This is a genomic window from Pseudomonas sp. BIGb0558, assembly GCF_024807515.1.
In the GTDB taxonomy this organism is placed as follows: Bacteria; Pseudomonadota; Gammaproteobacteria; order Pseudomonadales; family Pseudomonadaceae; genus Aquipseudomonas; species Aquipseudomonas yamanorum_A.
In genome coordinates, this window is sequence record NZ_JANUEW010000006.1 from 173,014 (window position 1) to 217,713 (window position 44,700).

At 60.1% G+C, this 44,700-nt stretch carries 47 protein-coding genes (1 of these 47 only partly in view); 21 read left to right on the plus strand and 26 right to left on the minus strand.

Translation table 11 applies throughout. From position 1 onward, the window contains the following. On the minus strand, positions 1-274 hold the start of the coding sequence (locus M2400_RS11175) for a PepSY domain-containing protein (RefSeq protein WP_259196212.1). 1,301 nt of this gene lie to the left of the window's left edge; the window shows 274 of its 1,575 coding nt (coding positions 1-274); the start codon lies at positions 272-274; its stop codon lies beyond the left edge, outside the window. Next, positions 271-573 (minus strand): DUF3649 domain-containing protein, encoded by a 303-nt coding sequence (locus M2400_RS11180; RefSeq protein WP_177047218.1) that lies wholly within the window; start codon positions 571-573, stop codon positions 271-273. Before M2400_RS11180 ends, M2400_RS11175 begins: the two co-directional genes overlap by 4 nt. Before the next feature lie 159 nt (positions 574-732). On the opposite strand from M2400_RS11180, the gene M2400_RS11185 reads away from it, so the two are divergent. From M2400_RS11185 to fecA, 3 genes are all read left to right on the plus strand, one after another. Further along, positions 733-1,221, plus strand: coding sequence for a sigma-70 family RNA polymerase sigma factor (locus tag M2400_RS11185; protein ID WP_177114861.1), 489 nt, complete (start codon positions 733-735; stop codon positions 1,219-1,221). Next, entirely contained in the window at positions 1,218-2,159 is a 942-nt protein-coding gene (locus tag M2400_RS11190; RefSeq protein WP_177129205.1) for a FecR domain-containing protein, read from the plus strand. Before M2400_RS11185 ends, M2400_RS11190 begins: the two co-directional genes overlap by 4 nt. Before the next feature lie 91 nt (positions 2,160-2,250). After that, positions 2,251-4,596 carry a TonB-dependent Fe(3+) dicitrate receptor FecA gene (fecA, locus tag M2400_RS11195; protein ID WP_259196210.1) on the plus strand — a complete coding sequence of 782 codons (2,346 nt, stop codon included), beginning with the start codon at positions 2,251-2,253 and terminating at the stop codon, positions 4,594-4,596. On the opposite strand, the gene M2400_RS11200 is transcribed toward fecA, so the two are convergent. After that, positions 4,597-5,469 (minus strand): LysR family transcriptional regulator, encoded by an 873-nt coding sequence (locus M2400_RS11200; RefSeq protein ID WP_177047225.1) that lies wholly within the window; start codon positions 5,467-5,469, stop codon positions 4,597-4,599. 104 nt (positions 5,470-5,573) lie between these two features. Between M2400_RS11200 and M2400_RS11205 the strand changes: the two genes are divergently transcribed. Then, a complete protein-coding gene (locus M2400_RS11205; RefSeq protein ID WP_259196209.1) occupies positions 5,574-7,082 on the plus strand; it encodes an MFS transporter in 1,509 nt (502 codons plus the stop codon). Positions 7,083-7,153: 71 nt separating this feature from the next. Here M2400_RS11205 and M2400_RS11210 read toward each other — a convergent pair whose 3' ends face one another. After that, positions 7,154-7,564 carry an HPF/RaiA family ribosome-associated protein gene (locus M2400_RS11210; RefSeq protein WP_010176952.1) on the minus strand — a complete coding sequence of 137 codons (411 nt, stop codon included), beginning with the start codon at positions 7,562-7,564 and terminating at the stop codon, positions 7,154-7,156. Between the two features lie 211 nt (positions 7,565-7,775). Next, on the minus strand, positions 7,776-8,723 hold the full coding sequence (locus tag M2400_RS11215) for a LysR substrate-binding domain-containing protein (protein ID WP_010176953.1): 948 nt from the start codon (positions 8,721-8,723) through the stop codon (positions 7,776-7,778). A 137-nt stretch (positions 8,724-8,860) separates the two neighbouring features. Here M2400_RS11215 and M2400_RS11220 point away from each other — a divergent pair, with 137 nt between their 5' ends. The 3 genes from M2400_RS11220 to M2400_RS11230 all read left to right on the plus strand — a co-directional run bounded on the left by M2400_RS11220 (position 8,861) and on the right by M2400_RS11230 (position 12,217). Next, positions 8,861-10,237, plus strand: coding sequence for an L-serine ammonia-lyase (locus M2400_RS11220; RefSeq protein ID WP_259196206.1), 1,377 nt, complete (start codon positions 8,861-8,863; stop codon positions 10,235-10,237). Positions 10,238-10,297: 60 nt separating this feature from the next. Then, positions 10,298-11,593: a serine/threonine transporter gene (locus M2400_RS11225; RefSeq protein WP_177075358.1), complete on the plus strand. Its 1,296-nt coding sequence runs from the start codon at positions 10,298-10,300 to the stop codon at positions 11,591-11,593. Positions 11,594-11,899: 306 nt separating this feature from the next. Further along, positions 11,900-12,217: a DUF3509 domain-containing protein gene (locus tag M2400_RS11230; RefSeq protein WP_259196204.1), complete on the plus strand. Its 318-nt coding sequence runs from the start codon at positions 11,900-11,902 to the stop codon at positions 12,215-12,217. Between the two features lie 76 nt (positions 12,218-12,293). Here M2400_RS11230 and M2400_RS11235 read toward each other — a convergent pair whose 3' ends face one another. From M2400_RS11235 to M2400_RS11255, 5 genes are all read right to left on the minus strand, one after another. Then, the gene (locus M2400_RS11235) at positions 12,294-13,154 is read right to left on the minus strand and encodes a DUF4435 domain-containing protein (RefSeq protein ID WP_259196203.1); all 861 of its coding nucleotides are present in this window, start codon (positions 13,152-13,154) and stop codon (positions 12,294-12,296) included. After that, positions 13,154-14,554, minus strand: coding sequence for an ATP-binding protein (locus tag M2400_RS11240; protein WP_259196202.1), 1,401 nt, complete (start codon positions 14,552-14,554; stop codon positions 13,154-13,156). Before M2400_RS11240 ends, M2400_RS11235 begins: the two co-directional genes overlap by 1 nt. A 703-nt stretch (positions 14,555-15,257) precedes the next feature. After that, positions 15,258-15,746 carry a phosphate-starvation-inducible protein PsiE gene (locus tag M2400_RS11245; protein ID WP_177047234.1) on the minus strand — a complete coding sequence of 163 codons (489 nt, stop codon included), beginning with the start codon at positions 15,744-15,746 and terminating at the stop codon, positions 15,258-15,260. Positions 15,747-15,867: 121 nt separating this feature from the next. Continuing rightward, on the minus strand, positions 15,868-16,053 hold the full coding sequence (locus tag M2400_RS11250) for an antitoxin (RefSeq protein WP_259196200.1): 186 nt from the start codon (positions 16,051-16,053) through the stop codon (positions 15,868-15,870). Between the two features lie 56 nt (positions 16,054-16,109). Then, complete coding sequence (locus M2400_RS11255) at positions 16,110-16,367, minus strand: DUF6124 family protein (protein WP_259196199.1); 258 nt, start codon at positions 16,365-16,367, stop codon at positions 16,110-16,112. A gap of 306 nt (positions 16,368-16,673) precedes the next feature. Here M2400_RS11255 and M2400_RS11260 point away from each other — a divergent pair, with 306 nt between their 5' ends. After that, entirely contained in the window at positions 16,674-16,934 is a 261-nt protein-coding gene (locus M2400_RS11260) for a YebG family protein (RefSeq protein WP_177121275.1), read from the plus strand. Between the two features lie 171 nt (positions 16,935-17,105). Here M2400_RS11260 and M2400_RS11265 read toward each other — a convergent pair whose 3' ends face one another. Both M2400_RS11265 and M2400_RS11270 read right to left on the minus strand, forming a co-directional pair. Then, positions 17,106-17,831: a dienelactone hydrolase family protein gene (locus M2400_RS11265; RefSeq protein ID WP_177075354.1), complete on the minus strand. Its 726-nt coding sequence runs from the start codon at positions 17,829-17,831 to the stop codon at positions 17,106-17,108. A 132-nt stretch (positions 17,832-17,963) separates the two neighbouring features. Further along, positions 17,964-18,983 (minus strand): Glu/Leu/Phe/Val dehydrogenase, encoded by a 1,020-nt coding sequence (locus tag M2400_RS11270; protein ID WP_177047244.1) that lies wholly within the window; start codon positions 18,981-18,983, stop codon positions 17,964-17,966. A 186-nt stretch (positions 18,984-19,169) separates the two neighbouring features. Between M2400_RS11270 and M2400_RS11275 the strand changes: the two genes are divergently transcribed. Then, positions 19,170-19,973, plus strand: a complete 804-nt coding sequence (locus M2400_RS11275) for a SirB1 family protein (RefSeq protein WP_177047246.1) — start codon at positions 19,170-19,172, stop codon at positions 19,971-19,973. A 42-nt stretch (positions 19,974-20,015) separates the two neighbouring features. Continuing rightward, complete coding sequence (locus M2400_RS11280) at positions 20,016-20,840, plus strand: class I SAM-dependent methyltransferase (protein ID WP_259196197.1); 825 nt, start codon at positions 20,016-20,018, stop codon at positions 20,838-20,840. Here M2400_RS11280 and M2400_RS11285 read toward each other — a convergent pair. The 4 genes from M2400_RS11285 to hmgA all read right to left on the minus strand — a co-directional run bounded on the left by M2400_RS11285 (position 20,811) and on the right by hmgA (position 25,606). Then, complete coding sequence (locus tag M2400_RS11285; RefSeq protein ID WP_259196196.1) at positions 20,811-22,178, minus strand: aromatic acid/H+ symport family MFS transporter; 1,368 nt, start codon at positions 22,176-22,178, stop codon at positions 20,811-20,813. The two genes, M2400_RS11280 and M2400_RS11285, sit on opposite strands and share 30 nt — an antisense overlap. Before the next feature lie 176 nt (positions 22,179-22,354). After that, a complete protein-coding gene (gene maiA / locus M2400_RS11290; RefSeq protein ID WP_259196195.1) occupies positions 22,355-22,999 on the minus strand; it encodes a maleylacetoacetate isomerase in 645 nt (214 codons plus the stop codon). A 12-nt stretch (positions 23,000-23,011) separates the two neighbouring features. Next, positions 23,012-24,298 (minus strand): fumarylacetoacetase, encoded by a 1,287-nt coding sequence (gene fahA, locus M2400_RS11295; protein WP_259196194.1) that lies wholly within the window; start codon positions 24,296-24,298, stop codon positions 23,012-23,014. Positions 24,299-24,301: 3 nt separating this feature from the next. Further along, positions 24,302-25,606, minus strand: a complete 1,305-nt coding sequence (gene hmgA / locus M2400_RS11300) for a homogentisate 1,2-dioxygenase (RefSeq protein WP_259196192.1) — start codon at positions 25,604-25,606, stop codon at positions 24,302-24,304. 119 nt (positions 25,607-25,725) lie between these two features. Between hmgA and M2400_RS11305 the strand changes: the two genes are divergently transcribed. Further along, positions 25,726-26,517: an IclR family transcriptional regulator gene (locus M2400_RS11305; RefSeq protein ID WP_259196191.1), complete on the plus strand. Its 792-nt coding sequence runs from the start codon at positions 25,726-25,728 to the stop codon at positions 26,515-26,517. A 135-nt stretch (positions 26,518-26,652) separates the two neighbouring features. Here the strand turns inward: M2400_RS11305 and M2400_RS11310 are convergent, their stop codons facing one another. From M2400_RS11310 to M2400_RS11325, 4 genes are all read right to left on the minus strand, one after another. Then, positions 26,653-29,142, minus strand: a complete 2,490-nt coding sequence (locus tag M2400_RS11310; RefSeq protein WP_259196189.1) for a LuxR C-terminal-related transcriptional regulator — start codon at positions 29,140-29,142, stop codon at positions 26,653-26,655. Positions 29,143-29,392: 250 nt separating this feature from the next. Further along, the gene (locus M2400_RS11315; protein ID WP_017476034.1) at positions 29,393-30,760 is read right to left on the minus strand and encodes a DUF1329 domain-containing protein; all 1,368 of its coding nucleotides are present in this window, start codon (positions 30,758-30,760) and stop codon (positions 29,393-29,395) included. Between the two features lie 26 nt (positions 30,761-30,786). Beyond that, entirely contained in the window at positions 30,787-32,577 is a 1,791-nt protein-coding gene (locus tag M2400_RS11320) for a DUF1302 domain-containing protein (RefSeq protein ID WP_177047262.1), read from the minus strand. A 484-nt stretch (positions 32,578-33,061) separates the two neighbouring features. Further along, complete coding sequence (locus tag M2400_RS11325; protein WP_177047264.1) at positions 33,062-33,973, minus strand: SDR family oxidoreductase; 912 nt, start codon at positions 33,971-33,973, stop codon at positions 33,062-33,064. Between the two features lie 502 nt (positions 33,974-34,475). Between M2400_RS11325 and M2400_RS11330 the strand changes: the two genes are divergently transcribed. Further along, the gene (locus M2400_RS11330; protein ID WP_259227766.1) at positions 34,476-34,643 is read left to right on the plus strand and encodes a hypothetical protein; all 168 of its coding nucleotides are present in this window, start codon (positions 34,476-34,478) and stop codon (positions 34,641-34,643) included. 267 nt (positions 34,644-34,910) lie between these two features. On the opposite strand, the gene M2400_RS11335 is transcribed toward M2400_RS11330, so the two are convergent. The 4 genes from M2400_RS11335 to M2400_RS11350 all read right to left on the minus strand — a co-directional run bounded on the left by M2400_RS11335 (position 34,911) and on the right by M2400_RS11350 (position 37,809). After that, positions 34,911-35,813, minus strand: a complete 903-nt coding sequence (locus tag M2400_RS11335; RefSeq protein ID WP_259197501.1) for an alpha/beta fold hydrolase — start codon at positions 35,811-35,813, stop codon at positions 34,911-34,913. After that, positions 35,813-36,595, minus strand: coding sequence for a class II aldolase/adducin family protein (locus tag M2400_RS11340; RefSeq protein WP_177077188.1), 783 nt, complete (start codon positions 36,593-36,595; stop codon positions 35,813-35,815). The genes M2400_RS11335 and M2400_RS11340 overlap by 1 nt, the downstream gene beginning before the upstream one ends. Before the next feature lie 151 nt (positions 36,596-36,746). Next, positions 36,747-37,433, minus strand: a complete 687-nt coding sequence (locus M2400_RS11345) for an LrgB family protein (RefSeq protein WP_259197502.1) — start codon at positions 37,431-37,433, stop codon at positions 36,747-36,749. Further along, positions 37,423-37,809, minus strand: coding sequence for a CidA/LrgA family protein (locus M2400_RS11350; RefSeq protein ID WP_177077184.1), 387 nt, complete (start codon positions 37,807-37,809; stop codon positions 37,423-37,425). Before M2400_RS11350 ends, M2400_RS11345 begins: the two co-directional genes overlap by 11 nt. 99 nt (positions 37,810-37,908) lie before the next feature. Here M2400_RS11350 and M2400_RS11355 point away from each other — a divergent pair, with 99 nt between their 5' ends. Further along, complete coding sequence (locus M2400_RS11355) at positions 37,909-38,805, plus strand: LysR family transcriptional regulator (RefSeq protein WP_088427075.1); 897 nt, start codon at positions 37,909-37,911, stop codon at positions 38,803-38,805. Here M2400_RS11355 and M2400_RS11360 read toward each other — a convergent pair. Next, the gene (locus M2400_RS11360) at positions 38,786-39,241 is read right to left on the minus strand and encodes a flavodoxin (RefSeq protein WP_003208486.1); all 456 of its coding nucleotides are present in this window, start codon (positions 39,239-39,241) and stop codon (positions 38,786-38,788) included. The genes M2400_RS11355 and M2400_RS11360 overlap by 20 nt on opposite strands. A 112-nt stretch (positions 39,242-39,353) precedes the next feature. On the opposite strand from M2400_RS11360, the gene M2400_RS11365 reads away from it, so the two are divergent. Then, the gene (locus tag M2400_RS11365) at positions 39,354-39,821 is read left to right on the plus strand and encodes a PAS domain-containing protein (protein WP_259197503.1); all 468 of its coding nucleotides are present in this window, start codon (positions 39,354-39,356) and stop codon (positions 39,819-39,821) included. A gap of 58 nt (positions 39,822-39,879) precedes the next feature. Beyond that, the gene (locus tag M2400_RS11370; protein WP_177077180.1) at positions 39,880-40,485 is read left to right on the plus strand and encodes a hypothetical protein; all 606 of its coding nucleotides are present in this window, start codon (positions 39,880-39,882) and stop codon (positions 40,483-40,485) included. 2 nt (positions 40,486-40,487) lie between these two features. Here the strand turns inward: M2400_RS11370 and M2400_RS11375 are convergent, their stop codons facing one another. Then, on the minus strand, positions 40,488-41,444 hold the full coding sequence (locus M2400_RS11375) for a MerR family transcriptional regulator (protein WP_405046196.1): 957 nt from the start codon (positions 41,442-41,444) through the stop codon (positions 40,488-40,490). A gap of 214 nt (positions 41,445-41,658) precedes the next feature. Here M2400_RS11375 and M2400_RS11380 point away from each other — a divergent pair, with 214 nt between their 5' ends. The 6 genes from M2400_RS11380 to M2400_RS11405 are packed head-to-tail and all read left to right on the plus strand — an operon-like array spanning position 41,659 to position 44,593. Next, positions 41,659-42,219, plus strand: coding sequence for an antibiotic biosynthesis monooxygenase (locus M2400_RS11380; protein WP_177077176.1), 561 nt, complete (start codon positions 41,659-41,661; stop codon positions 42,217-42,219). Between the two features lie 57 nt (positions 42,220-42,276). After that, on the plus strand, positions 42,277-42,987 hold the full coding sequence (gene folM, locus M2400_RS11385; RefSeq protein ID WP_259197505.1) for a dihydromonapterin reductase: 711 nt from the start codon (positions 42,277-42,279) through the stop codon (positions 42,985-42,987). A gap of 20 nt (positions 42,988-43,007) precedes the next feature. Then, positions 43,008-43,568: a GTP cyclohydrolase I FolE gene (folE, locus tag M2400_RS11390; RefSeq protein ID WP_177026501.1), complete on the plus strand. Its 561-nt coding sequence runs from the start codon at positions 43,008-43,010 to the stop codon at positions 43,566-43,568. Positions 43,569-43,570: 2 nt separating this feature from the next. After that, on the plus strand, positions 43,571-43,942 hold the full coding sequence (folX, locus tag M2400_RS11395; RefSeq protein ID WP_177077171.1) for a dihydroneopterin triphosphate 2'-epimerase: 372 nt from the start codon (positions 43,571-43,573) through the stop codon (positions 43,940-43,942). 23 nt (positions 43,943-43,965) lie between these two features. Continuing rightward, on the plus strand, positions 43,966-44,262 hold the full coding sequence (locus M2400_RS11400) for a DUF1244 domain-containing protein (RefSeq protein ID WP_063033096.1): 297 nt from the start codon (positions 43,966-43,968) through the stop codon (positions 44,260-44,262). Continuing rightward, positions 44,255-44,593, plus strand: coding sequence for a HopJ type III effector protein (locus M2400_RS11405; RefSeq protein ID WP_259197506.1), 339 nt, complete (start codon positions 44,255-44,257; stop codon positions 44,591-44,593). The genes M2400_RS11400 and M2400_RS11405 overlap by 8 nt, the downstream gene beginning before the upstream one ends. Positions 44,594-44,700: the final 107 nt, after the last annotated feature.

Below are 44,700 nucleotides of genomic sequence, written 5' to 3' on the forward strand. Positions count from 1 at the left end.
ACGACACCGACAGGCCGGGCTCGCGCTGATCGGGCAAATTGATAAACCAGCGGGCAGCGTTAGGAGCCTGCTGTTGCAGCCACGTTTGCGCGAGGGCCAGACTGCGGGCGTCATCCAGGGAATGGGCCTGCACTTCCGGCTCCATCCAGTGGGTAATTTCGTCCTTGAAATACGACAAGGTGCCCGTCAGAAAAATCGCAAACAGCAGCCAGCCAAAAATCAGCCCGGCCCAGGTATGCAGCCAGGCCATGGCCTGGCGAAAGCCCTCTTTCATGGGCGCGCCATCCAATACGTCAACCCGGCGAACGTGGCCAGGATAGCGCTGGGCAGCAACACGCCAAACCAGGCGCGCCAGGCGGTACGGCAGGCAAAACACCAGATCACCGCCAACAGATAGAAGACAAACGAACTGAGCATGCCGCTGATCACTGCATCGGCGCGGCGGGTGGGCAGCCACAATGTCATGCACACACTGGCCAGGGACGCCAGCAGGTAACCGCCGACCACCGCCGCCAGCACGCGCGAAGTCACGGCCAAACGGTAGGACACGGGAAGTGAGGTTTTGCGTTTCATGCACTGGGCGCCAGGTTCGTCAGTGCGCAATATTAATGATAAATATTCTCATAAGCAAAAGAGAACGCATCCCTGGCAATTGCCGAACTGTCCTACTCGCCCTACAATGCGAACAATTCTTGTTCTCTAAAGCATACGCATGCTGCCGGAGTGTTCGCGTTGCAGCCGTCCAACACCGTCGAAGTCCTGTACCACGACCATCACCACTGGCTCACCGGCTGGTTGCGACGCAAGCTCGGCTGCCCGGAAAGCGCCGCCGACCTGGCTCAGGACACGTTCATCCGCGTGCTTACCGCACGGGAAACCCCGACGCTGATCGAACCCCGCGCCTTCCTCACCACCATCGCCAAGCGCGTGCTGTTCAACCATTACCGCCGCCAGGACCTGGAGCGCGCCTACCTCGACGCCCTGGCGCAAATGCCCGAGCACGTGGTGCCGTCGGAAGAAGAACGGGCAATCATCCTGCAAACCCTGATGGAGCTGGACCAACTGCTGGATGGCTTGGCACCCATGGTTAAACGCGCGTTCCTGCTATCCCAGCTGGACGGCCTGACCTACGCGCAAATCGGCGCGGAACTGGGGATCTCCATCGCCACGGTCAAGCGTCACCTGAATAAAGCGGCCATGCGCTGCTACTTCGCCTTATGAACTTCTCTACCCACGTCGCCGAACAAGCAGTGCACTGGCTGATGGAAATGCAGCAGGGCCCGCTCAACCCGCGCAAACAGGCGGCCTGGCAACAGTGGCTGGACGCCCACAGCGAACATCAGCGGGCGTGGGAGCAAATCCAGCGGGTGAACCAGCGGTTGCGCGGGATGCCCTCGCCGCTTGCCCACGCCGCGTTGAATGCACCGAAATCCAGCAGCCGCCGCCAGGCCCTGAAGCTGTTGCTGATCCTCGGCGCCGGCTCGGCAGCGGCCTGGGGCCTGCGCCAGCAACATATCCTGCCGCCGTTGAGCGCCGACTACCGCAGCCCCATCGGTCAGCGGCGCAAGTTCCAGCTGGCGGATGGCAGCCAGTTGCAGCTCAACACCGGCAGCGCCGTGGATGTGCACTTTGATGGCCAGCAACGCTTGATCCGCCTGCTCGAAGGCGAAATCCTGCTGACCGCCAAACCCGGCAACACCCCGCTGCGGGTCATCACCACCCAGGGCCTGCTCAGCGCCCAGGCGGCGCGGCTGAACGTGCGGCAGTTCAACGATCACACGCAGTTGGCGGTGTTCGACGGGCACGTCGACGTGATGCCCAACACCTATAGCGGCTTGCCACTCACCGTCGACAAAGCCCATCAGGTCAATTTCACCCGCAAAGGCTGGGACACCGCCCGCCCAACGGATGCCGGCAGCGGTGCCTGGGCCGACGGCATGCTGGTGGCGGCCCACATGCGCCTGGAAGATTTCCTCGCCGAACTGAGCCGTTATCGCCGTGGCCAGCTCAACTGCGACCCGCAAGTCGCCAACCTGCTGATCTCCGGCAGCTATCCGCTGGACGACAGCGAACGAATCCTGGACCTGCTGCAAGTCAGCCTGCCGGTCAAAGTCCGGCGGTTTACCCGCTACTGGGTGACCGTCGAAGCCCGTGCCTGAATTATTTTCAGAACCCGTGAGCCGTTTTCCACCCCTCGCGTGACAGAGAAGGAAAGCCCCCCTTGATCCTTCCTTCTCAGGACCGCACTTCATGCCCCAGCAACCGACCCGCCTGACGCCACTCGCCCGCACCCTGCGCCACTTGTTGCTGGGGGCCAGCCTCAGTTTCAGCGCCGTGCCTTACGTGATGGCAGCTGATGCAAAGCCCTACCGCATCGCCCCCACGTCACTGGAAGCCGCGTTGAATCAATTTGGCCGTGAAGCCGGCGTGCTGATTTCGTTTGGCTCGGACGTGACCGCAGGCCAGCAAAGCCATGGCCTGTCGGGCAACTACACCACCGAGGAAGGCTTGAACACCTTGCTCAAAGGCACCGGCCTGCAAGCCCGCGCCGAGGGCGACAATGCCTTCAGCCTGCAACCGGCCAATGCTCCGGCCACCCTTGAGCTGGGCACCTCCAACGTCGTGGGCGACTGGCTGGGGGATGCGGCGCAAACCAACGTCTTCGAACACCCCGGCGCCCGGGACGTGATCCGCCGCGAAGAATTCGAACGCCAGGGCGCGACACAGGCCCGCGACGTGCTCAACCGCATTCCCGGGGTCAACGCTCCGGAAAACAACGGCACCGGCAGCCACGACATGGCGCTGAACTTCGGCATTCGTGGGCTCAATCCCCGCCTGGCCTCGCGCTCCACGGTGTTGATGGACGGCATCCCGGTGCCGTTCGCCCCGTATGGCCAGCCGCAGTTGTCGTTCGCGCCCATCAGCATGGGCAACATGGACGCGGTGGACGTGGTGCGCGGCGGCGGCGCCGTGCGTTATGGCCCGCAGAACGTTGGCGGCATCGTCAACTTCGTGACCCGCGCGATTCCTGATGCGCCGACGGTAAAAGGTGGCTTGCAGACCGAAACCAGCCCGTCCTCCAGCCACGATGGCTTCAAGACCACCGGCAACCTGCTGGCCGGCGGCACGGCAGACAACGGCCTGGGCGGTGCGATCCTGTATTCCGGCACCCGTGGCGGCGACTGGCGCGAAAACAGCGACACCCGCATCGACGACCTGATCCTCAAGGGCAAATACCAGTTGGACGATGCCAACAGCTTCAACGCCATGGCGCAGTACTACGAAGGCAAGGCCGATATGCCCGGAGGCTTGAGCACCGCGGCCTACAAGGCCGACCCGTATCAGTCCACCCGCCCCTACGACCAGTTCTGGGGCCGCCGCACGATGTTCAACGCGGGCTATCGCTACCAGGAAGATCGCCGGGAATTCACGGTCAACAGCTTCTTCACCACCACCCTGCGCAGTGGTTACCTGGACCAAGGCAACTTCCTTTCCCTGTCGCCCCGCGAGTATTGGGTGCGCGGCCTCGAAACCCGCTTTGCCCAAGGCTTCGACCTCGGCCCCACCAGCCACGAAGTGGGCGTGGGCTACCGCTACATCAACGAAGCCGGCCACGAACTGCGCTACCGCACGCCGATTGCCGCCAACCAGCAATTGCCCACCACCGACAGCCGCAACGACCGCGACACCCGTGGCAGCACCGAAGCCAATGCGTTTTTCGTCGACGACCGGATTGATATCGGCAAGTGGACCATCACCCCGGGCATCCGCTACGAGATGATCGAATCCCAGCAGACCAACAACCTGAGCAACGTCAAATACAAGGGTGACTACAACACCGCCCTGCCGGCGTTGAACGTGCTCTACCACCTGACCGAAGACTGGAACCTCTACGCCAATACCGAAGGTTCGTTCGGCAGCGTGCAGTACAGCCAGATGCCCAACCGCGTGACCAGCGGCGAAGTGAAGCCGGAAAAGGCCCGTACCTGGGAACTCGGCACGCGCTATGACAATGGCACCTTGCGGGCCGAGATCGGCGCGTTCCTGATCAACTTCGACAACCAGTACGACAGCAACCAGACCAACGACACCGTGATCGCCCGGGGCGAAACCCGTCACCAGGGCATCGAGTCCAGCATCAACTATGCCCTCGACGGCTTGAGCCCCGCGCTCGCCGGTTTTGATGTGTACGCGACCTACGCCTACGTCGACGCCACCATCCGCGAAGACGGCCCGAACAAAGGCAACCGCGTGCCCTTCTCTTCCAAGCACAAAGGCACCCTCGGCGTGGGTTACACCGAAGGACGCTGGAAGTTGAATGTGGACAGCAGCTACCAAAGCAGCCAGTTCGCCGACAACGCCAACACTGAAGCGCAAAGTGCCGACGGCAGCACCGGACGCATCCCTGGCTACATGTTGTTCAGCAGCCGCGCGGCGTACGACTTTGGCCCGCAGCTGTCGGATTTGAACGTGGCGGTGGGTGTGAAAAACATCTTCAACAAGCAGTACTACACCCGCTCGTTTGACGACAACAACAAGGGCAAATACGTCGGTGAGCCGCGCACGCTGTATGTGCAGACGTCCATCGCGTTCTGATCAACTGCCCGCCAGGCACGACGGTGTGCCGGCCACCAACGCATCGATGGCACAGCGGGTCTTGGCCGGCATGTGCGTCGCCGTGGGCCAGATGACATGGATCGGCATCGGTTGCTCGCGGTGGCCCGGCAGTACTGCCTGCAGTTGCCCGCGCAATACGTAATGGGCGATCAGCCAACTGGGCAGCCAGGCCAGGCCGACCCCGGCGATGGCGGCATCGGCCACGGCCTGCAGGTCATCGAGTATCAACGGCGAGGCCACCCGCTCACGGTGCGAGGCATTGCTGCGGTAGGCAATGCCCCGATGCACGGCGAGGTCCTCGATGGATTCGATTCGGGGTGTGCGCTGCAGGTACGCGGGTGACGCCGCCAGGGCAATCGCCTGTTCGCCGAGGCGACGTGCGCTCAAGCGGTCGGTGTCGGGCAACGCGCCGATGCGTACCGCCAGATCGAAGCCTTCCTGGGCCAGGTCGATCAGACGGTCGGAGAAGGAAATCTCGATCTCCAACTGCGGAAAACGGTCCATCAGCGCCCACAACGCCGGCGCCGCATAGTGGTGGCCGAACGCCAATGGCAAGCTCGCCCGCAACCGTCCCCGTGGCTGCTGGCGGCCGCTTTCCAGCACGGATTCGGCGGCTTCCAACTCCGCCAGCGCACGCAGGCAATGCTCGTAATAGGCCTGCCCGTCTTCGGTTAAACGCTGGCGCCGGGTGGAACGTTGCAACAGGGACGTACCCAGTCGCGCCTCCAGCCGCGCCAGGCCCTTGCCCACCGCTGAGCGCGTGAGATTCAGCCGTTCGGCGGCCTCGGTCAGATTGCCGCTCTCGACGATCTGCAAAAACAGTTCAACACCATCAAAGCGCGGGGTAGCCATGGTCGTTTGTAGCCCTTTATTCCCTTATCACAGGAAGAAGTATCGCCAATAAAGAATTCTATTCCCGCAAAAATGACACCTTCCCCCATCGAAAGGAAGAGGCCATGCCGCCCGACGCCGTTGTAACCGCCATAACCCCGTCACGCACTGCCAGGGACGGCCTGGCGCTCACCGCCGTGTGCCTGGTGGCGCTGATGTTCGGGCTGGAGATTTCCAGCGTGCCGGTCATCCTGCCCACCCTTGAACAGCAACTGGGCACCGGCTTCCAGGACGCCCAATGGATCATGAACGCCTACACCCTGGCCTGCACCAGCGTGCTGATGGCGGCGGGCACTCTGGCCGATCGCTTTGGTCGGCGGCGCGTGCTGGTGCTGTGCCTGTGGGTATTCGGGCTGGCGTCGCTGGCCTGTGGGCTGGCCAATGATGCCTCCACGCTGATTGCGGCGCGTTTTGTCCAGGGCGTGGGTGCCGGGGCGATGATGATCTGCCAGTTCGCGATCCTGTCGCACCAGTTCCGCGAACCGGCGGCGCGGGCGCGGGCCTTTGCGGTGTGGGGCGTGATCGCCGGTGTGGGCCTGGGTTTCGGGCCGATGGTGGGTGCGTTGATCCTGGCCGTCGCGGATTGGCGCTGGGTGTTCCTGGTGCATGTGCCGCTCACCTTGGTCACCCTGGCCTTGCTGCGCATCAGCGTGCAGGAGTCCCGCGACCCGGCGGCCCATCGCCTCGACATCGCCGGCATGGCCACCCTGACCCTGGCGGTGTTTGCCCTGGTCTACTTCATCACCCAAGGCACCGCGAGCGGCTTTGCCACACCGGCCATGCTTGGTTGGGCCGGACTGTCGATGGCCGGCTTGCTGTTGTTCGTGGTGATTGAGCGGCGCAGCCCGCACCCGATGTTCGACTTCTCGGTGTTTCGCATCCCGCGCTTCAACGGCGCGCTGATGGGCTCGATCGGCATGAACTTCAGCTTCTGGCCCTTCATGATCTACCTGCCGCTGTATTTCCAGGCCGGCCTGGGTTACGACACGATGCTCACCGGGCTGGCTCTGCTCGCCTACACACTGCCCACGTTGATAGTGCCGCCGCTGGCCGAACGCCTGGCCCTGCGTTACGGCGCCGAACGCATCATCCCGTTGGGCCTGGGCCTGATGGGCGTGGGGTTTGTGGCCATGGCTGCGATCAACCACAGCGGCCAGCCCAGCGTGGTATTGATCCTGATCGCCTGTGGGATGGCCGGCAGCGGCTTGGCATTGACCAACTCGCCCACCACCAACACCACCACCGGCTCAGTGTCGCCGGACCGCGCGGGCATGGCCTCGGGCATCGACTTCAGCGCACGGCTGATCACCCTGGCGCTCAATATCGCGTTGATGGGATTGGTGTTGATACTCGGGATCGCTCACTACCTGGCTGGCGTATTGCCCGACACGGCACCGGTGGCCGCCCTGAGTCAGGACATCGCTGCGGGCAAACTGGAGGTGTTGCCACATGGCCAACTGATTGCCCAGGCCGCGCTGCGCAACGGCGCCGGTTGGGCCATGGTGTACGCAGGCTTGGGCGCGTGCGCACTGGCGGTCTTGAGCCGCAGCTTTTTCCGGCGCAGCCCGCGCTGACCTTTTGCGCATAAAAAAACGGGCCTGCATCTGCAGGCCCGTTTTCAGTGGGGTTGAAAAAGTATCAGCTATCAGCCGTTAAGCGCAGCCTGTTCGTTTTCCAAAAATTCCTCTTCAAGCTCGGCCTCGTCGGCCTTGGTATTGGGCAAGCTCTGACCCGCGGCGCGTGGTTTGCCGCGCAGTTTGCCGTACAGATGCTCCAGGGCATGCTCCAGCTTGGTGGCCGCACCATCGATCGCCTGTTCCAGCGTATCGGCTTTATGGAGGACCGAAATCGGTTGATGGCCTTTTGGCCGTGCTTCCAGTCGGCAACTCAGATCATGTGGACCGGGCTTGTCACCGTTCTCGTCCCGCAGGTAAACCTCGACGCGGGTCAGATCTTCTTCGTAACGTTCGAGCGTGCTCTCAATGGTGGTACGTACCCACTCCTCCAGTCGGATGCTGCTTTCAATATGGTTATCGCTATTGACTTGGATTTGCATAGTTTTCCCTTATTTCAGCTAGCTCGCGGAAGGCCATTCCTGCTTCACCGGATGGGTGAAAACCATGACCTCCTGATTACACAATTGAGCAGACAGAGGAACATTTCAAGCCCTTTGCAAAGATAAATCCCACATTACAAATTAACCCTGACTACAACCAAAAACGCTGTTAGGGTGGGGAGTTGGTTACATCTTCTTACCGCCAACTTCCTTACAATTGCCCCTCTCCCAACGGGTGCAATCCGCGAAAAATCCCGGCTTCCTCCACCAGCCAGTCATGCACCGCCCGCACGCCCGGATGGCTCAGCGCGCCCGGCGCATACAGCAGCACGTAACGTTTGTGATTGGGCACTGCCAGGCCGAACGGCACGATCAAGGTGCCCCGCTCCAATTCATCATTGAGCAAGGTGCGCCGGGCAATCGCCACACCCATGCCGGCAATGGCCGCTTCGATGGTCAGGTGGTTACGGTTGAAGGTATGCCCGCGCCGCACGTCGGCAGCGTCGTAGCCGATGGCATTCAGGTAGAACTCCCACTCTGCGTACTCATAACTCCCACGCCAGGCGGTAATGTCGTGCAACAGCGGGAAATGCACCAGGTCGGCCGGGCCATGCAGCGGCGGTCGCCCGCGCAGCAGGCTTGGGGCGCACACCGGGAAAATCTGCTCGTCCAACAGGGCTGTGGATAACAAGCCGGGGTAGCTGCCGTCGTTCAGGTCGATGGCCAGGTCGAAGTCGCCCTCGTGCAGGGCGATGCTGCTGTCTTCGGCGACCATGCGCAGTTGAATGTCCGGGAAACGCTGCTGCAAACGCGGCAGGCGCGGGGTCAGCCATTTGCCGAGAAACGACGGAATCGAGCGCAGGCGCAACGTACCGCTGATCATCCCGGCATCCAGGCGCTGCAACTCCGCATCGATGCTGCCATAGGCCTCGCCCACGGTGATCGCCAGCCGCTGGCCCTCTGCGCTCAGCTCAACCCCGCGTGCGCGCCGATGAAACAGCCGGAAGCCCAAACGCTCCTCCAATTGGCGAATTTGCTGGCTGACCGCGCCCGGGGTGATGTGCAGTTCTTCGGCGCAGCGGGTGAACGACAAATGCCGCGCGGCGCAGGAAAAAACGTGCAACCAGACGTAAGTCTGGCCATGAAGCGGGCGAGCCATAGGGTTTAGTCCTGCTAAAGGGTGTCTTAGGATAATTCGTTGGTCAGTGCCGATCCAGAGGCTCAGTATCGCGCCAATTCCGCTTGTCCTACAAAAGATGGCAGCGATTCCTACTCCATTGCTTGTAAGGGTTTAGCATGGCTATCAGTGTTTTCGATCTATTCAAGGTAGGCATTGGCCCTTCCAGCTCCCATACCGTCGGCCCGATGCGGGCGGCGGCGACCTTCGTCCAGGCGCTGACTGACCAACAATTACTCGACGAAACCCGTCGCGTCGAAGTGCGCTTGTACGGTTCGTTGTCCGCCACCGGCGTCGGCCATGCCACCGATCGCGCCTGCGTGATGGGCCTGATGGGCGAATGGCCAGACAGCATCGACCCGACCAGCATCGGCCTACGTATCCAGCAGTTGCGCGAATCCGGCCAATTGCTGCTCGCCGGCCGCAACTCGATTGCCTTCAACTGGCAACACGACCTCCTGCTGCTGGACGAAAGCCTGCCCTACCACCCCAACGCCATGTCCCTGCACGCCTACGGCGAAAACGGCCTGCTGAGCGAGCAGACCTACTACTCGGTGGGCGGCGGTTTCATCATCGAGGCGGCGGAAGCTGAATCCGGCATCGCGCCTACCAGCGAAGTGCAATTGCCCTACGACTTCTCCAGCGCCGTCGAACTGCTGGCCTTGTGCAACAAACATGGCCTACGTGTTTCCGAACTGATGATGGCCAACGAGCGGGCCTGGCGCAGCGATGCCGAGATCCGCAGCGGCCTGCTGCATATCTGGTCGGTGATGCGTGAATGCGTCGAACAAGGCCTGCGCCACGAAGGCATCCTGCCCGGCGGCCTGGATGTGCCACGGCGCGCAGCGAAACTGCACCGCAGTCTGCTGGAAATCGGCAAACCCAACGTCATCACATCAACCTTGTCGGCCATGGAATGGGTCAACCTGTTCGCCCTCGCCGTCAACGAAGAAAACGCGGCCGGCGGGCGCATGGTCACCGCGCCCACCAATGGCGCGGCGGGGATCATCCCGGCGGTGTTGCACTACTACATGAAGTTCAACCCGGACGCGTCCGACGATGACGTGGTGAATTTCTTCCTGGCCGCCGCCGCCGTCGGCATCCTCTGCAAGAAAAACGCCTCGATCTCCGGCGCCGAAGTCGGCTGCCAGGGCGAAGTCGGTTCCGCCTGTGCCATGGCCGCTGCCGGCCTTGCCGACATACTCGGCGCGTCCCCGGAACAACTGGAAAACGCCGCCGAAATCGGCCTGGAACACAACCTCGGCCTGACCTGCGACCCGGTAGGCGGGCTGGTCCAGGTGCCGTGCATCGAGCGCAACGCCATCGCTGCGGTCAAGGCGATCAACGCCACGCAAATGGCCCTGCGCGGCGACGGCAAACACTTCATCTCCCTGGACCGGGTGATCCGCACCATGCGCGACACCGGCGCCGACATGCACGACAAATACAAAGAAACTTCACGGGGCGGCCTGGCGGTCAGCTGGGTGGAGTGCTGATCGGAGCACTCCTGCCGCCCCAACGTGAGCCCGCGCAAAAATAATAACGAGGCAATAACGATGACCGATGTACGTACACCTGCTGCCGAAAATCCCGCTGTAGACCTGACGCCGACCACCGTTACACAAGGCTGGAACAAACACGACACCACCTGGATGCTCGGCCTCTACGGCACTGCCATCGGTGCCGGCACCCTGTTCCTGCCGATCAACGCCGGCGTCGGCGGCTTCTGGCCATTGATCGTGCTGGCACTGCTGGCCTTCCCGATGACCTTCTTCGCCCACCGTGGGCTGACGCGCTTTGTGTTGTCGGGCAAATCCGGCGACATCACCGACGTGGTGGAAGAACATTTTGGCATCGGCGCCGGCAAGCTGATCACCTTGCTGTACTTCTTCGCGATCTTCCCGATTTTGCTGGTGTACAGCGTGGCGCTGACCAACACCCTGACCAGCTTCATGGAGCACCAACTGCACATGGCGCCGCCGCCCCGGGCAATTTTGTCGCTGGTGCTGATCCTCGGCCTGATGGCCATCGTGCGTTGCGGCCAGGGCGTGATCGTCAAGGCCATGAGCGTGCTGGTGTACCCGTTCGTCGCCGCCCTGCTGCTGTTGGCGGTGAGTTTGATCCCCAACTGGAACGGCGCGTTCTTCGCCTCCGCCAGCGAAGGCATGCCTCTGCCGGTGTTCTTCAAGACCTTGTGGCTGGCGATCCCGGTGATGGTGTTTTCCTTCAACCACTCGCCGATCATCTCCGCCTTCGCCGTCGACCAGAAACGCGTGTACGGCCCCCAGGCCGAGCGTAAAAGCAGCGGCATCCTGGCCATGGCCCACAGCATGATGGTGCTGACGGTGATGTTCTTCTGCTTCAGCTGCGTGCTGGCCCTGTCGCCGGCTGACCTGGCAGCGGCCAAGGCCCAGAACATCTCGATCCTGTCGTACCTGGCCAACCACTTCCAGACCCCGGTCATCGCCTACGCCGCACCGTTGATCGCGCTGGTGGCCATCACCAAATCCTTCCTGGGCCACTACATCGGCGCCAGCGAAGGCTTCCAAGGCCTGATCGTCAAATCCCTGCGTGGGCGTAACCGTTCGATGTCGGCCAAATGGCTGGAGCGCTGCACCGCGCTGTTCATGGTCCTCACCTGCTGGGCGGTGGCCACCTTCAACCCGAGCATCCTGGGCATGATCGAAACCATGGGCGGGCCGATCATCGCCTGCCTGTTGTTCCTGATGCCGATGTACGCCATCCGCCGAGTGCCATCTTTGCGCCAGTACTCGGGCCAGGCGTCCAACGTGTTTGTGGTGTTGATCGGCTTGATTGCGCTGTCTGCGATCGTTTTTTCCGTGATGCCCTGAAACGGGACACACCCGCCACGACTTGAGTGAATGCCGCACCCTGTGGGAGCCGGGCTTGCCCGCGATGGCGGTGGATCAGTGGGTATAAATGCCGGCTGATCCTCCGCAATCGCAGGCAAGCCAGCTCCCACAGTTAATTCCAGGCATTGCTGAACCCTTGTACGGCACGCCCCTTGCTGTACAGCACTTGAGGAAAACGGACCTTGTGAAAACCTCAGCGAGAGAATGGCCGGTGGTCAGGAAACGCGAACTAATCCCGACACCGGTCGTCAATGACTGCATGTTCTTATCAGGCGGTAACGCACCATGGACAACCCTTTTCAGATCATCACCGACACCTTCGCCCCGAAATACCGGGTCAATTTAAGCATCCAGCGGCTGGACGGCAGCATCATGCTGACCCTGTCCGACGAAGACGGCGTAGTGGCCAAACGCATGATCAGCGCCGAACAACGCAACGACCCGCAGCGGCTGAAACGGCTGGTGCAGAGTGTGCAGTTCGGGATTGCGATTGAGCAGGGGCACAGCGCAATTGAGATATTGGCGGTGATGACGGATGGGGACAGCCACAAAGTGTTGCAGCGGCCGCCGGTCAGCCGGCCGCCGCTGAACGCCGGGTTCTAGAGCTCGCCCTTCTCTGCCAAGCCCCCGTCTAGTTCGTGGGGGCCGACTTCAAAATTCACGAACCGTACTAATAAGACTAGTTCGCAGAAGCCCTAGAGTTTATAAATCTGGCAACAGGCTCAAGCAGGTCTATCATTTTAGATGAACGATGCATCACTGAAGAGAGCAAAGTTCTTGTCGTTTCCACATCATTATACTTGCCTTTAGCCTTAGGCCTTAACTCCAAAACTTTGTGCCTAATATACCGCTGCAAAGAATGCCTAAGCATTTTACCGGGAAAATCTTCAATTGTATTTTCCGAAAAATCAAAATTATCAATATAGTACGCTTCAACCAAAGCTAACACATCAGGATCTGGAATAAGCTGATCAATTAACTCTTGAATTTTCGCATCACACAATCGCCACGAGTTATTTTCACATAGAAAAGCTTCACTCCATGCAACTTTTTGCTGCCCCACCAAAGAGGGGCAAATACAGCGCTGATAATAAAACAACACCTTTATAAGAGTTTGAACAGATGCAGTAATAGACTCTACATACTCATCCAAACTAAAAGCATCTCTCGCATCTTTAAATTTACAATTAAGAGCAAATTGCAGAGAGTAACTAATCACCTCCTCACAAATAAAATAATTCTCTATTGAGTACCTACTTAACGAAATCAAGCGATTATCAACGAGCCCGACATCATTAAAATCTTTATCTACCAAGAAAATAGCATTCGTATTTTGATTACTAACTAAAAATTCCTTTATTGCCGTTTTCCCACCAGAAAATATAACATCGAAGTCTTCTCCCTTGTCCAACATTGCGGACAAACAAGACTCATAGATAGGAACGTCATCGCTTCCCTCTACGACTACGAAGCTTAATTTTTTCTGCCTCTTAATCCTCCTAAAATTTTCCTCTGCTGAGTACTCCCTAGTCGAGGTCATTAACGGCACTCCTCTAAGTCAATCTCAGTAGCACCAGCAGCGTGAATTGAAGGCGAATGCGTCGCTACGATAACTTGGGACTTAGGCGACAGCTTTATGATCGAAGGTAATATTTTTCTCTGCCAATCTAAATGAAGGGAGAGTTCTGGCTCATCCGCTACAAATATTGCACCATCTTTTCGACTTAACGCCGCTCGTCCAAGAATAGTGAGGATATGCTTCTCACCAGACGACAAGTCTGACAGCCTAATTTCTTTATTATTCGATCGAACTCTGAACTGACCATCCTCATTTAGAGAAAAGCTCTTTCTAGAATTAAAATAGCTGTTGATCTCATTCTCATAATCACTGAAAGACTTAGTTAGCTCCAGCTTTTCACCCTGCATTGACTCAACATCTTCAACAATCGATAAAAAACGATCATTGAAGTTTGTCATGGCAATCAGATTAAAATAAGAGGTATTAAACTTAACTGTCGCTGCATTTATTTTTTTGCTGTCGGCCCTGCTTCGCTCAAGGTCCATCTCTTTATATGCCGCCTTCACATCGTCATTTAATTTCTTCCAAGTTTTAAAATGTTCATAAATTTTTTCTTCTGGAACATTTATCTTTGCATCTCTCAGTTTTTTTACATAGCCAGGAACATTGACATCTTCCAAATCTGAATCAATCGCTTTTGTAGCTTTATTAAGAGCCTTAGAGCTCAGCTTAACCAAGCTCTCGTCAATCATAACCTTTTCAATTATCTTAGACTTCAAAACTTCCAATTTATTAGTGATGGTTTTTCGCGTCTCGTTCGCCTCACTAATAAACTGCTTTTGCAAAGAGTTCAAAACTCTCACACTAGGATCCATTATTTCCAATATTTGAGATTGAGTAATATTCTTATGACGCAATGCACTATGGAGATACTCATCACGCTCATCCCTCATACCAAATATTTCCGAGTCATGCATCCGCAACAATGGCACATGAGTTAAGTTTATCTTACTCAAAATTGACTGCTTCAGAAGCTCCGGTATTTCTCCATACTTCTCCTGTATACGGTCAGAATATTCACGAGATCTGATAACAAATGTGTGCGGTTCCGACTCTTCAATTTGATAAGTTATTTCATACCCAGACCTGTGGGACTCAGAGGCAACACGATGCAGGACCAAAAATTTTGCTGCCCGGACCTGTCCCGCCTTCGCTAAAAATATAGTTATTGACTCAAAAGCTATTTTAGCAAGCGACTCCAGCTCAACATTAAGGCAATTAACAATAAGGTTAATTATCGTTGTTTTACCTGCACCATTATCCCCGAAAATACAATTACAACCCTCAGACAAATCAATTTTATAATTATTATCCTTTTCAAAAAGCCCGTTAATAATGACTCTTTTTATATAATATTCCATATCTTCCCTTCCCTTTTAAATTCGCATATATCGTTTATCGCAGAGCCACCAGCGAGCAGTGGAACTCCAAAAAGCCAAAGATATCAATTGGCCACCACCTTGTCCAGTCTTGAAAAGACCAACCCAAAAAAATTAGCTACGCAAGACCATAAGAACTATCAACCAGTTAAAACGTAAAGACCATAAAGAACAAAATCCAACTCATAAAAAATACAGGGCAAGAGCCGAAATGTGCGCCCCCTTAAACTTACAAACAACCAAACATCCAGATAGTTAAAACCTATTATTCAGCAACAACCACACAACCATTATTAATACCCCTACCCAACTAACACTACGCCTCTATTAACTCTTCAAAAAATTGCCTTCAAACGACGTCCTAGACCTCTTCAATGAAATACAAAATCCTGGACAGATCAAGTAGGCTTCATGGATAGCTTTTATCAAAAAAGTTAGTCTCTACCTTTTTTGGTGATAGCTGAATAACTGTATTATTTTGATCCTGCCTAATAATGACCGCATGGTTATGAAGTGCATGAGTTGTGCCGAACAACGGAACAATCTATGCCTGTTGAAAAGTTGGGATAAGGCGTGCAGTTAATGACCGCAATTGAGCAGGAGCACATTACCATTGAGATATTGGCAAGGGGACTGATGGGGATAAGCGGCGACCGGTTATCCGGCCGCCGCTGAGTGCCGGGCTTTAAAGCTCGCCCTTCTCTGTTTCAAGGCTCGCTTCGCCCTTGCGGCGCGGGCCTTCGACCTTTACCGACGGAAATGCCGACGAGGCATACCGCACCACCAGAATCGCGAACGCCAACAGCAGAATCCCGCCGCACAGGTAGATGATGCCGAGGTCGGGCGGGTTGTGGTGGGAGACGTTGGAGATCAGCAGGCGGGTGAGCGCGGTGATCGCCACGTAGATCAGGAAGCGCACGGGCATGTGGTTGGTCTTGAAGTAAATCCCGACCATCGCCCCCAATTCCAGGTAGATGAACAGCAGCAAGATGTCATCGATCTTGATGTGCCCCGTTTCCAGCATCCCCAGAAACTCCATCACCGCCGCATAGGCAGTCACCGCACCAATGGCGAACAGCGCCAGGTAGTGGAAGGTCTCGACGAACAGATTTCCCAAGGACTCGGCCAGTTGGTGCACGGTCTTGCGCAGGTTTTCAGCCCAGTTGATTTTCACGATGATGCTTCCTTAGGTCGGCTCGACCGGATAATGCGGGTTGGACGTGACGGTTTCTCTGCATGCAGAAAAAAGGCCAGGGAACAGGAAGTGAGATGGTGGCGGGGTGATATGAGGCACTTCAATCGGTTTTATGAGCTAAACGCTTAGCATCTATCAGCGCCTTTATCTGCGACATGACCTGATCATGGGGGATACCTGGTCTCGCGTCTTCAAGGGCGGCCTGCACGTTGGCGCGGAACCAACGGTCATAAGAAACAGCAGAACTTTCGCTTTCAGGCAATTCCGGAACGTCATGAATACTCATTGTGGCTCCTTATGCGGTCGTTCCCGCCAGCGCAGGAACGACTTAGCAGTCCGACATCAGGTCGGGGCGACTTGATCCAACGCTTGATCGACCAATAAACCACTCATTTCGAGCAGTTGATGGATCGCCAGAAGCAAACTTCGCTGCGGGCCCTCAAGCTCAAAAGCCAGGCTACAGGCCATTTCACGGGCACTGTTCAAGGTTTCGCTGGCGTTGGCGAGTAACGTTTCGGTGTCAGTATTTGGGGTTACAGCGAAAAGCGCGGTAGACGGCTTTAGAGGCGATTCAGAAAAACAGGCAGTCATTTTTACCATGGTGCAATTCCTTGGATTAACAAGAGGTTTGCTCCTTCATTTCGAGCCGCCAAACTCGTGCACCGCATAAGCGAAGCCCGGAAAAGGTAAGCCACTGAACGACGCCCCTGCAACCCCATCAACCTGTGAGAAGTTTCCGATAGGGCAAACCAGCATTTGCCAGCTACATTAAAAAGCCACTACCCAAAGCCCATGGATTGGCTTATGCTTTTAGCTGTATATAAATACAGTATTCGCACGAACGCATGGCGACACCCGAACCAAGGGCTACCCCCTTCAATACTGCACCGATGACGAGGCCGAAAAATGGCTGTTGAAACCCTGTATCGCAGTACCCGTGACCTGGAGACTACATTCGTGGATCGCAAACTTGCCGACGCACACGACCAGATGCTTGAACTGGCAGAGTCCCTGATGGAAGTGCTGCTGAAAAACGTCGAAGGTTTGAGCGAGAAGCAGGCAGAAGATGCCGGTATTTTCATGGCCAAGAACCGCACGGCGTTTGCGGCGGCGTTCAAGAACAATGCGAGTGCGCTGGCGGAGATTGGGCAGGCGGACGCTGAGTGATGCGTTGCCTGTAGTGGTGAAAGGGCTTGTTGTGGCAGAGGGAGCTTGCTGTGGCGAGGGAGCTTGCTCCCGCTGGAGTGCGCAGCGCTCCCAAGCTTTTGGGTCTGCTGCGCAGCCCAGCGGGAGCAAGCTCCCTCGCCACAGGTTATGCGTTGATGCCTTTCACATGTTTTACGCCTGCCACAACGTCTTGCCAAAGAACGTCAACGTCCGGTCCCACGCCAGTTGCGACCAGGCGGCATCGTATTGCGTGTCTGCAATCCGACCATCACCAATCGCCGTCTCGTTGGCAAACGCATGGCGCGCCAGGTAGCGATGGAAGGTCGCGTCCACGCCCGCCGCGTGCAGTTTTGACTCCAGTTCAGCCACGGTGTCGATATTGAAGAAGGCATCCTGCGTGCCCCAGTGCCCAATCAGCGGCGCCTTGATCTTCGAAGCATCCAGATATTCCAGCGGCGGGAAGCCGTACCACACCACGCCCGCAGCCAATTCCGGAATCGCATTCAGCGCCAACAACGTCAGCGCCCCGCCCATGCAGTAACCGGTCACGCCGACTTTTTTCGAGTCCGCCTGCAAGTACTGCACGGCACCTTTGATGTCCTGGGAAACCGCATCGCCAAAATCCAGACCATCCATCAGGTGATGAGCTTCTTCCTCTTCCACCGTCGACGCACCGCGATAAAGGTCCGGCACCAACACCCGGTAGCCGCATTCCGCCAAGCGGTTGGCCACGCCCTTGATCTGGTCGTTGACGCCCCACCACTCCTGAATCACCACAATCGCCGGCGCGCCTTCGAGTACCGCCGGGCTGGCCAGGTAGCCGTTGACTTCCGCGCCATCCGGGCGTTTGAAGGTGATCATGCGCCCGCTGGAGCGCCCTGCTGTTTGTTTGGACATGCAAACCTCTGTCTCGGGATTTGAGAAACCAAGCGTTCAACCACAATAGTAAAGTGCGCGGCCGCGCGGATGTAACCATCTCCCACGCAGGCGCATGACAGTTACACGCTGACGGTTAAGCGGCGATTATCTTCAGCGGTACAACAACCGCTCCGCCAGCTCATCCGCCACCCGCGCGGGTGAGCGTTTTTCAGCCTGGGCATGGGCGAAGATTTCCGTCAGGCGTGTGCCGATGTTCGACAAGTGTGCGGTGATGGTTTCCAGCTCTGCGCCGCCATGCTTGAGGGCGACGTAAATCAGGCCGCCGGAGTTGATCACGTAGTCCGGCGCGTAAAGAATCCCACGCCCTTCCAGTTGATCGGCCACTTGCAGGTTGGTCAGTTGCGCACTGGCAGAGCCGGCCACCGCCGCGCACCGCAACTGCGCGACCGTGTAGCGGTTGAACACCGCGCCAACGCCGCAGGGCGCGAGGATGTCGCACGGGGTGCTGAGCAAGGCTTCGTTGGCAATTGGGTGCGCGCCCAGCTGTTCCATGGCCAGTTGCACCTTGCCGTGGTCGATGTCGCTCACCAGCAACTCAGCCCCGGCGGCGTGCAGTTGCTCGGCCAGGGCATAACCGACGTTGCCCAGGCCCTGGATCGCCACGCGCAAACCTTCCAGGTTATCGCTGCCCAGGCGGGCCATGGCGGTGGTGCGGATGCCGGCGAATACGCCCATGGCCGCGTGGGGCGATGGATCACCGGCCGCCGTGGTGCTGGTGACATAGCGGGTCTGCTGGGCGATGCAATCCATATCGGCCACCGAGGTGCCGCTGTCGATGGCGGTAATGTAGCGGCCATCGAGCTGCTCGATGCAGCGGCCGAAGGCCTCGAACAATGCGGCGCGGCTTTCCACATGGGCGGGGCGGATGATCACCGCGCAACCACCGCCCACCGGCAAACCGGCCAGGGCGGCCTTGTAGCTCATGCCCTGGGCCAGGCGCGCGGCATCCGCCACGGCACTTTCTTCGTCGGGGTAAGAGAGGTATCGGCAACCTCCGAGGGCGGGGCCCAGGCGGCTGTTGTGGATGGCAATAACCGCCTTCAACCCGGTGACCGGGTCGACGCTCAGGTGCAGCGATTCAAGGCGGGTGCTGTGCATGAGCGCAAACATCGTCGAGCTCCCGAATCACTTCTTGTAGGCGCCAAGTATAGGACTGCCAGCGGAAGACTGCTGAAGCGCGCAGGAATAAGGCCACCGGTTTTAAAGGGTTTGCGACATAAACAAGTAGGACCCGTCTTAAGGCACTGGACGAAAGTTCACAGCAAGGCTAAAACGAGACATCCGCCGGAGAACCCAATGACGCCCCGCAAAGCCTTTTTTGCCTGCCTGGAACGGTCACCGCCCGCGCTGTTTGAAGCCGCGCTGTGGATGGCGGCCGAGCACGACCCGGCAGTGGACCCCTTGGCCATCCTGCAGGACTTCAAGGTGTTGCAGCAGTTGGTCAGCCTCAGCATGCCGATGCTGCCGCCGGATGAATTGGGGCAACCATTGCTGCGGCGCATGAACGACCTGGGTTTCGCCCAGGATGATCACACCCCGCTGCGCCCCGCCGCCGCCCTGCTGGACAAGGTATTGAAGCGCAAACGCGGGCAGCCGCTGGCGTTGGGGCTGATTGCACTGGAACTGGCCCGGCGCCTGGACATTCCCCTGGTGGGCGTCAACTTTCCGGGACACTTCCTGTTGCGGGTTCCGGGCGCCGATCACCTGCTCGACCCCTGTGGCGGCCGCCGGCTGTACCCCAACGATTGCCGCGACCTGCTGACTCGCCAGTACGGGCCCAATCTCAAATTGCAGGCCGACCACCTGCACACCGCCGAACCACGCTCGATCCTGCAACGGCTGTCGCGCAATCTGCGCCAGTTGCACCTGTCCAACGACGACCACCTGGCCGCCCTGGTGGATGCCGAGCGCGTGCTGGAGCTGGGCAATGCCAGCGCCGCCGATTACCTGGCCCGGGCCAGTTTGTATCAGCGCCTGGATTGCCCGAACGCCGAGCGTTTTGATCTTGAGCATGCATTGATGCTCAGTGAAGACCCGATCCAGCGCCTGCGCCTGACCGAGCGGCTGGGGCATTTGCCGCCTAACTCTGTGGTGCATTGACCCGCTTGGCGTAAGCTGTACCGCCCCATGGATGAGGTTGTCATGCCCCTGCGCTCCCCCGCCGAACGTTACCTCGAAGATTTCCACCAGCGCCAGCCCGGCACCACCAGCGCGGCGTTCGCTGAACTCGCGGCGGTGAAATACAGCTCTTCCTATGCCGCGTTGACGGCGCACGTGCCGGCAACACACAGCCCACTCACCGTCCTGGACCTGGCCTGCGGCGATGGTTATCTGCTCAAGCTGCTGGCCGACCGCCAGCAACCCGGCTTGCAACTGATCGGTGTCGACATGAGCCAGGCCGAACTCGACGCCGCCCGCGAGCGTCTTCCAGTTGAGATCACCCTGCTCAAGGAACGCGCCCAATCATTGAGTGTGGCTACAGCCAGTGTCGACGTGCTGCTGTCGCACATGGCGATCATGCTGATGGATGACCTCGACCAGGTGCTGCAAGAGGTGCAGCGAGTCCTGCGCAGCAGCGGCACATTGGCAGTCCTGATTGGCAGAAGCTTTCTACTGGGCCCAGTCGGCGTGGCGTTTCTGGAAGCCTTTCGTCCAATCGCCGAGGAAGACCGCCTGCCCAACCTGCAGATGGGCGACCCGCGCACCCGCAATGAAGCCGGCTGGCACACCTTGCTGGAGGACCACTTCAGCGACCTCAGCGTCGAAGATATCGACGTCCATTGGCAGCCTCAGCCAGAGGAACTATGGACGTCATTAAAGGAAACCTACGATATCGACCGGCTGACACCGCCCGCCAAGGCCCGCCTGAAAGAACGCTTCCTGGCCGCCATCACCCACCTTCGGCAGAGTGATGGCAGCGTGTCCACCGGGTGGGGGTTACGCGTGATCAGCGCCAGGCGCCGCTAACGCATCAGCGCCTTGTGACACCGGGCTCTTTGGCGAGCGCACCTGGATAATCAACAACGCCGCAATCACCGCCGGAATCGCGCAGAAGAAGAAAATCTGCTGCACTGGAATGTGCATCGCCAGCAGCAGGCTGCCGAACAGCGGCCCCAGGATCGAGCCGAACCGCCCTACTCCCAACGCCCAGCCAGTACCGGTCGCTCGCACATGAGCCGGGTAGAAGTTACTGGCAAATGCGTTGAGGGTCAGTTGGCCGCCGATGATGCAGAAGCCCGCCGCAAACACGCAGGCCACCAGGTAACGCGGATTGTCGTGGTTCAGGCCCAGCAGAATGGTGCACACCGCAGCTGCAGCGAGCACGCCGGACAGCAGGCGCACTTTGCTTTTGAGCCGGTCGGCAAACCAGGCCATGCCGATGGCGCCCAAGGTCCCGGCGAACAGGAACATCGAGGTCACCAGGTTGGCTTCGTTCAGGCCCAGGCCGCTTTCCAGCAACAGCGAAGGCAGCCAGCTGATCATGAAATACAGCAGGATCAGGCTGACAAAAAACGTTGCCCATAGCAGCAAGGTCGGGCGCGCATAACCATGGCGAAACAGCTCCACCACCGTCAGTTTGCTGCCTTGCTCCTGGCGGTTTTCTGCCTCGCTCGCCGCCGGCGGTTGCCAGCCGGGCAACATCCGCGCGGTGACTTTTTGCAGGCGCGCATACGGCGGTGCATCACGCAGCAGGCGCGGCAGGGATTCGGGCAACATCCAGGCGAGAAACGGGAACAGCAGCAACGGCGTCACGCCGCCGGCGAGGAACACCGCCTGCCAGCCAAAGCTGTCGATAAACCCGGCGGCCACGAAACCGCCCGCCGCGCCACCGAAAGAGAAACCACACGCCGCCAGCGTCACCATCAACGTGCGCAAGCGGGGCGGTGAATATTCCGACATCAAGGCCATGGCGCTGGGCATCGCGCCGCCCATGCCGATGCCGCAGATGAAACGGGCGGCCATCAAGGTATTCAGGGAATTGGCGAACACCATCAGCACCGTGAGGCTGGCGTAGATCAGCACGCAACACAGCAGGATGCGCCGCACACCAAAACGATCCGCCAGCGGCGTGACGGCGAGGGAGCCGAGGGTCAGCCCCAGCAGGTTGGCGCTGAACACCGGGCCGAACGCAGCTTTTTCCAGGCCCCAGTCCTTGGCCAGCGCCGGGACCACGTAGCCTAGGACCTGGGCGTCGTAGCCGTCGGTGACCAGCAACAGAGCCAGCAACAGGAGTATCAACCACTGATAGCGCGACACCGGACGGGCGTCGAGTGCCGCACGAAAGCTGGCAATCTGATTGTGCATCGCAAGAGACCTGTGTTGTTTTTATAGTTTGGACACGCTGGAGCTCACATGTGGGAGCTGGGCTTTTGTGGGAGCTGGCTTGCCTGCGATAGCATCACTTCGCTGTAACTGACACACCGAGGTGCCTGTATCGCGGGCAAGCCCGGCTCCCACAAAAAGCCAGCTCCCACATTGATTTAGGGTGTGTCAGGGGTATCGGGCTGGTTGGCAGGATGAGCCGCCATGAACGCCGGATGCTGCGCCGCCAATGCCGCCACTCGCTGAATGCGCGGATACGCCGCCAGCGACACCTTGAACCGCTCGGCCGCATAAACCTGCGGAATCAAAAACGTATCCGCCATCCCCGGCTGCTCGCCAAAGCAATAACCCTGATCACCGATCAACTGCTCCACCGCCGCCAGCCCCTGGCTGATCCAATGCCCGATCCACTCCAGCACCTGCGCTTCATCGTGCCCCCACTGCTTGAGCAAGTTCTGGGTGCTGGAGTTGTGCAGCGGATGAATGTCGCACCCGATGATCGACGCCACCGCGCGCTCATGGGCGCGGGTCGCCGAATCCTTGGCGAGCAATGGCACCTGTGGATAACGTTCCTCCAGGTACTCGATGATCGCCGGCGACTGAATCAACACATCGCCGTCATCGGTGCGCAAGGCCGGCACGCGACCTTGGGGGTTGATCGCCAGGTACTCCGGCTGGTGGTTGGCGCCGCCCTTGGGCACCAGCAGGTTGACCGGCACCGCAGTGAAATCCAGGCCCTTGAGGGCCAGCGCGATGCGCACCCGGTACGACGAAGTGGAGCGGTAATAGGTATAGAGTTCCATGGCCCTGCCCTCTCAGCGCGCCGCGACCACGGTACCCCGGCACTCGCCGAAGCCGATGGAGGCAAACCCGTCGCGACTGGCGCGGGCACGCAGGATGATTTCGTCGCCGTCTTCAAGGAATTTACGTACCTCGCCAGACGCCAATTCGATCGGCTTTTTACCGCCTTCGGTGATTTCCAGCAGGCTGCCGAATTGGCCCGCTTGCGGGCCCGACAAGGTGCCCGAACCAAACAGGTCGCCGGCCTGTAACTGGCAGCCGTTGACGCTGTGGTGCGCGACCATTTGCGCCACGGTCCAGTACATGTGTTGGGTGTTGCTCAGGGTCAGGCGATGGGCCGGCAGGTTCTGCTCGCGCATCGAGGCGGTGGTCAGCAGCACTTCCAGTTCGATATCAAAACCACCGGCGGCCTGGTCGCGCTTGTCCAGCAGGTAGGGCAGCGGTTGCGGGTCGCCTTCAGGGCGCGCCGGTTGTGCCTTGCGGAACGGCTCCAGGGCTTCAGCCGTCACCACCCAGGGCGAAATGCTGGTGATGAAACTTTTGGACAGGAACGGGCCCAGCGGCTGGTATTCCCAGGCCTGGATATCGCGCGCCGACCAGTCGTTGAGCAGGCAGAAACCGGCGATGTGGTCAGCGGCGTCGCCAATGGCAATCGAGTCGCCCATGGCATTGCCCTGGCCGATCCAGATGCCCAGTTCCAGCTCGTAGTCCAGACGGGCGCAGGGGCCAAAGGTCGGCTCGGTCTGGCCGGCCGGCAGGGTCTGGCCTTTAGGACGGCGGACGTCGGTACCCGAGGGGCGGATCGTCGAAGCGCGACCGTGATAACCGATGGGCACGTACTTGTAGTTGGGCAGCAACGGGTTGTCGGGACGGAACAGTTTGCCGACGTTTTGCGCGTGCTCGATACCCACGTAGAAATCGGTGTAGTCGTTGATTTTGGCTGGCAGGTGCATCTCGCAATCGGCCGCCAAGTGCAGCGCGCTTTGCAGTTTGCCTTGCAGGCTGCTGCCTTCCGCCAGCAGTTCCAGCAGGCGCTCACGCAGGGCCACGCGTGGGCCACGGCCGAGTTCGAAAAACGCATTCAGTTGACCGCCAGCAGTGGCTTCAACGGCACGGCGGGCTTCGCCCTCAAAGCATTCCACAGCGGCCTGCAGGTCAAGAACCTGCTCGCCAATCGCCACGCCACTGCGCGGCGCCGAACCGTTGAGGCTGAACACACCCAACGGCAGGTTTTGCAGCGGGAAATCCCGGTGACCGTTGGCGCAAGCGACCCAACTGCGGGTGAGATTAGGCTGAGTCATGGGTTATCTCCGATTCGGGTTGAAGGTTGCAGGCAGCGAGGCCCAGCAAGCGTCGTAGGAAGGTTGCAGTTGCGGGCATTCCAGCGCGAACTGAGTAGGACGCAGCACCTGGCTGGTCTCGAACATGAACGCCATGGTGTTATCAATCTTGTGGGGCTCAAGCGTCGCGTTGATGGCCTTGGTGCAGGTCTCGCCATCCGGGCCATGGGCGCTCATGCAACTGTGCAATGACGCGCCGCCGGGCACGAAGCCTTCGGCCTTGGCATCGTAGGCACCCTGGATCAGGCCCATGTATTCGTTCATCAGGTTGCGGTGGAACCACGGCGGCCGGAAGGTGTTTTCGGCGACCATCCAGCGAGGCGGGAAGATCACGAAGTCGAGGTTGGCCAGGCCGTGCACGCTGGTGGGCGAGGTCAATACGGTGAAAATCGACGGGTCCGGGTGATCGAAACTCACGGTGCCGATGGTGTTGAAGCGGCGCAGGTCGTATTTGTACGGCACGTTGTTGCCGTGCCACGCCACCACGTTCAGCGGTGAATGATCCAGCTCGCAGCCCCACAGTTCACCGAGGAATTTCTGCACCAGGGTGGTCGGTTGCTTGAGGTCTTCGTAATGGGCGACGGGCGCGAGGAAATCCCGTGGGTTAGCCAGGCCGTTGCTGCCGATCGGGCCGAGGTCGGGCAGGCGCAGTGGCGCGCCGTGGTTTTCGGCGACGTAGCCGCGGGCCTGAGCGTCCAGCAGTTCAACGCGGAATTTCAGGCCGCGTGGCAGCACGACAATTTCCAGCGGCTCCACGTCCAGCACGCCCAACTCGGTGGCGATGCGCAGGCGGCCCTGCTCGGGGACGATCAGCAGCTCGCCGTCGGCGTTGAAGAACACACGGTCCATGGAGCGGTTGGCGCGGTAGGTGTAGATGCTGATGCCTGAGGGTTTTTCCGACCCGGCGTTGGCGACCATGCCGACAAGCCCGTCGATGAAATCTGTCGGCTCATCCGGAATATCCAGCGGGTTCCAGCGCAAGCGATTGGGCGTCACGGCGCCCAGCGGTCCACCGGCCAACTGCCGTTCCAGCTTGACGAACGCCGGGTGGTTGGCCGATGGCTGAATGCGATACAACCAGGTGCGCCGTGCTTCGCTGCGGGCCATGGTGAAGGCGGTGCCGGAGAAGAGTTCGGTGTACAGCCCGTAGGGCGCTTTTTGCGGGGCGTTCTGGCCGACGGGCAATGCACCGGGCAAGGCTTCAGTGGCAAATTCGTTGCCAAAACCCGACTGGTAGACCGGCTTTGAAATAGTTGATTCGAGGGTCATGGATCATCCTCTGAGCGGAAGTTGTTTTTATCGTAATCCAGTTACGCATAACGTAATTTGATACCTGTTGACCGTCAAGCTATAAAGACGCCCATTCGTCCTTCGGATTCATGCCCTCCATGGAAAAGCCGCCCGCTCCCCGCGACACCGGTAAACAGAAAGTCCGCTCGGCTGAAGTGGGCACCGACATCCTCAAGGCCCTGGCGGAACTGTCGCCGGCCACCTCGTTGTCGCGCCTGGCCGAACACGTGCAGATGCCGGCGAGCAAGGTCCACCGCTACTTGCAGGCGCTGATTGCCTCAGGTTTTGCCGAACAGAACACCGCCACCAACCACTATGGCTTGGGCCGCGAAGCCTTGCGCGTGGGGCTGGCCGCGCTGGGCAGCATGGACGTGCTGAAAGTCGCCGCCCTGCCGCTGGCGGAACTGCGGGACGAGTTGAATGAAACCTGCTTCCTGGCCGTGTGGGGCAACCAGGGCGCGACCGTGGTGCATATCGAACCGGCGGTGCGCGCGGTGACGGTGGTCACGCAATTGGGGTCGGTGTTGCCGTTGCTCAGTTCGTCCACCGGGCTGGTGTTCAGCGCGTTTCTGCCGACGCGGGAAACCGTGGAGTTGCGTGAGCGGGAGATTCAGGCGGGCATCGCCCATGCGCTGGCGGATGACCAGGCGTACGCCAGCACCTGTGAGCAGATCCGCCAACGCGGCCTGCACTTTGTGCACGGTTTGCTGATGCCCGGCGTGGACGCGCTGTCGGCGCCGGTGTTCAACGCAGTCGGCCAGGTGGCGGCGGTGTTGACCGTGGTGGGGCCGACGTCGCTGTTCCATGCCGATGAAGACGGCCCGGCGGCGAAGCGTTTGTTGGCGGCGACCCAGGCGGTGAGTTGGCGGATGGGTTATCAGCTTCCCTGACACAAGGCCGTTCAACTGTGGGAGCTGGCTTGCCTGCGATAGCGGTGCATCAGGTTAGCCATCTGTCACTGACACACCGCTATCGCGGGCAAGCCCGGCTCCCACACTGGCCTGCGTAGCTTTCCGGATTGGAGTTCAAGCCATCAAGCCCAAGGTCTTGGCCTTGGCCACCGCCTGGGTGCGCCGCTCCACCCCCAGCTTGCTGTGAATCCGCCGCGCATGGGTCTTCACCGTGTGCAGCGAGATAAACAACTGGCCGGCAATTTCCAGATTGGAATTGCCCTGGGCAATCAACTGCAGCACCTCCAGTTCACGCTGGCTCAGAGGATTTTCCCCCGCCGCCGCCGGGCATTCCTGCGGCTCCAGCCCCAACGCGCTTAACAACCCCGGCTGCCTGAGGCGCAATTCGCGAATCGCCTGTTGCACCTGGCAACGCCCCGCCAGTTCCAACCCGGCTTCCAGCGAGCGCACGGCCAATGGTCGATCGCCGACTTGCCAGGCCACTTCCCCCAGCACCAACTGCAACTCCGCTTCCAGGCACAGCATGCCCCGCTGCCGGGCGGTCTCCAGTAGTACGCTGAGGCGGGCGATGGGCTCTTCAGCGCGACGCAATTTGACTTCGGCCAACACCTGCAAATACTCGAGGCGCGGGATCAACTCCAGGGTAGCCGGCGGCGCCTGTTTGGCTTTCGGCCCACGATAGTGACGCAGCACGCGGGTCACTGCTTCCAGGGTCAGTTCAGCGCGGCCCTGTTGCAGCCAGAAATGCCCGCTGAGCAATAGCAGCACAGCGCGATACACCGTGTCGGGTACCTGGCGTTGCTGCATCAGGCGCTCGGCGTCCCGCAACTGGATAAACGCCTGTGCGTAATCGCCTTTGTTGGCGGCCAAAAGCGCCAGGCCGAGGTAGCCGTAGAGCACGCGCTTGTCCTGGCTGTGCAGGCACATTCCCAGGCCGGATTCGAAGCATTCGGCGGCCACCGCATCGTGCCCCTGGCGCAGGGCCAGATGCCCCCGTCGCAACGAAATCCGCCCCATCAACGGCCCGGCCTTGAGTCGCTGTTGCACCAGCATGCGTTGCACGTTTTCCAGCAGGCTCTGGGCCCGATACGGCGCGCCGCGTTGCTCCAGCAACTGCGCGTGATCCAACTCCAGCAACGCCTCCAGCAGCAAGGAGCCGTGGGACCGCGCCAGGCACAACGCCTCGCGGTTCAGCGCCTGGGCCACGTCCAGTTCGCCACGCAGCAGGGCCTGTTGAGTCAGGCCCGACAGGCACATCAACCGCGAGGTCCAGGCGCTTTCAGGCAAATCTTGCAGGGCTTCCAGAAAATGCTCGCGGGCCCGTGCGGCTTCGCCGCCAAGGTGCAGCAGCCAACCCCATTGCGCCTGCCAGCGAGCCAGCAGATACCGCTGCAAGTGCGCGGTCGGTTGCGGGGTAAAGCGCGCCAATTGGTCGATACACAACGCCGCCTGATCGAAGCGCCCGGCAAACAGCAACGCCGCCGTCACCAGCCCCACCAGTTGCGCGGAACCCAGCATCAATTCATCACCATGCTGCTCATGCAGGCGCAACAGCAGCACGGCGTTTTGCTGGCGGAACAGGTCTTCAAAACTGAAATGCTGCAGCAGGCTCACGGCCACTTCGTATTCTTCGGCCAGCAGCGCCTGTTCAAAGGCCGCTTGCCAGTCTTCGGCGGCGGTGAACCATTGGCAGGCACGCCGGTGCCAGGAGCGTTTGGCCGGCCAGGGTTCGTCGCGCATAAGCTGCGCCAGCGGCGGGAAGATCTGCAGCCAGTCGGTGGCGTCGTCCCAGGGTTCGATAAAGGCGCCCAACGTCTGCAAGTCACGCAGGTAGGCGCCACCGTCGCCAAAGCCGAACAGATGGTCGCACAGGCTCGGGTTGAAACGTGGCAGGTGCGCAAGCACGCGCCAGGCTTCGGCCAGTTCCGGCGCGAGGCCACTGAACAGTTCGTGTTGCAGGTAGTCGAGCAAGGTTTTGTCGGGGTGCCCGTCGCCTTCAAGCAGTGCGATGCGTACACCGGCGCACCAGCCGGCGCTGAACGTCAGCACCTTGTCGACAGCGGTCCCGGCCAATACGTGGATTTCGTCGTGATCAAACGCCAATTCCGCCGCGCTGCATTCCCACAGTTCATCGTCCAGCAACAGCCGCGGCCAGTTACACGCCGGGCGCCGCCGCGCGCCGATCCACCAGGTCAAGGCCGGGCTGCTGGCGGCCAGAATGCGATCGAGCAAGCCATCCAGCTCAGGCGCCGGCACACGGCAGAAGTCATCCAGAAACAGCCACGCAGGCGCTTGCCAGCGGTTGAGGGCCAGCAGCAGCGTAGGCTCATCGACAAAATCGAGGCCAAGGCTATGGGCCAGGCGCTGGCACAAATCCAAAGCCGCGCCGTTCAGCGGCAACCAGTACACCTGGCAATCTGCCGGCGCCTGCAAGGCGCACTCGGCGAGCAGCGCACTCTTGCCGCTGCCGGCCGGGGCGCAGAGCAACTTCACCCGCGCCGAGGCGTTGAGCAACGGCACGGCCAGGCGTGGGCGCAACAGATGATGGGGAGACAAGCGTGGCATGAATCCAGGACGATCCAGACAACGGGTCATGGCGGTCATTACTGCGTCCCTGTTTTTATTATTGGGCGGCGTGCGCCCTACCCTAGTCCTGTGGCTGGCGGTTGTTGAGGAGTATTCAGCAGGCTGATTGTCGGACATAAAAAAGCCGGGAGCCCAAAAGGCTACCGGCCTGAAACTGTAGGAGCTGGCTTGCCTGCGATAGCGGTGTGTCAGGTTAGGTATCTGTTACTGATACACCGCTATCGCAGGCAAGCCAGCTCCTACAGGTGGAGCGCATTTCAATCAGGTTTTAGCGCACGCCCTCCGAGCGCAATGCCGCCGGGGTGTAGTCGGCCGCCTTGGCCGCAAAGCCGAACACGAAGCTGCTCTTCTCTTCGTTCTTCATGCCCAGGGCGATGTAGCGCCCGGCGATGATGTCGTACAGGGTTTCGACGGTGTAGGCCGGCACCTGGTGGTCGTAGTAGAACTGCGCATGCCCCTCGGCCACACGCCACAGTTGGCCACGCCCGTCGTAGTGATCCACCAGCGCCACTTGCCAGCTGTCTTCGTCGATGTACATGTGGCGCTTGGCGTAGATGTGCCGCTCGCTGGGCTTGACGGTGCCGATCACTTCCCAGACCCGGTGCAGCTCGTAGCGGGTCAGGTCCTGGTTGATGTGGCCGGCCTTGATGATGTCGTCGTACTTGAGGGTCGGCGAGTCGAGCTTGTAGCTGTTATAGGGAATGTACATCTCTTTCTTGCCCACCAGCTTCCAGTCGTAGCGGTCGGGGGCGCCGGAGAACATGTCGAAGTTATCCGAGGTGCGCAGGCCGTCGGCCGCAGTGCCCGGCCCGTCGTAGGCCACTTGCGGCGCACGGCGCACCCGGCGCTGGCCGGCGTTGTAGACCCAGGCCAGGCGCGGTTCCTTCACTTGGTCGAGCGTCTCATGCACCAGCAGTACGTTGCCTGCCAGGCGCGCCGGAGCAGTCACCGATTGTTTGAAGAAGGTCAGCACGTTGGCGCCCTTGACCGGGTCCATGTCCGGGATCAGTTGCGGCACGGCCACTTCTTCTTCGAAGCGGATCGGCGTGTAGCTGCCGTTGGTCTGAGGCGTGGCCTGGGTGATGATGCGGCGCAGGTTGCCGCCGTGGTAACGGGTGATGTGGTTCCACAACACTTCCACGCCGTTCTTGGGAATCGGGAACGCGTAGTAGCGGTTACCGGTGAAGTTCTCCAGGCCGTTGCCGTCGTTGATCGCATGCACGTTGAGCGCGCTGCGCTTGATCGACTCGTAGATCTCCGGCGGCAGGTTGACCGTGCGGTGGGTCGGGTAGACCGGGATCTTGTAGGTTTGCGGGTAGCGCTTGAACATCGCCACCTGGCCTTCGGAGAGCTTGTCCTTGTACTTGTCGACCGTGGCGGCGGTGATCACGAACAGCGGTTTTTCACTGGCAAACGGGTCGGCGAGGAAGCCTTTGCTGTCGACCGCGCCGGCGTTTTTCGGGATGCCGCCGGTCCATGCCGGGATCGAACCGTCGGCGTTGCCGGCCTTCTCGGCGCCCACCGGGGTGAGGGTGGTGCCGAGCTTGGCCGCTTCTTCCGGCGAAACAGCCGCCATCACGTTGGCAGCCAGCAGGCTCAGGGCCAACACGCCGCATTGCAGAATCATCTTGCGCATAGTCTCTTGTCCTTCCTTAAACCCAATCAGAAGTTCACGCCAAAGCTTAAGGCGATGAAGTCGCGGTCGGTGAGGGTGTTGTAGTCACCGCCAAAAAAGTCGGTGTAGCTCAGGCTTGCGGTGTAGGTGTTGCGGTAGTCCGCGTCCACGCCAACGCTGATGGCCTTGGCGCCTTCGTTGAACAGGCCGTTGGGGCCGTAGCCGCTGACGTCCTGGGACCACGACACGTTGGGCTTGAGGTTGACCCCGGCGAATACGTTGTTGTAATCGAGGATGGCCCGGGCGCGATAACCCCAGGAGTTGGCCGTGACGAAACCGTCGGTATCGCCGCCGAAGCCGTATTGGCCGTAGACCGAATCGCGGCCGTAACGCAGCTTGGATTTCGCCTCCAGGCCGCCGACGTGCACGAAGGCCGCTTCGCCCACCAGGGTCAGGCGTTCGGCGCCCAGCACCTGGTCGAAGAACTGGGTCATGGTGCTCTGGATCTGGGTGATTTCCTTGCGGCGGTAGCCGGCGTTGTCGGCACCGAAGGAACTGCTGATCGGTGAAGCGGCGTTACCGGCAATCGGGTTGACCAGGGCCAGCGTCAGGTCGGTGGTGTTGAGTTGTACGGGCGCATTCGGGCGGTAGCTGATTTCGCCGGTCCAGGCGGTGCCGGTGGGCAAGGTGGTGGAGAAACTGGCGCCGAACAGGCGGATATTTTCCGGGTAGTCGAGGTAATACTGGCCACGGCCAAGCATCGTGCTTTGCGCCAGGCCGGAGCCTGATCCGGGGGCGATACTGTTGGCGGTATTGATGATGCGGCCAATGGTGGCCAGGTTGGTATTGGCGGTGATGGTACCGACGGTGGGCGTGCGACTGTGGTAGTTCATGAAGTACAGGCCGTACTCCGTGTCATCGCCCAGCCAGCGCAAGGCCATCCCGAATTGGCCGCCATCGCGCGCCTCGCGGTCTTTTGCACGCTGCACCACCACGCCTTCGTTCGTCACCTGGAAGCCCTGGCCAAACGCCGCCGCCACCGGTTGCAACGGCGCAATCGCCGGGCTGCCAACGGTGTAGTTGCCATTACAGCCGTGGGCCACCACATCGTTGCCGAAGAAAGTGCCGCAGTTGTCCACCACGGTATTTTCCCAGTTCAACTGGTAGAAGCCTTCCACGCTCAGTTGGTTGGTAAGGCTTTGGGATGCAAACAGCATGTTGACGGGAATCAGGCCTTCCTTGATCTCGGCACCGGGCCGGCGAAAGGCTGAGACGTCAATCGGGTTGATGCTGTTGATGGAGTTGCCGATGAAGGTACTTTCGCCCCAACTGACCACCTGTTTACCAACGCGCACGTTGCCCGGCAAATCACCGATGGAATAGTTGTGGTAGACGAACGCATCCAGCAATTCGTAGCCGGACGAGCGCGCACCTTCGTCGCGGTGGTTATTGCTGATCTGCTTGAATTCGCGGTCTTCGTCCTGCAGCTCGAAGTCGTACCAGTACTTGCCGCGCACGAACACGCCGCTGTCGCCGTACTTGAGCTCCAGGTCGTGGATGCCCTTGAAGATCTTGGAGAAGGTCTCGCCCTTCTTGAAGTTCAGGCGGCCGTCATCGCCGGTGGACGCCTGGCCCGTGCCGCCGTTGGGAATGCCCACCAACTTTTTATCGGCGTCGCGCATGCCCCAGCTGGCACCCACCGACAGCGAGGAATCGAATTGCCCTTCGATCTCGCCAATGTTGAACGAAACAGCCTGCGCCTGGGCACAGCAACCCAAAGCAACCGCAGCGGCCAGCGCCTGTGGCCTGAAGATGGCGCGCATTGTTGTTCTTGTCATGCGTCTTCCCCGGTGGTGTGACAGAAGGCCCCACCCTACTGCCCGCAATCAGGAGCGATAAGCGCACCAAGGAGGTATTCGTGTTGTCGCCCGAAAGGATGAAGGGGCGCTCTGGCCGGGGTATTGGCGGGGGCATGGACGAGATGGATGAAGGGTTATCAGGGGGATGTATGAGGCGCCGGCACCACTGTTGCCGGTTTGGTAACAGTCCTTGTCCCGAATCGCTATTTTTCATTCTGTAACAAACGCCTATTCTTGCTTGGCTTTCAGGGCGAACCGCCCGCTTCCCTCACTGGGATGAACAGCAAGTTTTTATGGATTGATCACTATTTTCAATCTGTTACCGGTGTTCACTGACGTTGATTTATTGCTCCTTGATCAAACGTCTTACTTCAGCCGCTGCCTTTGCAGCGGCTTTTTTTTGCCGGAAATAAAACGGGGCGCCATGGCGCCCCGGGTTGATTAAAACTTTTTCATGCAACGATCAGAGGCTGTATTTCTGCAGATTGGCCATCATCTCCTTCAAGGCCTCGATGTTGTCCTTGGGGTGAGCGGCGCCTTCGAAGTCGCAGATCTGCTGCCAGTGGGCGGCGACGTCATCCGGCGAAAACCCCGCCTCAGGGTCGAAGCCAACGCCCAGGCTGCGCTCCCAGCGGGTCTTGCCGATCCAGCCACCGCCCACCTCAAACAGCCCCGACGTTTCCTGGCACGCTTCGCTGCCCAGGTACACCACCAACGGGCTGATCAATTCCGGCTTTAAGCGCTCGAAGACTTGCGGCGGGATCAGGCCTTCGGTCATGCGTGTGCCACCGGTAGGAGCGATGGCGTTGACCAGGATGTTGTTTTTGCGGCCTTCCAGCGCCAGGGTGCGGGTCAGGCCATACAGGCCGAGCTTGGCCATGCCGTAGTTGGACTGGCCGAAGTTGCCGTAGATGCCCGAGGTCGAGGCGGTGAAGATCACCCGGCCGTAGGCTTGTTCGCGCAGATGCGGCCAGGCGGCGCGGGTGACTTTGTAGGCGCCTTCGACGTGCACGCGGTAGACCAGGTCCCAGTCGCTGTCTTCCATTTTGTGGAAGGTCTTGTCCCGCAGGATCCCGGCGTTGTTGACCACCACATCGATGCGTCCGAAGGCGTCGAGGGCGTTTTGCACGATCTTGTCACCGTCGGTGACAGAGTCGTGGTTGGCCTCGGCGATGCCGCCTGCTTCACGGATTTCGGCCACGACGCGATCGGCCGCCGAGGCGTTGGCGCCTTCGCCCTGGGTTGAGCCGCCAAGATCATTCACCAGCACTTTGGCGCCGTGTCTGGCGAACAGCAGTGCGTGGGCGCGACCCAATCCGCCGCCGGCACCGGTGACGATCACGACCTTGTCTTGGAACTGCACAGGCTCACTCATTGGGAACTCCAGGGGCGGTTAGGGATAGATGAGTGGAGTGTCAGGCACAGGGCTTTTGGTCACAATAAATACGGTTGGGGGTGAATGGTGCGCGATAAGGCTGGGGGATGATTGGTGTGGCCTGGGTGTGGGTACATATCCGTTATTTGGGAGATGGCCGGTTAGGGTTCCGCTCTTACAGCGGCTCACTTTTGAACAGCGCAAAAGTAAGCAAAACGCTCTTGCCCCACCACTCGGCACCTCGCCTAGGCTCGGTGTGCCCTCAGCTCCGGTAGCACGAAGCGGGCCGCCGCGACGGGGCGTCCCTGCCCCGTCGCGGCTAAACCGGCGTCCTGCCGGTTTACCCGCTCCGTACTACCTGCGTTCGGCCAGCGTGGTTTAACGGGGCGCCTAAGATCAAAATCAAGATCAAAAGCCAGAGCACAGCGGCCTACAGGCCGGCTTGAGTGTGGTGAAGCAAAGGCAAAATCTACAGCGAGCACGTTCTACTGTAGGAGCTGGCTTGCCGGCGATGGTCGTTAACGATGACGTTGGCGTCCTGAATGAACGCGGCGCTCTCAGGTTCTTCGCCGGCAAGCCAGCTCCTACAGAAAAGCGGCTTTTGCCTTTGCTTCACCACACTCAGGTCGGCTTTCAGGCCGCCGTGCTGTTGATCTTGATCTTGATCTGACTGCCCCATTCAGCCCGAGGCCGAACGCAGGGATTGAGGAGCGGGTAAACCGGCAGGACGCCGGTTTAGCCGCGACGGGGCAGGGACGCCCCGTCGCGGCGGCCCGCGGAGCAAGCCCGGAGTGAGGGAACACCGAGCCTAGGCGAGGTGCCGACAGGCGGGGCAGAGCGTTTTGGTTACTTTTGCGCTTTTCAAAAGTGACCCGCTGTAAGAGCGGAACCCTAAGTAGCCGTTACCGCAGCAACGGATATGCCCCCCATCAAAACCTCAAGAATAAGCCACCCGAGAAACCCCGACCCCAAGCCCCTCCCGAAACGCCAAGTAATGCTTCAACACCTGCACGGGCGCCTCAATCTGCGGGTAGTGCCCGATATTGGCCAGCAACACCGTATCCGCATGCGGCACCAGCTCACGATAGCGCTCAACCATGTGCCCCCCGGAAATCGGATCAACTTCACCATCAATCACCCGCAAAGGCACCTCGCCACGCTGCATCGCCGCCACCCAACGCTCCCGCTGCTGGCGACGCTGGGGAATATAGCCAATCAACTTGTGCAAAATCCGCGGCCCATCCTGGCTCTCAATCAAGCTCCAGAAATCATCCAGCGCACTTTCACTGGGCCGAGTCGCCGGCCCGAAAATCTGCCCAAAACTGTTGGCCAACGCATTACGCCCAAACGCCCGCCCGATCATCCACCCCAACGGGCTCAGCAACAGCTTCTGCACCAACGCCGGACGATGCGTCTCCGGAAACAACCCACCGTTGAGAAACACCCCGCTGGCCATCTGAAACCGACCTTCGTAATGCCGCGCCAGCAACTCCTGCGCAACGCTGTCACCGTAATCATGGGCCAGCACATGCACCGGCTGCTGCACCCAAAGATGCTCCAGCAACGCCTGCTGCAAATCGGCCTGTTCCAGCAGGCAATAAGTGTGATCCAGCGGCTTGGCCGAATCGCCGAACCCCAGCATGTCGCAGGCAATCACCTGGTAACGCTGGGCCAGCGGCTGCCAGAGGTAATGCCAGTCCCAACTGGCGGTCGGGAAACCATGGATCAGCAGCAACGGCTCGCCCTGCCCCGCCACCCAGTAACGGATGGTACGGCCACGAAACTCGAAGCTCTGGGCGCGCTGGCGCCAGATGCGCAGCGGGATCTCGGCGAGTGGCATCAGCTTTTATACCCGGGGTCGAGTGCATCGAGTTTGCGCAGCAACGCCGGCCACGCCAGCGCGCCGCCCATGCCTTGGGCACTTTTGGTGACCCCGGCGATCATCGCCCGGGCACCGGCCAATATCTGTGGCGCAATCGTGATCAATTCAGCGCCACCGTTCTGCGCCATCACCTGGATATCGCAGGTGCGCTGAAAGATGAACATCATCAGGAAGGTGTCGGCGATGCTGCCACCACAGGTCAGCAGGCCGTGGTTGTGCAGCATCAGGAAATTATTTTCGCCAAGGTCGGCCTGCAAGCGGGCCTTTTCCTCGTGGTTCAGCGCCACGCCTTCGTAGGCGTGATAAGCCAGGCTGGACAGCACAAACAAGGATTGCTGGCTGATGGGCAACACGCCCTGCTTCTGCGCGGAAACGGCGATGCCGGAAGCGGTGTGGGTGTGCAGCACGCAAACCACGTCGTGGCGAACTTCGTGTACCGCGCTGTGGATGGTGTAGCCCGCCGGGTTGACGTCGTAGGGGCTGTCCATCAGCTTGTTGCCGGCCTGGTCGACCTTCACCAGGCTCGACGCGGTGATCTCGTGGAACATCAGCCCGTAGGGGTTGATCAGGAAGTCTTCGGTGCCCGGCACCTTGGCCGAGATGTGGGTGAAAATCAGATCGTCCCACCCATGCATCGCCACCAGGCGATAGCACGCGGCGAGGTCGACGCGGGCCTGCCATTCGGCCGCGCTGACCTGGTCTTTTACGCTGTGTGTCGATTGAACAGTGGCTAGGCTCACGGCAATGACCTCCTTGGCGCGTATTCTTATTATTTTTTTGAGTGAAGGCGCAGTCTAGTTCAGAGCTTGAGGCCGCCGTAGTTGCATTGGCAGCCAGCTTGATGACCGAACGGGTCAGTCCTCAGAATAGTTCGATTTTGTTCAACGCGTGTCAGAGAAGCGACGCCAATAAAGGCGCAGCGAACAGGTTGAGCAGCCCGGTGAGCACCATCACCAGCCCCGCCACCGAGCCTTCCTCGCCGCCCACTTCATGGGCCCGGCTGACACCCGCGCCATGGGCGCCCACGCCAAACAATGCACCGCGCGCCAACGGCGTGCGCAGCGGCAGCCACTTGAGCAGTACGCCGCCGAGCATGGCGCCGAACACGCCGGTGAACATCACAAACACGGCCGTCAGTTCCGGTACGCCACCAAGGTCAGAGGAGACCGGCATGGCGAACGGCGTGGTGATGGAACGCGGCACCAGCGACATCGTCACCGAGCTGTCCAGCGCCAGGGCCTTGGCCAGGCCATAGGAGGTGGCGATGGACGCCACGCTGCCCGCCACCATCCCCAGCAACAGGGCCGACCAATGGCGCATCAGCAGTTGGCGCTGCTGCCAGATGGGAATGGCAAACGCCACGGTCACCGGGCCCAGTACCAGCATCAGCCAGTGGGTGTCGGTGGAGTATTCGGCGTAGGCGGTTTTCAGCGGCACGGCCACCGCCAGCAAGAGCGCAGGAACCAGGATCAGCGGCGACAGCAGGTAGCGCCCGGTGCGCCGGTAGATCCAGCGGCTGAAACCGTAGGCACCCAGGGTCAGCGCGAGCCAGAACATCGGCATCAGCTCAAGCCTCATGGCGCAGCTTCCAGCGGCAGACAAATTCCACGGTAAACGCGGTCACCAGCATCACCGACAAGGTGCTGAAACCGATCACCAGCATGATCCGCCAGCCGTCGTGCTTGACCAGGCCGCCGTAGTCCAGAAGGCTCATCAACGCAGGAATAAAGAACAGCAGCATCTCCGCCATCAGCACACCGGCGCCCAATTGCAGGGCTGCCGGTTTCACCAGGCCGGTGGCGAAGGTCAGCAACAGCAGGCCGAGGCCCACCACACCGCCGGGAATAGGCCAGCTCAGCCAGGCGGCCAGTTGACAGCCCAGAAAGTAAATGGCCAGCAGGACGATCAGTTCAGCCAGCAACCGACCGACGAGTTTGAAGGTGAAACGTTTCATGAGCTTTGGGTCCTCGCAGGGCTCCCATTTTAAAGAGGGCCCTGGCATCCCCACAGCGAATTGTTAGACTGCAAGCTATTCCAAACTGGAATCAGGCTAATGGAATTCAAACAGCTGCGCAGCTTTGTCGAAGTGATCCATCGAGGCGGTTTTACCCAGGCAGGCAAAACCCTGCACATCAGCCAGTCCGCCGTCAGCAAGCAGGTGGCTCAACTGGAGCAGAGCCTGGGCACACCGCTGCTGGATCGCCTGGGTTCGCAGATTCGTCTGACAGCCGCCGGCCAGGTGGTGCTGCAGCGGGCAGAGGCCATGTTGCGCCAGCAAGCGGAGTTGCTCAGTGAGCTGGATGACTTGAATCAGCTGACCCGTGGCGAGCTGCGCATGGGCCTGCCGCAGTTGGGCGGCGACACGCTGTTTGCCGGGCTGTTTGCCGAATACCGGCGGCGCTACCCGAACGTGACCATTCAGTTGCTGGAAGGCGGCAGCCGCAATATCGAGCAGGCGATCTTGAGTGGAGAGCTGGAAGTGGGCGGCAGCCTGATGCCCAGCGACCCGGCATTCGCCTGGCAGGCATTTTGCGATGAGCCGCTGGACGCCCTGCTGCCGATGGACCATCCGCTGGCTGATAACGCGCAGATTCGCCTGGAGGAGTTGGCTGACACGCCGTTCCTGATGTACCAGCGCAGCTTTGTATTAAACGACCGCCTGCTGCAGGCCTGTCAGCAACTGGGCTTTACCCCGAAGGAAAGCGGGCGCAGCGGCCAGGCGGATTTCCTCGCGGCCCTGGTGGCCGCCGGCCAAGGCGTGGTGCTGCTGCCCAGCGTGGTGGCTCGAGGACTGGTGCGGCCCGGGGTGGTGCGCCTCACGCTCAAGGCCCCCGACTACCTGCGCTGGGACATTGCCTTTATCTGGCGTGAGGGCGCCTATCTGTCGAAAGCCGCCCAGGCCTGGCTGGCGTTGTTGCGGGAGTTTCCGGTCAACCGCGCAGTGCAGTAACCAACTCGGCCAGCCACGGCTCGGCGTCGGCTTCCGGGGTCACGCTTTCGCTGGCATCCAGGCGCAGCATCGGCAGCACTTCGTGCACGCCCAACTCGGCAAACAGCTCGCGCATTTGCTCACCGCCACCGCAGAAGGTGTCGCCATAGCTGGCATCGCCCAGGCCGATCACCGCGCCCGGCAGCCCGCGCCAGGCGGCCGGCAGTTGGTCGCGAATGGTCGAATACAGCGGCTGCAGGTTGTCGGGCAATTCGCCCATGCCGGTGGTAGAGGTCACGGCCAGAAAGGCTTCAGGGGCGAAGCCCTGCACGTCGGCCAGGGTTGCCCGCGGGTTGTGCCAGGCATCGAAGCCGGCCGCGTTGAGAATACTGGCAGCGTGGCGGGCAACTTCTTCAGCCGTGCCGTACACCGAGCCGGAAAGGATGGCGACTTTCATCAATCTGATCCTGTAGCTGACTAAAAGCCTGGGATATTAACAGCTGGGGCCAGTGGACAGACTACCGGCATGTCTTAAACTGCACATTCCAAGACAAGCCATGGACCGCTCAATGATTAACGCCAAGCTGATGCAACTGGTGATCAACGCTTCCAACGACGGCATCGTGGTTGCCGAGCGGGAAGGCAAGGACAAGCCACTGATCTACGTAAACCCGGCGTTCGAACGCATGACCGGCTACACCCTCGACGAAATCCTCTATCAGGATTGCCGCTTCCTGCAATCGGGCGACCGTGACCAGCCGGGGCTGATGGCGATTCGGGAAGCCCTGGACAGCGGTGGCTCCTGCCGCGAAATCCTGCGCAATTACCGCAAGGACGGCACGCATTTCTGGAATGAGCTGTCGTTATCAACGGTTTACAACCAAGCCGACAAGCAGACCTATTTCGTCGGCGTGCAAAAAGACGTGACGGTACAGGTCAAGGCCCAGCAGCGTGTGGCGCAATTGGAAGCCCAACTGGCAGAACTCAGGGCGGAGCTTGAAGCACTCAAGGCGACGAGCGGATCTAACAAAAACTAGAAAACGCGGTCTTTAGAGAGATAATGGCGTTTTAATACCTCTCCCTTGAGCAAGATCAATGCAACGCGACGCGCTTTTGACGCAGGACGAGCTGGATTTTATTCAGACCATGCACCATAACCCGCAACTCAACGTGCGGGATGCGTCGTCGAGCCTGACGGTCAACGGCGGTGCGCAGATTCGTGATCTGCTCACCCGCCTGGCCGCCCATGACCATGTCACCCTCCAGGCACAATTCGACAACCAGCAAATGACCTTTCCGCTGCAATTGGTGGAAGACGAGTTTCATGCCGTGCATTTGCGCCTGGGTGTGCCGAGTATTTTCGAAGACGGGCCGATGATCCGCCCGTGGCGCCTGGCGCTTGAAGAGCCGGTAGCGCTGGAAAATATCAAGGGGCAGCCCGGTGCACTGTGGGTGCACGAGGTGTCGTTCAAGGGATTGCTGGTGGAAATTCGCGGGCGGCTCAAGGCGCCCAAGACCTTTTCGCTGTGGTTCAGCCCGTCCGGCTACGAGCGCATCTCGGTGCGTGGCACCCTGGAGCGGGAAAATGCCCGAGGTCTGTTCGCCTACCGTTTAAGCCAGAATGACGTGGATGAAACCGAACGCCTGCGCCAGTTCATCCTGCAGCAACACCGCCTGTTTCACCCCGAAGTCCACGCCTGACGTCAGGTATCCAGGTTGCCGCGCAGAAACTGCCGCAGGCGGCGCTGCATCAGTCGCCCTTCATTCCCCAGGCAACCGACAAGCGTATTCTCCAACTGCTCCTGCGCCAGTTCCGACGCATCGCCGGCCAGCAGCAGCGGGCAATCCAGGGTCACGGCCAGCCGCTCAAGGCGCCGGGGCAATTCGTTGGTAGGCGAGTGATTAGAGAACACCACAAGAGCCTGTGGCTTGGTTTTTTCACAGACAAGGGTCAACTCATCCATCGGCTGCCCCACAGCCAGGACCTTGACCGCCAGCTCGTCACCGCTCATCAGCAGGCCTGCCACCAACAGTTCAAGCTCCCGGCATTCCCCGGCAATGGCCGCCAGCAACACCCGCGGCGCCGCAGTCGCACAGCCTGTCTGCAGGCGTTTCCAGGTGCGGCTACGCAGGAAACCATCAAAGAACAGCCACTCACTGGTTTGGCCAAAAAGCCCCTGGTGCCGCAATAGCTGCTGCCAGAGCGGCATCAGAATGTCCTGGAACACCACCGCGACCGGGTAGGCCGCGTAAATCTGGCCATACAACCGGTCCAGTTGCCGGTCGTCGAAGGCACCGACGGCCGTTCGCAGTTGCTGCTGCCATTGGCTCCATTCCTGCTCGGCGCCGGCTGGTGCGACGGAAGCTGCGTCGACTGGCTGCTCATCGCGGGCAAGGATTTTCCCAACCTTGCTCACCGACACGCCGCGCTCAATCCAGTCCAGGATGCGATGAACGGTCTCGACATCGGTGCGCGAATACAGGCGGTGCCCGCTTTCGGTGCGAATCGGCTGGATCAGCCCGTAACGACGTTCCCAGGCACGCAGCGTGACCGGATTAACGCCTGTCAATCTTGCCACTTCGCGAATCGGGAACAGCTCGCCGGAATCAGCGGGGTCGCCAAACGCAATTTCAGGGAGGGGAGCAGTCATTACGGACATCTGGGCACTGAATCATCGGGGAATGTTGGATCCCATTTAACGCCCATACAACTGTCCGATTCAAGGTCTTCAGTTAACCGACCAGTGCCGCTGGCGTATTTTTTCAAAACAGGAATAATCCTTGCCTGTTTTTTCAACGTGGCTGCTTACCCCGCAGCTTCGTTCGTGCGCCACCTACCCGGCCCAGCGCACCTGATCCTTATGGAGATACACGATGTCTACCTCCCCCGTTACCCTGATGGTTGCGCGCCGCGTGGCCAAGGGTCGTTATGAAGAGTTGATGGCCTGGCTGCGCGAAGGCGAGCAATTGGCCACGGACTTTCCCGGTTACCTGGGCTCCGGCGTGCTTGCACCGCCGCCCAACGATGATGAATTCCAGATTATTTTCCGCTTTGCCGATGAAAAGACCCTGCACGCGTGGGAGTTTTCCGCGTCCCGCAGTGCATGGCTCGGTCGTGGCAGCGAGCTGTTTGCCGCACCGTCTGAGCACCGCGTACGCGGTATAGACGGCTGGTTTGGTGCCGCCGCCGCGCGACCGCCGCGCTGGAAGCAGGCCGTGGCGATCTGGCTGGCATTTTTCCCGGTATCGCTGCTGTTCAACTTTGGCCTTGAGCCGCTGCTCGGCGAGCTGGGTTTGTTGAGCCGCGTACTGGTCAGCACCCTCGCGCTCACGCCATTGATGGTTTACTTCTTTATCCCGTTGTCGACCCACCTGCTGGCCGGCTGGCTGCATCCGACCCCGGCCCGGCCAAAGGCCAGCGAAGCCACCGCTTGAGTACAAGGGAGGCCGCTCGCTGGTATAGTTTTAGCCTGCCAGCGACCCGAGCCTCCCATGTCTTCCACTCCCGCCCCGATCCTGATCACCGGTGCCGGCCAACGTGTCGGCCTGCATTGCGCCCAGCGCCTGCTGGACGAAGGGCAGCCGGTGATTTTCAGCTACCGCAGCGAACGCCCCGGCGTGCAGACCTTGCGCGAGCGCGGTGCGATTGGCGTGTTTGCCGATTTCTCCAACGAAGCCGGTATTCTCGCTTTCATCGACGAACTGAAGACCCACACCCAAAGCCTGCGGGCGATCATTCATAATGCCTCGGCCTGGGACGCGGAAACACCCGGCAATGAGAGCAGCGCGTTCATCGACATGTTCAGCGTGCACATGCTTGCGCCGTACCTGATCAACCTGCATTGTGCCCACTTGCTGCAACGCTCCACACCTGCGGATATCGTGCACATCAGCGACGACGTGACCCGCAAGGGCAGCCGCCAGCACATTGCCTACTGCGCCACCAAGGCCGGGCTCGACAGCCTGACCTTGTCGTTTGCTGCGCAGCTTGCACCGGATATCAAGGTGAACGGCATTGCCCCGGCGATGGTGATGTTCAACGAGGGCGACGACGCGGCCTACCGCGCCAAGGTCCTGGCCAAGGCGGCACTGGGCATCGAGCCCGGCCCCGAGGTGATTTACCAGAGTGTGCGTTACCTGCTGGATAACCCGTATGTCACCGGTACCACCCTGACCGTCAACGGCGGGCGGCATATCAAGTAAGCCGTTTGCGAGGATGTTGTATGACTTTATCCCTGCCCCACCACTACCGCGAGATCCTCAAGGGCCTGGGTGAAGACCCGGAGCGCGAAGGCTTGCTCGACACGCCAAAGCGCGCCGCCAAGGCTATGCAGTACCTGTGTCATGGTTACGAGCAGAACCTGGAGGAAATCGTCAACGGGGCGCTGTTCGCTTCCGACAACGACGAGATGGTGATCCTCAAGGACATCGAGCTGTATTCACTGTGCGAGCATCACCTGCTGCCCTTTATCGGCAAGGCGCATGTGGCCTATATTCCGACCGGCAAGGTCCTCGGCCTGTCGAAGCTGGCGCGTATCGTCGACATGTTCGCCCGGCGCCTGCAGATCCAGGAGAACCTGACGCGGGAAATCGCCGACGCCATCCAGCAAGTCACCCAGGCATCCGGCGTGGCGGTGGTGATCGAAGCCAAGCACATGTGCATGATGATGCGCGGTGTCGAAAAACAGAATTCAACCATGAACACCTCGGTGATGCTCGGCGCCTTCCGTGAGTCGAACACCACGCGCATGGAGTTCCTGCAACTGATTGGACGGAGCAAGTAGCAATGCCACAACTTCAGCCAGGCATGGCGCGCATCCGGGTCAAAGACCTGTGCCTGCGCACGTTTATCGGGATCAACGAGGATGAAATCCTCAACAAGCAGGATGTGTTGATCAACCTGACCATCCTGTATGCCGCCCAGGAAGCCGTACGCGACAACGACATCGACCACGCGCTGAACTACCGCACCATCACCAAGGCCATCATCGCCCACGTGGAAGGCAATCGTTTTGCCCTGCTGGAGCGCCTGACCCAGGAAATTCTCGACCTGGTGATGAGCAATGTGTCGGTTCTGTACGCCGAAGTCGAAGTCGACAAACCCCATGCGTTGCGTTTTGCCGAATCGGTGTCGATCACCCTGGCGGCCAGTCGCTAACCCTTACCTTTGCAGTGAGCATCATGAACGATCAACAACGCCTTGAACTCGAAGCCGCCGCCTTCCGCCGGCTGGTGGCCCACCTGGACAGCCGCAAGGATGTGCAGAACATCGACCTGATGAACCTCTCAGGCTTCTGCCGCAACTGCTTGTCCAAGTGGTACAAGGCCGAGGCCGACGAGCGCCACATCGAGCTGAGCCTGGATGACGCCCGTGAAGTGGTGTACGGCATGCCGTACGCCGAGTGGAAAGCCCAATACCAGCAAGAAGCCAGTGCCGAACAGCAAGCGGCATTCGCCAAAGGAAAAACCCATGACTGACCTGAACACCCTGCGCGCCAGCCTCAACAGCGGCGAACACGCCTTCGCCGACACCCTGGCCTTCGTGGCCGCCGGTTACGATTACCAGCCACAGGCCTTCAGCAATGGCGGCGTGGAGAATGCCGCCGGGCAGAACGAAGGCTCGTGCAAGACCCTGGGCCTGGCGTTGCTGGAAGGCTTGAGCGACCAGCAAGCGCTGTTGGCGTTTGGCGAGCATTACCGCTCGGTACTGGCCACGCCTGAGGGCAGTGACCATGGCAACATTCGTGCGCTGATCGAGCATGGGTTGGCGGGTGTGAAGTTCACTCAGCAGCCACTGACCCGACGCTGATTCAATTGGATAACCCGGTTTAATGTGGGAGCTGGGGTGGGGGGGGGTGGGGGGGGGGGTGTGCAACCCCAAAAGGACGGCAAGCCGCAGCCCCCCATGTTTGGGTT

Bases quoted from the DNA above. Each gene is read 5' to 3' on its own strand.
- M2400_RS11355 (WP_088427075.1), top strand. From the start codon at position 37,909: ATGGAATTCAAACAGCTGCGCAGCTTTGTCGAAGTGATCCATCGAGGC.
- M2400_RS11230 (WP_259196204.1), top strand. From the start codon at position 11,900: ATGGACAACCCTTTTCAGATCATCACCGACACCTTCGCCCCGAAATAC.
- M2400_RS11265 (WP_177075354.1), bottom strand. From the start codon at position 17,831: ATGTCCAAACAAACAGCAGGGCGCTCCAGCGGGCGCATGATCACCTTC.
- M2400_RS11320 (WP_177047262.1), bottom strand. From the start codon at position 32,577: ATGACAAGAACAACAATGCGCGCCATCTTCAGGCCACAGGCGCTGGCC.
- M2400_RS11260 (WP_177121275.1), top strand. From the start codon at position 16,674: ATGGCTGTTGAAACCCTGTATCGCAGTACCCGTGACCTGGAGACTACA.
- M2400_RS11240 (WP_259196202.1), bottom strand. From the start codon at position 14,554: ATGGAATATTATATAAAAAGAGTCATTATTAACGGGCTTTTTGAAAAG.
- M2400_RS11335 (WP_259197501.1), bottom strand. From the start codon at position 35,813: ATGCCACTCGCCGAGATCCCGCTGCGCATCTGGCGCCAGCGCGCCCAG.
- M2400_RS11275 (WP_177047246.1), top strand. From the start codon at position 19,170: ATGACGCCCCGCAAAGCCTTTTTTGCCTGCCTGGAACGGTCACCGCCC.
- M2400_RS11215 (WP_010176953.1), bottom strand. From the start codon at position 8,723: ATGGCTCGCCCGCTTCATGGCCAGACTTACGTCTGGTTGCACGTTTTT.
- M2400_RS11370 (WP_177077180.1), top strand. From the start codon at position 39,880: ATGCAACGCGACGCGCTTTTGACGCAGGACGAGCTGGATTTTATTCAG.
- M2400_RS11220 (WP_259196206.1), top strand. From the start codon at position 8,861: ATGGCTATCAGTGTTTTCGATCTATTCAAGGTAGGCATTGGCCCTTCC.
- maiA (WP_259196195.1), bottom strand. From the start codon at position 22,999: ATGGAACTCTATACCTATTACCGCTCCACTTCGTCGTACCGGGTGCGC.
- folE (WP_177026501.1), top strand. From the start codon at position 43,008: ATGACTTTATCCCTGCCCCACCACTACCGCGAGATCCTCAAGGGCCTG.
- M2400_RS11285 (WP_259196196.1), bottom strand. From the start codon at position 22,178: ATGCACAATCAGATTGCCAGCTTTCGTGCGGCACTCGACGCCCGTCCG.
- M2400_RS11325 (WP_177047264.1), bottom strand. From the start codon at position 33,973: ATGAGTGAGCCTGTGCAGTTCCAAGACAAGGTCGTGATCGTCACCGGT.
- M2400_RS11350 (WP_177077184.1), bottom strand. From the start codon at position 37,809: ATGAAACGTTTCACCTTCAAACTCGTCGGTCGGTTGCTGGCTGAACTG.
- M2400_RS11205 (WP_259196209.1), top strand. From the start codon at position 5,574: ATGCCGCCCGACGCCGTTGTAACCGCCATAACCCCGTCACGCACTGCC.
- M2400_RS11315 (WP_017476034.1), bottom strand. From the start codon at position 30,760: ATGCGCAAGATGATTCTGCAATGCGGCGTGTTGGCCCTGAGCCTGCTG.
- M2400_RS11345 (WP_259197502.1), bottom strand. From the start codon at position 37,433: ATGAGGCTTGAGCTGATGCCGATGTTCTGGCTCGCGCTGACCCTGGGT.
- M2400_RS11310 (WP_259196189.1), bottom strand. From the start codon at position 29,142: ATGACCGCCATGACCCGTTGTCTGGATCGTCCTGGATTCATGCCACGC.
- folX (WP_177077171.1), top strand. From the start codon at position 43,571: ATGCCACAACTTCAGCCAGGCATGGCGCGCATCCGGGTCAAAGACCTG.
- M2400_RS11180 (WP_177047218.1), bottom strand. From the start codon at position 573: ATGAAACGCAAAACCTCACTTCCCGTGTCCTACCGTTTGGCCGTGACT.
- M2400_RS11250 (WP_259196200.1), bottom strand. From the start codon at position 16,053: ATGAGTATTCATGACGTTCCGGAATTGCCTGAAAGCGAAAGTTCTGCT.
- hmgA (WP_259196192.1), bottom strand. From the start codon at position 25,606: ATGACCCTCGAATCAACTATTTCAAAGCCGGTCTACCAGTCGGGTTTT.
- M2400_RS11280 (WP_259196197.1), top strand. From the start codon at position 20,016: ATGCCCCTGCGCTCCCCCGCCGAACGTTACCTCGAAGATTTCCACCAG.
- M2400_RS11365 (WP_259197503.1), top strand. From the start codon at position 39,354: ATGATTAACGCCAAGCTGATGCAACTGGTGATCAACGCTTCCAACGAC.
- fahA (WP_259196194.1), bottom strand. From the start codon at position 24,298: ATGACTCAGCCTAATCTCACCCGCAGTTGGGTCGCTTGCGCCAACGGT.
- folM (WP_259197505.1), top strand. From the start codon at position 42,277: ATGTCTTCCACTCCCGCCCCGATCCTGATCACCGGTGCCGGCCAACGT.
- M2400_RS11200 (WP_177047225.1), bottom strand. From the start codon at position 5,469: ATGGCTACCCCGCGCTTTGATGGTGTTGAACTGTTTTTGCAGATCGTC.
- M2400_RS11405 (WP_259197506.1), top strand. From the start codon at position 44,255: ATGACTGACCTGAACACCCTGCGCGCCAGCCTCAACAGCGGCGAACAC.
- M2400_RS11305 (WP_259196191.1), top strand. From the start codon at position 25,726: ATGGAAAAGCCGCCCGCTCCCCGCGACACCGGTAAACAGAAAGTCCGC.
- M2400_RS11235 (WP_259196203.1), bottom strand. From the start codon at position 13,154: ATGACCTCGACTAGGGAGTACTCAGCAGAGGAAAATTTTAGGAGGATT.
- M2400_RS11190 (WP_177129205.1), top strand. From the start codon at position 1,218: ATGAACTTCTCTACCCACGTCGCCGAACAAGCAGTGCACTGGCTGATG.
- M2400_RS11360 (WP_003208486.1), bottom strand. From the start codon at position 39,241: ATGAAAGTCGCCATCCTTTCCGGCTCGGTGTACGGCACGGCTGAAGAA.
- M2400_RS11400 (WP_063033096.1), top strand. From the start codon at position 43,966: ATGAACGATCAACAACGCCTTGAACTCGAAGCCGCCGCCTTCCGCCGG.
- M2400_RS11210 (WP_010176952.1), bottom strand. From the start codon at position 7,564: ATGCAAATCCAAGTCAATAGCGATAACCATATTGAAAGCAGCATCCGA.
- M2400_RS11225 (WP_177075358.1), top strand. From the start codon at position 10,298: ATGACCGATGTACGTACACCTGCTGCCGAAAATCCCGCTGTAGACCTG.
- M2400_RS11380 (WP_177077176.1), top strand. From the start codon at position 41,659: ATGTCTACCTCCCCCGTTACCCTGATGGTTGCGCGCCGCGTGGCCAAG.
- fecA (WP_259196210.1), top strand. From the start codon at position 2,251: ATGCCCCAGCAACCGACCCGCCTGACGCCACTCGCCCGCACCCTGCGC.
- M2400_RS11270 (WP_177047244.1), bottom strand. From the start codon at position 18,983: ATGTTTGCGCTCATGCACAGCACCCGCCTTGAATCGCTGCACCTGAGC.
- M2400_RS11375 (WP_405046196.1), bottom strand. From the start codon at position 41,444: ATGTCCGTAATGACTGCTCCCCTCCCTGAAATTGCGTTTGGCGACCCC.
- M2400_RS11255 (WP_259196199.1), bottom strand. From the start codon at position 16,367: ATGGTAAAAATGACTGCCTGTTTTTCTGAATCGCCTCTAAAGCCGTCT.